Origin of the sequence: Methylomonas sp. MK1 (genome assembly GCF_000365425.1) — a bacterium.
GTDB lineage: Bacteria > Pseudomonadota > Gammaproteobacteria > Methylococcales > Methylomonadaceae > Methylomonas.
In genome coordinates, this window is sequence record NZ_AQOV01000002.1 from 861,544 (window position 1) to 919,214 (window position 57,671).

At 51.9% G+C, this 57,671-nt stretch carries 55 protein-coding genes and 2 pseudogenes (2 of these 57 only partly in view); 23 read left to right on the top strand and 34 right to left on the bottom strand.

Features of this window, described 5'->3' with window-relative positions:
- From G006_RS0120735 to G006_RS0120760, 6 genes are all read right to left on the bottom strand, one after another.
- Positions 1–471 carry the 5' portion of an ABC transporter permease gene (locus tag G006_RS0120735; protein WP_020485141.1) on the bottom strand. The gene continues 351 nt to the left of window position 1, outside the view, so 471 of the gene's 822 nt are visible here — the first part of the coding sequence; its start codon is at positions 469–471; its stop codon lies off the left edge, out of view.
- Between the two features lie 4 nt (positions 472–475).
- On the bottom strand, positions 476–1,327 hold the full coding sequence (locus G006_RS0120740; protein WP_020485142.1) for an ABC transporter ATP-binding protein: 852 nt from the start codon (positions 1,325–1,327) through the stop codon (positions 476–478).
- Positions 1,328–1,336: 9 nt separating this feature from the next.
- Positions 1,337–2,491: a sulfotransferase family protein gene (locus G006_RS0120745; protein WP_020485143.1), complete on the bottom strand. Its 1,155-nt coding sequence runs from the start codon at positions 2,489–2,491 to the stop codon at positions 1,337–1,339.
- A 66-nt stretch (positions 2,492–2,557) separates the two neighbouring features.
- Complete coding sequence (locus G006_RS0120750) at positions 2,558–2,806, bottom strand: 4Fe-4S dicluster domain-containing protein (protein WP_020485144.1); 249 nt, start codon at positions 2,804–2,806, stop codon at positions 2,558–2,560.
- Positions 2,803–4,545 (bottom strand): fumarate reductase/succinate dehydrogenase flavoprotein subunit, encoded by a 1,743-nt coding sequence (locus G006_RS0120755; protein ID WP_020485145.1) that lies wholly within the window; start codon positions 4,543–4,545, stop codon positions 2,803–2,805. Before G006_RS0120755 ends, G006_RS0120750 begins: the two co-directional genes overlap by 4 nt.
- A gap of 3 nt (positions 4,546–4,548) precedes the next feature.
- Positions 4,549–5,286 (bottom strand): GntR family transcriptional regulator, encoded by a 738-nt coding sequence (locus G006_RS0120760; protein ID WP_020485146.1) that lies wholly within the window; start codon positions 5,284–5,286, stop codon positions 4,549–4,551.
- A 947-nt stretch (positions 5,287–6,233) separates the two neighbouring features.
- On the opposite strand from G006_RS0120760, the pseudogene G006_RS28930 reads away from it, so the two are divergent.
- The 3 genes and pseudogenes from G006_RS28930 to G006_RS26110 all read left to right on the top strand — a co-directional run.
- Positions 6,234–7,136 (top strand): annotated as a pseudogene (locus tag G006_RS28930) (reverse transcriptase domain-containing protein); the annotation flags it as partial.
- An 84-nt stretch (positions 7,137–7,220) separates the two neighbouring features.
- Positions 7,221–7,523, top strand: coding sequence for a group II intron maturase-specific domain-containing protein (locus tag G006_RS29240; protein ID WP_268743581.1), 303 nt, complete (start codon positions 7,221–7,223; stop codon positions 7,521–7,523).
- Positions 7,524–7,766: 243 nt separating this feature from the next.
- A pseudogene (locus G006_RS26110) lies at positions 7,767–8,645 on the top strand (transposase); the annotation flags it as partial.
- Positions 8,646–8,780: 135 nt separating this feature from the next.
- On the opposite strand, the gene istB (G006_RS0120775) reads toward G006_RS26110, so the two are convergent.
- Both istB (G006_RS0120775) and istA (G006_RS0120780) read right to left on the bottom strand, forming a co-directional pair.
- Complete coding sequence (gene istB, locus G006_RS0120775) at positions 8,781–9,602, bottom strand: IS21-like element helper ATPase IstB (protein ID WP_020481978.1); 822 nt, start codon at positions 9,600–9,602, stop codon at positions 8,781–8,783.
- On the bottom strand, positions 9,595–11,130 hold the full coding sequence (istA, locus tag G006_RS0120780) for an IS21 family transposase (RefSeq protein WP_020481979.1): 1,536 nt from the start codon (positions 11,128–11,130) through the stop codon (positions 9,595–9,597). The genes istB (G006_RS0120775) and istA (G006_RS0120780) overlap by 8 nt, the downstream gene beginning before the upstream one ends.
- A gap of 257 nt (positions 11,131–11,387) precedes the next feature.
- On the opposite strand from istA (G006_RS0120780), the gene G006_RS0120785 reads away from it, so the two are divergent.
- Positions 11,388–12,566 (top strand): site-specific integrase, encoded by a 1,179-nt coding sequence (locus G006_RS0120785; RefSeq protein WP_020485150.1) that lies wholly within the window; start codon positions 11,388–11,390, stop codon positions 12,564–12,566.
- Positions 12,567–13,155: 589 nt separating this feature from the next.
- Here G006_RS0120785 and G006_RS29390 read toward each other — a convergent pair.
- Both G006_RS29390 and G006_RS0120800 read right to left on the bottom strand, forming a co-directional pair.
- Positions 13,156–13,287 (bottom strand): hypothetical protein, encoded by a 132-nt coding sequence (locus G006_RS29390; protein WP_020482755.1) that lies wholly within the window; start codon positions 13,285–13,287, stop codon positions 13,156–13,158.
- Positions 13,288–14,161: 874 nt separating this feature from the next.
- Positions 14,162–14,371: a hypothetical protein gene (locus G006_RS0120800; protein WP_020485152.1), complete on the bottom strand. Its 210-nt coding sequence runs from the start codon at positions 14,369–14,371 to the stop codon at positions 14,162–14,164.
- A 358-nt stretch (positions 14,372–14,729) separates the two neighbouring features.
- Here G006_RS0120800 and G006_RS26115 point away from each other — a divergent pair, with 358 nt between their 5' ends.
- A complete protein-coding gene (locus tag G006_RS26115) occupies positions 14,730–15,116 on the top strand; it encodes a response regulator (RefSeq protein ID WP_020482753.1) in 387 nt (128 codons plus the stop codon).
- 32 nt (positions 15,117–15,148) lie between these two features.
- On the opposite strand, the gene G006_RS0120810 is transcribed toward G006_RS26115, so the two are convergent.
- Positions 15,149–15,532, bottom strand: coding sequence for a hypothetical protein (locus G006_RS0120810; protein WP_026147200.1), 384 nt, complete (start codon positions 15,530–15,532; stop codon positions 15,149–15,151).
- A 233-nt stretch (positions 15,533–15,765) separates the two neighbouring features.
- Positions 15,766–16,062: a hypothetical protein gene (locus G006_RS0120815; RefSeq protein WP_020485154.1), complete on the bottom strand. Its 297-nt coding sequence runs from the start codon at positions 16,060–16,062 to the stop codon at positions 15,766–15,768.
- A 609-nt stretch (positions 16,063–16,671) separates the two neighbouring features.
- On the opposite strand from G006_RS0120815, the gene G006_RS0120820 reads away from it, so the two are divergent.
- The 5 genes from G006_RS0120820 to G006_RS0120840 all read left to right on the top strand — a co-directional run bounded on the left by G006_RS0120820 (position 16,672) and on the right by G006_RS0120840 (position 25,326).
- Complete coding sequence (locus tag G006_RS0120820; RefSeq protein WP_020485155.1) at positions 16,672–19,302, top strand: chemotaxis protein CheB; 2,631 nt, start codon at positions 16,672–16,674, stop codon at positions 19,300–19,302.
- Positions 19,286–21,517, top strand: a complete 2,232-nt coding sequence (locus G006_RS0120825) for a sensor domain-containing protein (protein WP_020485156.1) — start codon at positions 19,286–19,288, stop codon at positions 21,515–21,517. Before G006_RS0120820 ends, G006_RS0120825 begins: the two co-directional genes overlap by 17 nt.
- 311 nt (positions 21,518–21,828) lie before the next feature.
- The gene (locus tag G006_RS27290) at positions 21,829–22,449 is read left to right on the top strand and encodes a BON domain-containing protein (RefSeq protein WP_020485157.1); all 621 of its coding nucleotides are present in this window, start codon (positions 21,829–21,831) and stop codon (positions 22,447–22,449) included.
- The gene (locus G006_RS0120835; protein WP_020485158.1) at positions 22,446–23,570 is read left to right on the top strand and encodes a DUF1207 domain-containing protein; all 1,125 of its coding nucleotides are present in this window, start codon (positions 22,446–22,448) and stop codon (positions 23,568–23,570) included. Before G006_RS27290 ends, G006_RS0120835 begins: the two co-directional genes overlap by 4 nt.
- Before the next feature lie 199 nt (positions 23,571–23,769).
- Entirely contained in the window at positions 23,770–25,326 is a 1,557-nt protein-coding gene (locus G006_RS0120840) for an HD domain-containing phosphohydrolase (RefSeq protein ID WP_020485159.1), read from the top strand.
- Positions 25,327–25,352: 26 nt separating this feature from the next.
- On the opposite strand, the gene G006_RS0120845 is transcribed toward G006_RS0120840, so the two are convergent.
- Entirely contained in the window at positions 25,353–25,796 is a 444-nt protein-coding gene (locus G006_RS0120845; protein ID WP_020485160.1) for a DUF2383 domain-containing protein, read from the bottom strand.
- A gap of 139 nt (positions 25,797–25,935) precedes the next feature.
- Positions 25,936–26,763, bottom strand: a complete 828-nt coding sequence (locus G006_RS0120850; protein WP_020485161.1) for a Crp/Fnr family transcriptional regulator — start codon at positions 26,761–26,763, stop codon at positions 25,936–25,938.
- A 359-nt stretch (positions 26,764–27,122) separates the two neighbouring features.
- Between G006_RS0120850 and G006_RS0120860 the strand changes: the two genes are divergently transcribed.
- Positions 27,123–28,306, top strand: a protein-coding gene (locus tag G006_RS0120860) for an IS3 family transposase (protein WP_235048809.1) whose coding sequence is annotated in 2 segments (ribosomal slippage) — positions 27,123–27,387 and positions 27,387–28,306 — 1,185 coding nt in all. Because the reading frame shifts where the segments join, the coding sequence is not laid out codon by codon here.
- Between the two features lie 572 nt (positions 28,307–28,878).
- Positions 28,879–29,232 (top strand): hypothetical protein, encoded by a 354-nt coding sequence (locus tag G006_RS0120865; RefSeq protein ID WP_020485162.1) that lies wholly within the window; start codon positions 28,879–28,881, stop codon positions 29,230–29,232.
- A gap of 228 nt (positions 29,233–29,460) precedes the next feature.
- On the opposite strand, the gene G006_RS0120870 is transcribed toward G006_RS0120865, so the two are convergent.
- The 10 genes from G006_RS0120870 to G006_RS0120915 form a co-directional block, all read right to left on the bottom strand.
- Complete coding sequence (locus G006_RS0120870; protein WP_020485163.1) at positions 29,461–30,543, bottom strand: protoglobin domain-containing protein; 1,083 nt, start codon at positions 30,541–30,543, stop codon at positions 29,461–29,463.
- A 104-nt stretch (positions 30,544–30,647) separates the two neighbouring features.
- Entirely contained in the window at positions 30,648–32,000 is a 1,353-nt protein-coding gene (gorA, locus tag G006_RS0120875; protein ID WP_020485164.1) for a glutathione-disulfide reductase, read from the bottom strand.
- Between the two features lie 10 nt (positions 32,001–32,010).
- Positions 32,011–32,538 (bottom strand): peroxiredoxin, encoded by a 528-nt coding sequence (locus G006_RS0120880; RefSeq protein WP_020485165.1) that lies wholly within the window; start codon positions 32,536–32,538, stop codon positions 32,011–32,013.
- 92 nt (positions 32,539–32,630) lie between these two features.
- Positions 32,631–33,074, bottom strand: coding sequence for a DUF2383 domain-containing protein (locus G006_RS0120885; RefSeq protein ID WP_020485166.1), 444 nt, complete (start codon positions 33,072–33,074; stop codon positions 32,631–32,633).
- Between the two features lie 45 nt (positions 33,075–33,119).
- Positions 33,120–33,617, bottom strand: coding sequence for a hypothetical protein (locus tag G006_RS0120890; protein ID WP_020485167.1), 498 nt, complete (start codon positions 33,615–33,617; stop codon positions 33,120–33,122).
- A 302-nt stretch (positions 33,618–33,919) separates the two neighbouring features.
- On the bottom strand, positions 33,920–34,741 hold the full coding sequence (locus G006_RS0120895) for an alpha/beta fold hydrolase (protein WP_020485168.1): 822 nt from the start codon (positions 34,739–34,741) through the stop codon (positions 33,920–33,922).
- Positions 34,742–34,791: 50 nt separating this feature from the next.
- Complete coding sequence (locus G006_RS28685) at positions 34,792–34,968, bottom strand: hypothetical protein (protein ID WP_160167691.1); 177 nt, start codon at positions 34,966–34,968, stop codon at positions 34,792–34,794.
- Between the two features lie 19 nt (positions 34,969–34,987).
- Positions 34,988–35,338, bottom strand: coding sequence for a four-helix bundle copper-binding protein (locus tag G006_RS0120905; protein ID WP_020485170.1), 351 nt, complete (start codon positions 35,336–35,338; stop codon positions 34,988–34,990).
- A 204-nt stretch (positions 35,339–35,542) separates the two neighbouring features.
- Positions 35,543–35,815, bottom strand: coding sequence for a CsbD family protein (locus G006_RS29440; protein ID WP_020485171.1), 273 nt, complete (start codon positions 35,813–35,815; stop codon positions 35,543–35,545).
- A 49-nt stretch (positions 35,816–35,864) separates the two neighbouring features.
- Complete coding sequence (locus G006_RS0120915; RefSeq protein WP_020485172.1) at positions 35,865–36,050, bottom strand: CsbD family protein; 186 nt, start codon at positions 36,048–36,050, stop codon at positions 35,865–35,867.
- 472 nt (positions 36,051–36,522) lie between these two features.
- Between G006_RS0120915 and G006_RS26130 the strand changes: the two genes are divergently transcribed.
- From G006_RS26130 to G006_RS26145, 8 genes are all read left to right on the top strand, one after another.
- Positions 36,523–37,527 carry an SbmA/BacA-like family transporter gene (locus tag G006_RS26130; protein ID WP_235048895.1) on the top strand — a complete coding sequence of 335 codons (1,005 nt, stop codon included), beginning with the start codon at positions 36,523–36,525 and terminating at the stop codon, positions 37,525–37,527.
- Positions 37,524–37,814, top strand: a complete 291-nt coding sequence (locus tag G006_RS0120925) for a hypothetical protein (protein ID WP_020485174.1) — start codon at positions 37,524–37,526, stop codon at positions 37,812–37,814. The genes G006_RS26130 and G006_RS0120925 overlap by 4 nt, the downstream gene beginning before the upstream one ends.
- Before the next feature lie 92 nt (positions 37,815–37,906).
- Positions 37,907–39,442, top strand: coding sequence for an IS21 family transposase (gene istA, locus G006_RS26135; protein ID WP_020481979.1), 1,536 nt, complete (start codon positions 37,907–37,909; stop codon positions 39,440–39,442).
- Positions 39,435–40,256 carry an IS21-like element helper ATPase IstB gene (gene istB, locus G006_RS0120935; RefSeq protein WP_020481978.1) on the top strand — a complete coding sequence of 274 codons (822 nt, stop codon included), beginning with the start codon at positions 39,435–39,437 and terminating at the stop codon, positions 40,254–40,256. Before istA (G006_RS26135) ends, istB (G006_RS0120935) begins: the two co-directional genes overlap by 8 nt.
- A gap of 7 nt (positions 40,257–40,263) precedes the next feature.
- Positions 40,264–40,608, top strand: a complete 345-nt coding sequence (locus G006_RS26140; RefSeq protein WP_020485175.1) for a hypothetical protein — start codon at positions 40,264–40,266, stop codon at positions 40,606–40,608.
- 492 nt (positions 40,609–41,100) lie between these two features.
- Positions 41,101–41,340 (top strand): DUF2171 domain-containing protein, encoded by a 240-nt coding sequence (locus G006_RS0120945; protein WP_020485176.1) that lies wholly within the window; start codon positions 41,101–41,103, stop codon positions 41,338–41,340.
- A 155-nt stretch (positions 41,341–41,495) separates the two neighbouring features.
- Complete coding sequence (locus tag G006_RS0120950) at positions 41,496–43,163, top strand: alpha-keto acid decarboxylase family protein (protein ID WP_020485177.1); 1,668 nt, start codon at positions 41,496–41,498, stop codon at positions 43,161–43,163.
- Positions 43,164–43,243: 80 nt separating this feature from the next.
- Positions 43,244–43,717: a DUF1772 domain-containing protein gene (locus tag G006_RS26145; RefSeq protein ID WP_020485178.1), complete on the top strand. Its 474-nt coding sequence runs from the start codon at positions 43,244–43,246 to the stop codon at positions 43,715–43,717.
- Positions 43,718–43,798: 81 nt separating this feature from the next.
- Here G006_RS26145 and G006_RS0120960 read toward each other — a convergent pair whose 3' ends face one another.
- From G006_RS0120960 to G006_RS0120970, 3 genes are all read right to left on the bottom strand, one after another.
- The gene (locus tag G006_RS0120960; protein ID WP_020485179.1) at positions 43,799–44,122 is read right to left on the bottom strand and encodes a ferritin family protein; all 324 of its coding nucleotides are present in this window, start codon (positions 44,120–44,122) and stop codon (positions 43,799–43,801) included.
- Between the two features lie 85 nt (positions 44,123–44,207).
- Positions 44,208–45,512: a PQQ-dependent sugar dehydrogenase gene (locus tag G006_RS0120965; RefSeq protein ID WP_026147201.1), complete on the bottom strand. Its 1,305-nt coding sequence runs from the start codon at positions 45,510–45,512 to the stop codon at positions 44,208–44,210.
- 29 nt (positions 45,513–45,541) lie between these two features.
- Positions 45,542–46,102, bottom strand: a complete 561-nt coding sequence (locus G006_RS0120970; protein WP_020485181.1) for a PRC-barrel domain-containing protein — start codon at positions 46,100–46,102, stop codon at positions 45,542–45,544.
- A 502-nt stretch (positions 46,103–46,604) separates the two neighbouring features.
- On the opposite strand from G006_RS0120970, the gene G006_RS0120975 reads away from it, so the two are divergent.
- Positions 46,605–47,552 carry a hypothetical protein gene (locus G006_RS0120975; protein ID WP_020485183.1) on the top strand — a complete coding sequence of 316 codons (948 nt, stop codon included), beginning with the start codon at positions 46,605–46,607 and terminating at the stop codon, positions 47,550–47,552.
- Between the two features lie 223 nt (positions 47,553–47,775).
- On the opposite strand, the gene G006_RS0120980 is transcribed toward G006_RS0120975, so the two are convergent.
- Complete coding sequence (locus G006_RS0120980) at positions 47,776–48,006, bottom strand: DUF883 family protein (protein ID WP_020485184.1); 231 nt, start codon at positions 48,004–48,006, stop codon at positions 47,776–47,778.
- A gap of 147 nt (positions 48,007–48,153) precedes the next feature.
- Here G006_RS0120980 and G006_RS28940 point away from each other — a divergent pair, with 147 nt between their 5' ends.
- Positions 48,154–48,327: a chemotaxis protein CheB gene (locus G006_RS28940; protein WP_200860479.1), complete on the top strand. Its 174-nt coding sequence runs from the start codon at positions 48,154–48,156 to the stop codon at positions 48,325–48,327.
- Positions 48,328–48,451: 124 nt separating this feature from the next.
- Positions 48,452–48,577 carry a hypothetical protein gene (locus G006_RS28945; RefSeq protein ID WP_235048915.1) on the top strand — a complete coding sequence of 42 codons (126 nt, stop codon included), beginning with the start codon at positions 48,452–48,454 and terminating at the stop codon, positions 48,575–48,577.
- 161 nt (positions 48,578–48,738) lie between these two features.
- On the opposite strand, the gene mgtA is transcribed toward G006_RS28945, so the two are convergent.
- The 6 genes from mgtA to rbbA all read right to left on the bottom strand — a co-directional run.
- On the bottom strand, positions 48,739–51,330 hold the full coding sequence (gene mgtA / locus G006_RS0120995; protein WP_020485185.1) for a magnesium-translocating P-type ATPase: 2,592 nt from the start codon (positions 51,328–51,330) through the stop codon (positions 48,739–48,741).
- Between the two features lie 257 nt (positions 51,331–51,587).
- On the bottom strand, positions 51,588–52,226 hold the full coding sequence (locus tag G006_RS0121000) for a histidine phosphatase family protein (protein WP_020485186.1): 639 nt from the start codon (positions 52,224–52,226) through the stop codon (positions 51,588–51,590).
- 7 nt (positions 52,227–52,233) lie between these two features.
- On the bottom strand, positions 52,234–54,627 hold the full coding sequence (locus G006_RS0121005) for a phosphoketolase family protein (RefSeq protein WP_033194295.1): 2,394 nt from the start codon (positions 54,625–54,627) through the stop codon (positions 52,234–52,236).
- A gap of 304 nt (positions 54,628–54,931) precedes the next feature.
- Entirely contained in the window at positions 54,932–56,056 is a 1,125-nt protein-coding gene (locus tag G006_RS0121010) for an ABC transporter permease (RefSeq protein ID WP_020485188.1), read from the bottom strand.
- A 3-nt stretch (positions 56,057–56,059) separates the two neighbouring features.
- Positions 56,060–56,314, bottom strand: a complete 255-nt coding sequence (locus G006_RS28950; RefSeq protein ID WP_200860480.1) for a hypothetical protein — start codon at positions 56,312–56,314, stop codon at positions 56,060–56,062.
- 140 nt (positions 56,315–56,454) lie between these two features.
- Positions 56,455–57,671, bottom strand: partial view of a ribosome-associated ATPase/putative transporter RbbA gene (rbbA, locus tag G006_RS0121020; protein ID WP_020485190.1) — the 3' end only. 1,531 nt of this gene lie beyond the right edge of the window; only the last 1,217 of its 2,748 coding nucleotides appear in the window; the start codon falls outside the window, past its right edge — the gene reads right to left on this strand; its stop codon occupies positions 56,455–56,457.

Here is a 57,671-nt window from a genome sequence, read left to right on the forward strand (position 1 = left end):
GAAAGCATTCAGAAAAATCGGAAAAAAGGCGGCAAGCGCGGTGATAAAAAAGCTGGAACCGTTGTTGATGCCAAACCATAAAATCGCTAGAGGAATCCAGGCGATGGGTGGAATCGGCCGCAACAGCGTAACGATGGGCAGCAGCAAACGCCGCAGGGTGGCGAAATAGGCCATGCTCAGCGCCAGCGGCACCGCCAATATCACGGCTAAAAAGAAGCCGATCAACACCCTCTCCAAACTGGCCATTATGTCTTTCGACAGACTATTGTCGTCGATTAGCTGCCGGAGGCTGGCCACTACCGTGATCAGATCCGGCAGCAACACCGGATTGTCGACTATTTTGGCGGCGAGCAGCCACACCAGCAGAAACCAGCCATAGCTGACCAGCGGCCAGCCCAAGGCGGCGCACAGTCGTTTGGCTTGACGACGGCCTTGTTGCAGCACGGAGTTGGAATCGATTGCCGGCATCATTAGCTCAACGGTTAAACACTTTCAGACTTTCTTCCCTGACCGCGCGGTGGATGGTCTTGCGCAAGTTTTCGAATCCGGGTGTGTTTAGGGTTTCCGGAGTGCGCGGGCGCGGCAGGTCGATGGCGATGTCGGCCTTGATGCCGCCGGGTTCGGTGCGCATCACGATTACCCGGTCGGCGAGGTAGATAGCTTCGTCGACGTCGTGCGTGATGAACACCACGCTGGTGCCGAAGCGGTCCCAGATTTTCAACAGTTCTTCCTGCATCACGCTGCGGGTTTGCGCATCCAGCGCGCCGAAGGGTTCATCCATCAACAGCAGAGTCGGCTTTGTCGCCAAGGCGCGGGCAATCGCCACCCGTTGTTGCATGCCGCCGGATAGCGCGTTCGGATAGGCCTTGGCAAAGCGTTCCAGCCCGACCAGCCGCAGCAGGTCCAAAGCGATGCTTTCCGGCTCCGGCAATCCTAGTCTGCGCGGCCCGAACGACACGTTTTGCAAGGCGGTCAGCCAGGGAAACAGCGAATGTTGTTGAAACACCACGTTGCATAATGGCGTTGGTTCCTTGACCGCCACGCCATCGATGCTCACCGTGCCGGTGGTGGGCTTGAGCATGCCGGAGACGATATTCAGCAAGGTCGATTTGCCGCAGCCGGACGGGCCGAGCAAGGCGGTAAAGGCGCCTGGCTCCAGTTCCAGATTAACGCGGTCGAGAGCGGTATGCTCGCGTTCCAAACCTTCAAACACCATGGACACATCGCGCAAGAAAATCCGCCCCCGGCCGCTACGCAGCGACGGTACGCTGCCTGCAAACGCGGTATTTATCGCCGGATTGGCTTGGCTTGCGGTGGAGTTCAACATCGTCCGGCCTTACAGTACGACTTCGCTGCCGGTATAGACGCGCTTCACGCCGAAATGCTCTTTCCACCGTCGTTGGGCCCGGTAGCCGGCGATTTCCTCTTCCTGTGGGTGGCCATGCGGAAATTCGGCGGGCACGTCGCGGTCCGACCACAGTCCGCGCCGCTTGCGTTCCAGGCGCTGGTCGATCAGCCAGTCGTTGTAGCTTTCGTGCACCAGATGGCCGTCCGGCGCGCCGAGCAGCGCCGCGCGGGTGCGTTGGTCGCGCTCCAGGTACAGGTTTAATTCCTTTTCGTCGATCGTAACCGGCTCGACGTCCAGCGCGTAGCCGGCTTCAGTTAACTCCTGGCCGGCGATGGCGGCGAAGATGGCTTGTTCTTCCAGACTCAATTCGCGACGATAACGGTTTATCCATTGGGTGCTGACCGGTTGACCCAGCGGGGCGTGATCGCGGGTTTGGCCGCGGCGTTGGGCGATGGTGCCGTGATGAAAGTCCAGCAAGGCCGGGGAAAATTCTTCGCGGAGAAACTCGCATACGGCCCGCAATACCGTCTGCGGGTCGCGGGCCAGTTGTTCGTAGCTGACGTCCAGCCATTGCCCGGCGTCGAGCTTTTCCCGCCAGGGTTTTACCGCGTTCTGGCATAGTTTCCAGATACGTGCCGCCGCGTAAATATTGGTGGGGCCGAATGCGGAACGCAGATATTCTGCGCTGGCGTCGCGACCGTCGCGGGTAAGAAATACAAACTGCGCATTAGGAAAGTCTTCCAGAATCTGCCCGACATAAAACAGGTTGTGCGGAGTTTTTTCACCCCAGCGCGGCTTGTTTTGCAGGCGTGCATAGCGTTCGAACATCGCGGTATAAATCCCGGCGAAACTTGGTTCCGGCGCGCTAGCCAAAATCTCGTCGACGATATTCGCCGGATTTACCGGCATATCCCAGAACGGCGTCTTCAGCCCGAACACCATTTCATCGGCCAGAGTGCGTAAATTCTGGGTTTGCGATAAATCGCCGTAGCTGAACAGATACGGCCGAAAACGCGGGTAATACCAGGCCACCTCCGGCACGGCGATACAGGGGTGATTGCTCAGCATAGCCATTAACAACGTAGTACCGGAACGCTCCGAGCCGATGATGAATAGTGGTCGTTGCTTCAATGTAATTGCCATAAAATTTTCTCGATTTTTTATCCCTACGCCGCAAGAAACGGCAGGATTAAATGGGTTTGCTTTGTGCTAACGGAGCAAATAGGGAATCTCCACGCTCACAGCTCCGGTTGGACAATCCTTCTCGCACGGCAGGCAGTACCAGCATTCGTCAAAGGTCATCTGGGCCTTGCCGGTGAGCGGATTGATCGCCAACACGTCGAGCGGGCAGGCTTCCACGCAGACCGTGCAGCCCTTGTCGGCGATGCATTTGTTCTCGTCGATAGTGACCGGCACATTGCTACGCTGAATCGCGGTGGGGAATGAGGATTTGCTCATGATGCAACGGCCTCCGGTGCGTTGGTGGGATTGATGCGTAAACGTTGGTAGGCGGTTTTTTCCTGGTCGTCGACCGGGATGACATAGGGTTCCAATGATCGTTTGAAGCAGGCCATTTCGCCGCCGGCATTTTTGTGCAATTGCACATGCACCAGCCAGTCGGCGTCGTTGCGCTCCGGGTAATCCACCCGCGCGTGGTAAAGCCCCCAGCGGCTTTCGGTGCGGTACAGCGAGGCGCGCGCTGCCATTTCCGCGCAATCGCGGATTGCGTGTACTTCCATCGCTCGCATCAGTTCGTGGGGATTGTTGGCGTGCAATACGGCCAGGTCATCGCGGATGCTATTGAAGCGTTCCAGACCGATTTCCATCTTGCGGGTGACTTTCGGCGGCTGCAGATAATCATTGACCATGCGCCGCAGTTTGTATTCGACTTGGGCCGGCGGCAGTCCTGATTCGCGCTGCAGGGGTGCCCACACCCGTTGCCGTTCGGCGTCCAGTTGCGCGGCATCGACCTCAGCCTGGCTATGATCGTTGGCATGGCGCGCCGCCGATTCGCCGGCAAAGCCGCCATAAACAAAAGCGCCGAGCATGTAGTTGTGCGGCACGCAGGCCAGATCGCCGGCCGCATACAGTCCCGGCACGGTGGTGGCCGCGTGTTCGTCTACCCAGACCCCGGACGCCGAATGGCCGCTGCATAGGCCTATCTCGGAAATGTGCATTTCCACCATGCGTTCCCGGTAATTGGTGCCGCGCCCGGCATGAAAACGGCCGCGACTGGGACGCTCGTTGCCGTGCAAGATGGTTTCGATGGTGCCTATGGTTTCCTCGGCCAGATGATCCAATTTCAGGAACACCGGGCCGTTGCCGCTTTGCAATTCGTTGTAAAACTCCTGCATCATCTGCCCGGACCAGTAATCGCACTCGATAAAGCGCTGGCCCTTGCTGTTGGCGGTATAGCCGCCGAACGGGCCGGTAACATAGGCACAGGCCGGGCCGTTGTAGTCCTTGATCAGCGGATTGATCTGGAAGCATTCGATGCCAGACAGTTCCGCGCCGGCGTGATAGGCCATGCTGTAACCGTCGCCGGCGTTGGTCGGGTTTTCGTAGGTGCCGAACAGGTAACCCGATGCCGGCAGGCCCAAACGACCGGCGGCGCCCGTAGCCAATACCACGGACTTGGCCTTGATCACATGAAAATCTGCGGTGCGGCAATCGAACGCAAACGCGCCGGCAATGCGACCGTCCTGACCGACGATCAAGCGGGTGGCGACCAGGCGATTGGTGATCTCGACGCGGTTGCGCTTCAATTGCCGGTACAAAATCTTTTTAATGTCATGGCCTTCCGGCATCGGCAGCACGTAAGTACCCATGTGGTGCACCTTTTTCACTGCGTAATCGCCGGTTTCGTCCTTTTCGAACTTCACGCCCCAGCGGTCCAGCTCCTCGATCATCGCAAAACTGTTTTGCGCGTAAGCCAGCACGGTTTTCTGATTGACGATGCCGTCGTTGGCGACGGTGATTTCCCGCACGTATTGTTCCGGCGTGGCATGACCGGGCACCACGGCATTGTTCAGGCCGTCCATGCCCATGGAGATGGCGCCGCTACGTTTGACGTTGGCTTTTTCCAGGAGCAGCACCTTCAGATTCGGATTGGCCTGCTTGGCTTTGACGGCCGCCATCGGCCCGGCCGTGCCGCCTCCGATGACTAGTACATCCACTGAGTGTTCTATCGTATTCATGGTTTATCGCTCGATTCGTGCGCGTAGTTGAAAGTTATCCGCTCGGCAATACAGATATTCGAAATCCAGCGGCGCCCCGTCCTTGGTGTGCGTCAGACGTTCGATACGTAACACTGGAGCGCCGTCGAGTATCCGAAGCAATTCCGCCAATTCGGCATCGGCCAACACGGCATCGATGGTGAGATCGGCATACCCCAAGGGAATGGCATAGTCGTTTTCCAAAATCTGAAAGATGTCGCGAGTGGCGAGATTTTCCTGGGCTAGCCGCTTACCGAGATGTGCGGCCACATAAGTCACATCCAACGATACCGGCTGGCGGTTTAGATGGCGTACCCGCCTTAGTTCAGTAATCGGCGCGCCTTCCGCCAGACCCAGTCGTTGTGCAACATCGGGGCCCGCTGGCAGATCTTTGATACTGACCAATAGGTTGTAGATTTCATGTCCTTGTTCCGAAAGTGCCTCGGCAAAACCCTGGAGGCGGGCCAGCGATTGAAAAGGTTTAGGCAGGGAAACAAACATGCCTTTGCCAGCCACCTTGAACAACATCCCCTCTTTTTCCAGCTCGCCCAAGGCCTGGCGCACGGTGATGCGGCTGACGCCATAGCTGCTCATCAGGTCGCTTTCCGAAGGCAGGCGCTCATGCGGTTTATAGGCGCCAGCAACGATGCGCGTCCTCAATTCATCGCGTATGCGGGCGTATAAGGAGCCGGGCGGCGTGATGTGGGTTTTAGCAACAGACATTCAAATCATAACTTGTCATTACGGGTTATGATTTATAAAAGCAATCAAGATGCCAGAAGCCAGCGTAACGAACAAAATCTTTTAACCAAATGATTTAATAGGATTTTTTAAATCGGAGTGAGACGAGTTATTCGTCTTTTAACAACGGAGTGCTGACTGACAAGCACCGAGTGTTGCTTGGGCGCTGGAATATCATCATAAGTTCATGAGGGCTTCGGAATTTCATCGTCAGCTTTTGCTTATAAGGTTAATGCGAGCCGGCCAAATTAAGCGGTCTATGGTGAATTTTGGGGAGAGCATCGAGAGGCCGCTTGGGCCAATGACGAACTTGACACGAATTCGTTCTGAATGGCTGAGTAAGGCCACAGACCAGACGGATGGTCATGCTGAAGTCGAACGTCTCTTAAGGGTGTGCGCCGTGCAAAGGCGGCGCTTGACCAGTGGGTGAGAGACCCACCCGGCTAAATCGCTCCGGCCGGAAGCAATCGGAGCAGTCATGGAGGTAACGAAGTGGCTGAAGCCTTCGATGTAAAGGATCGCTATAGGCGATTCAGCGAGTGTGCAGGCCGTAATATGAGTGAACGCTGAGTAAGCCTCGAAAAGGACATCGCGCAGGCCGACCCGACGACCCTTTCGGGGAAGGCTGATACGGCTGGGGAATTGAGCGAAGAGTGTCTCCAGTCGCTGCGCCGGGGTAGTGGCGACAGCATGTACACAAGGTAAGCGCGCGCAACACGGGAAGCCCTGTGGCGTGGTCAGCGATGACCAACCGGACGCCCGCGAGGGACAGGCCGGGCGCTGTAGGGTGGCGGAGAGGCTTGTAGTACCGGGGAAGCCGGGTAATGCCGGTGGAGGGAAGGGGCCTTAGTTCAAGATCAACGCAATAAGTGGAAAAGGACAGGAGATTGGGTAACCTATCAACTCCGTTAAGAGTTCAGAAACTACAGATGGCGTTACACGCAAAAGCGAAGGCTGAAGCTGACTATCGTTTCTATGCGCTGTACGACAAGATATACCGGGAAGACATCTTGGCGCATGCCTACGTCTGTTGCCGGGCCAACAAAGGTGCGCCGGGCGTGGATCGTCAGGACTTTGCCGATGTCGAAACGTATGGCCGGGAGCGATGGCTTGCTGAACTGGCGTTTGCGCTCAGAGAGGAGAATTACCGACCGAATCCTATCAGACGTGTTTATATCCCCAAACCGAATGGCAAACTGAGGCCACTGGGTATATCGACCTTACGAGATCGGGTCTGCATGACGGCAGCGATGCTGATATTGGAGCCGATCTTCGAAGCGGATTTACCCGACGAGCAATATGCCTATCGAGCGGGCCGTAATGCCCAGCAAGCGGTGGGCGAAATCAATCGCCATATGTTTAAAGGTCATCTGGACGTCGTTGATGCCGACTTGGCGGATTACTTCGGGAGTATTTCACATGCCGAGCTAATGAAATCGGTAGCTCGCCGTGTTGTAGATCGACGTGTGTTGCATCTCATCACGATGTGGTTGGAATGTGCGGTAGAAGAAACCGACCGACATGGGCGGACGATACGCACTACCGAGGCCAAAGATAAGCAACGCGGTATCCCGTAGGGTTCACCCATATCACCCTTACTGTCGAATTTATACATGCGGCGGTTTGTATTGGCATGGAAGAAACTTGGACTGGAACGGCGGCTCGGCAGTCAAATCGTCACCTACGCCGACGACCTTGTTATCTTGTGTCGACGTGGCAAGGCTGAAGAAGCCTTGTTATGGATGCGTAAGATCATGGAGCGGTTGAAGCTCACGGTCAATGAGGAGAAAACGCAAATCTGCAAAGTGCCGGAAGGTGTGTTCGATTTTCTGGGTTACACATTCGGTCTGTTATATAGACCGCAAAACGGTAAGCCCTATCTGGGCTACCGGCCATCCAAGAAAAGTATTCGGCGCATGATCGAGAAGGTTCAGGCGTTGACGGCTTATTCAATGGCGTGGCATGACACCACGTTGCTGATCTATAAATTGAACCGCATGCTACGCGGTTGGGCGAACTACTTTAGGGTAGGAACCTTCAATCGTGCCTATCGTGCGCTTGATAATTACACGGCAGCGCGGTTGCGTCGGTGGTTACGCAACAAGTATAAGGTGAGAAAGCGAGCAGGCGGAGGCTATCCATCTTCGTACCTCTATCAGACCCTTGGTTTGGTACGCTTAAGCCGCTTGGGGCGTGACGATCCGTGGGCGAAAGCGTGACATCTTGTCCGAGAGCCGGATGCGGGAAATCTGCCAGTCCGGTTCGATGAGCGGGGTGTGGAAACGGGGTTAAGGCAAGGCTATTTGGGCACCGTCAAACGAAAGAGGCGGAAACAGACAAGCTAAACCTAATTCTACCGCGCCACATCTCGACTCTACCGATTCTGTTGAAAAAGTCCCCTAATATACGGTTCCTAAAGTAGTAAAATACAGCTAACAGCCACTCAATCATGAGGTGACGCCATGATGGGACAACAATCCGGGATTCAGGAGCAGTTGTTTTTCTGTTTCAGTCTCGAAAACCACATTCCCAAAGAGCATCTGCTGCGAGGCATTAACCATTTTCTTGACTTGGGTGATTTTCGCCAGCAATTGGCGGAGTTTTACAGTCCTATCGGCCGACCATCGATTGCTCCCGAACTGATGATCCGGATGCTAATCCTCGGTTATTGTTTCGGCATTCGTTCCGAACGTCGTCTGTGTGAAGAAGTGCATGTCAACTTGGCTTATCGCTGGTTTTGCAAACTGGATTTAGACGATCCCGTACCGGATCATTCCACCTTTTCCAAGAATCGCCTGGGCCGTTTTCGGGAAAGCCAGGCTTTTCGGCTAGTGTTTGAAACGGTCCTGAAACGATGTATGGCAGAAGGCCTGGTGCGTGGCGAGGGTTTTGCCACCGACGCCAGCATCATCAAAGCCGATGCCCAACGGCAACGTCGAGTAGAAAATGGTGACGACATTGACTGGGGCGATCCCGCTCAAGCAGAACGTCCGGTCCGTGAATATCTCGCGGCACTAGAAGAAACGAATGATCCCAAAGAGTCCACCCGGACGCTTTCACTGACTGATCCGGCGGCTACCTGGACGGCCGCACCCGGTGGCCCCGCATTCTTTGCTTATTCAACCAATTACTTGATCGACTTGGAAGCCGGCATCATCCTTGACGTAGAAGCCTCAGCGGTCAATAAAGCCGCCGAAGTGGAGGCGACTCGGACCATGATTGACCGGGTAGAAGAGACGTTTGGTCTGAAGCCCGAACGTTTGGTGGGCGATACCAACTATGGATCAGCTGCCATGCTCGGATGGTTAGTCGATGAAAAAGACATAGAACTGTTGGCGCCGGGAGAAATTTGATCACCCGTACCGGTTGAAATTTGACTAGGGGATGGAGCCGGTTTTTTGAATGGCCGGCCGTGGATAAGTGTAACGGAAACGGATAATGGGAAGGAAGTTTCATTATCCGCTTCCATGGATTATTTAGACGTTATTCTCCTCTGACATTTCCTCATTCGATGGATTTTTACTACCGCCTCGCTTAGCTTGCTCCCGGGCCTGTATTCTTACCTTGGCTTGCTCGGTGCTGTGCCGAAAGCGGTAGGACTCATTGCCGGTTTCGATGATATGACAATGGTGAGTCAACCTATCCAGCAACGCCGTGGTCATCTTGGCATCGCCGAACACGCTGGACCATTCGGCAAAGGTTAGATTGGTGGTAATCACCACACTGGTGCGCTCGTACAGTTTCGACAGCAGGTGAAACAACAACGCGCCGCCGACCTGAGAGAACGGTAGATAGCCCAGTTCATCCAGAATGACCAAGTCCACTTGCATCAGTCTGTACGCCAACTTGCCCTGATTGCCGGTCGCTTTTTCTCGTTCAAGCTGGGTGACCAAATCAATCGTCGAGTAAAATCGTACTCGCTTGCCGTGATCGGTAATGGCTTTGACACCGAGAGCTGTAGCCAGATGTGTTTTACCTGTGCCAGTACCGCCAACCAAAACCACGTTATGGGCAGCATCGGTGAATTGAGTTCTGGCAAGTTGATCGATCAGCGAGCGGTCAACGTTGGCGGATTCAAAGTCAAAGCCCGCTAAATCACGATGCATGGGGAATCGCGCGGTTTGTAGCTGATAACGAATGGAGCGGATATGCCGATCCTCTGTCTCGGCTTGTAACAAGTGCCTAAGCAGCCATTCCGACGTGTGCAGGCTAGTGCCGGCTTGACTGGCGACCTCAGCATAGCCTGCGGCCATGCCATAGAGTTTGAGCGATTTCAATTCGGCTTCAATATCAAGCATCTCCGCTCTCCTCAGCTAAACGGATGGGGCTGAGGTTTTCGCTCAACAAATCATAACGCCCGGTATCGGCAATAGGGACCTCGTTTAGCTTTAAGGCATCCGGTGTGGTGATGGTGGCTGGCTCTGGCTCATGATTTTCTGGCAGGCGAGTTAACAGATGGCGTACCTGTTCAACGCTGGTATGCCCCGATTCCAGGCATCGATTGACAGCGGCGATGACAACGTCCAGGCCGTGAACCGGTACGCACGCCAACACCTCGGCCATCACCCGGTCGCCGCCGGGGCGCTTACGCAATGCACGCTGCAAAGACAACAATGGCGACGGCATCTCGGCAAACGGCGCACCGTTGCGTAACGCGCCCGGCTTGCGCTCCAGCAACGGGATATAGTGTTGCCAGTCATAGCTGACCTGGTCGCGGTCGAACAACCGTGCATGACTGGCAATCAGGGCATCGTCGGCGTACAGATCGAGCCTTTCCGGATACAGCCTGACACTGACTCGACGGTTGGCCCAGCGACACAGTACCGAATAACGATTGCGCTTCACGGTCACCAGGCAAGTGCTGGATACGCGAGCCACCACCTCGATGTAGCCGTCAAACATTCCGGGCATTGGCATCAGATGGGGTTGCTCGATCTCCACGGCCTCTTGCACGGTCATGCCGCTGGCATCCGGGCAAGGAATTTCAGCCCATAATGCCCGGCAGCGACTTTCCAACCACACGTTCAACTCTGCAAAGCTACCAAAGCATTGTTGCCCTGCATCCTGCCAGATACGGCGCCGACTATCCTGCACATTTTTCTCGACGATACCTTTCTCCCAGCCGGACGCCACATTGCAAAAGTCCGGATCAAACAGGTAATAAGCCGTCAGCGCCGCAAAGCGCGCGTTGACAATGCGCTCCTTGCCGCTCTGCACTTTATCGACCGCCGTTTTCATGTTGTCGTAGATGCCGCGCAACGGTACGCCACCCAGTACCCGAAAGGCACGGCTATGGGCATCGAACAGCATTTCGTGGCTTTGGCTGGGATAGGCCACCAGCAAAAAAGCCCGACTGGCGCAGAGTTTGGTATGAGCGACTTGTAAGCGCCGGTAAATACCGCCGACCACCAAGGACTCTTCACTCCAATCGAATTGAAAGGCCTCACCCCAACGGAATTTCAACGGCACGAACGCGTGTTTGCCGGCGTCGCTGGTACCGGCCTTGCGCCACGCCCGAATGTAATCGGTCAACTGCGTATAGCCACCGTCATAGCCGGCTTTCCGCAACTCTTCCAACAACCTCAATGCGGTACGTCTGTCGCGCTTGGGACGATAGCTATCGGCTATCAGGGCTTGCTTGAGCTGCTCTTCGTAAGGCGTCAGCTTGGTGGGTACCGAGCGACGTTGATAAGCAGGTTCGCTGCCATTAGGCATTCTCAGCCATTTTTTGACGGTATTGCGAGACAGACTGGTGCGTCTGGCAATCTCATTAATGGACAACTTATCGCGGAAATACATCCGCCGGATTTTGGCGTATAGGATCATGGTTATCACCCTTTAGGTTCCTGTCTAATTTCTGGACAGGACAGGTTAATAACCCTGGTCAATCTTCAGCCGGAATTTACCGGTTTACTTGGTCAATTTTCAACCGGCGTCAACATTCTTGACCTCATTGTCGCAGCAGTCCGTACCACCCCTTAGCCCCAACGACGAATACTAATTGTCACCCCTGGCCGGCGGCTGCACCTTCGCGGTCGCCGGTCACCATCCCACTTTATGTTTGTAACTTTAGGAGATTAGTAATGCCTGTCGTCAAATTAACTGAAACATTTATCAAAAATCAACTTATCTGCCCCGAAGGACAAAACCGTATCGAGTACTGCGACTCGGACGTTAAAGGTTTGTATGTGTTGGTCAGTGCCGCCAATCCGGGCGAGGGCGGTTATTACTTGCGATTCAAAGATGGTAACAACAAGACCTGCCATCAAAAAATCGGACGTACCAAGGAAATCTCCCTGGCTAATGTCCGTAAGGAGGCGGGTAGGCTGAAATTGGAAATTGCTCAAGGTGCGAATCCCGTGGCCGAGAAGAAAGCCCAAAAGGCGATCATCACCTTCGCCGAACTCATGGAAAGTCACTATTTGCCGTATGTCCAACCCAGAAAGCGCAGCTGGAAAAAAGACGAGGAAATGTTCAGGTTGCGGTTGAATGCGGTTTTCGGCAGTCAGCGTCTGAACCAAATCACCCGGCAACAAATCCAGGCGTTCCACATCGCTTTAAAGAATGATGGCCTGTCGGAAAGCACGTGTAATCATTATGTGAAATTGTTGAAACAGGCATTCAATCTGGCAATCGACTGGGAACTGTTGGAAACGAACCCGGCGTCGCGCATTCCGTTGTTTCGGGAAGAAGCCCGCGAAAACTACTTGAGCGAAACCGAACTTGAGCAATTTCTGATCGTATTGCGCAACGACGAAAACCGGATGATCTGTAACGTTGTCTATTTTCTGCTCAGTACCGGCGCTCGCCTCAATGAAGCGCTCAGTGCAACCTGGTCGCAGATTGATCGTCGGCATCGGGTTTGGCGGATTCCGGCCAGCAATTCCAAGTCCAAGAAGGTGCGCAGTGTGCCTTTGAACGACAGTGCCATCGATGTTCTTGACCAAGTCGGTACGGAAGGCAGCTTCGACTATTTGTTCATCAACCGGCAAACAGGCGAACATTACACCACCATCAGCAAGGTCTATGATCGATTGCGCCGGAAAGCGGGATTGCCCCATTTGCGGATACATGACCTTCGCCATCAGTATGCTTCGTTCCTGGTGAACAGCGGCAGAACCCTTTACGAAGTGCAGCAAATCCTTGGACATTCAGACCCAAGCGTTACCCAGCGCTACGCGCATTTATCGACAAAATCGTTACAGGATGCGGCCAACTCGGCGTCAGTCATTCTTCGAGGTGCGATGCAGGCCGGGGTTTAGGCGACACCGGTGGGGTCGAAGGTTCGGGAGACAAGCTGAGGGGGTGGGCAGGGACGCTCACCTCTGGCCCAGATTGCCACGAGTCGGCGCGTTTCGGCTGGCGGCTTGACTACCCCCACTGGCGTGGCGTCGCGTGTCATCTGCGACACCCTCGGCGAAATCTCGCGTCACAACGGGATTTTCGAACCGAACTTCGGTTTTTGGTCGGCGAAAAATTTCGCAAATCGTTGTTTTAGATTGGAAAAATTGAAAAGTTGGCAAATTCCGCCGCAAAAAGTTCGGAATCGGTTCGGTTTCCAAGGTGTGATGCGACGCCAACAAAAAAAGATGTTAGGGTTCTTACACTTGCGGGCCAAAAAATCGACTGTTAGTGGTTCTGTTAATCACTAGGTCGGCGGTTCGAGCCCGTCCGGGGGAGCCAAATAAATTAAGGCCTCACATGCAAATGTGGGGCTTTTTTTTGCCCGAACGGGAGTCTCCGGGTCGGTATTGGGTTTCGTAAGATTTCAATGGGTTGGCTAATGCGGTCGCCACTGACGATAATTTCAGAAGTCACCGGTTCGGCATGAATGACAATTCGGAACCGTTATTATTTTCCCGTCAATAACCCGCCGCTGCTGTTATGTGAATCTTGTTTAGATTTCTTAATAGCCTTCTTTTCTTTCTGAGTGTGCGCTGGTTTTTTCTTGTCTTCTTTATTGCTTTTTGGGGACTTACTCATGGCAATTTTTCCGAGTGATGACTGATACTGACCCAGCCTAGAGATTTTTTGTGTCAAAGTCGGTGCGCTGGCACACTTAGGGTGTAAATCGCGAAGGCTTTTCTGCTGTTATTTATGGTCGGGCATCCAACAAACAAATCAGTGAGGGCTTTTTGTCACATTGATGTCATAGGGCATTTGTAAGCTAACGCTTTAAACAAATGAAAATATGAGTCAGCAAAAATGAACGAATTTTTCTACAAGAAGCCGACAGAGCTTTCGGAGATTGAGCGGGTGATAAACGATTTGACGGAAGACCGAACCCATCCGCTAAATAACAGCAGACATCCCTATCACCGAGATTGTGTTCAGGCATTTAATGATTTAATGGCATATGCTGACAGTATTCGCCAACACACCGGATTTCTTACCAGGACATTCTGAGAATACCCGCCGAACATTGACTATGTCATCGCGTTGAAGCCGGCGTCGACTGATTGCGATTGTCCATTTACGGACGAACATTCTGGCCCCCCTGTGATCGCAAAAAACTTCGATATTAGGCGGCTCTGCTGGCAAACAAGACGACGTTGCGGGTGTCCGACTGAGGCCATTCTTTAAAGTCGATGGGCAACTCTAACAAGGGCCCCGTCACGCAAGACTTTATCGATCCATCTATCGCAACGTACAGCCGTTTATTGTGCTTAGATGATTTGAATTGGTGATCTAAGTATGCGGGAGTGGTGTCCATTACTGCCGTGTAGGGGAATTGAGAGAGCTTAACTTTATAGGGCGTTTCTTAAAATTGTCTTAAGAAAGATTCTAGTTATTAGACGGTTATGTCATCTATCAAGAAATAGCTTTTATAAAATGCGGTAGCCGGGGATGGAGCCACTCAAATGGCTCTGTCGAATTTGCTGACAAAACTGACTTGGAAGTTTTGCTGGGTGATGCCGGATGCAATGTGTTTGCTATGGCGAATGTATGAATCGTAAATCCCTTGACCATCATGGGATTGCATATTGAGGTAGCCCTCGTAACCCTTCGGCGCCAAGAAGGTGTGATTAATCTGTTGTGTCAGGGTCATATGTTTTTTTAGGGGCATGGTCGTTTCCTGATGATTTTAAACGCTGACATTACATCTTTATTGTCCGGTAATCTGTGATCTAGTGTCCGTAATGGTGATTGTCGGGTTCTATTCGTATTCACAAATCGTTAGTGGTTGGGGGTTTCAGCTGTTTGCCAATGTGCGCCAGAATTGTCACATTACCGTCACATATTAGACGTATGCTTGACATGATCGCAGCGGCGTTGGTTCAAACATACGTCCTTCTGCGACTATTAGTGGCAGAAACATAATTTTGTAAACACCTATCAATTCGCCCCTCCTTATCCAATAACTTGTTTGTATTGTTCTAGCCAGAAACTCTGGGCTACCTGCAATAACTTCACGATGAAAGATCATGCCAACTTTAAATATTCTTGTCGTTGACGACGAGGAATCCATCAGGGACATGCTACTGATGGTGCTGGAAAATGCCGGAATGAATGTAACCACTGTTGCAACGGCCGAAGAGGCGCAGCAATCATTAGCACAGATGTCTGTAGATTTGCTGGTTCTGGATTGGATGTTGCCGGGAATAAGTGGTATCGAAATGACGCGGCGCTTAAAAAACGATCCGAAATTCACTGCGCTACCTGTTATTCTTCTAACGGCACGCGCGGAAAGAAATGATCGGATTCGCGCGTTTGAAGTCGGCGTCAATGATTACATTACGAAACCTTTTTCGCCACGAGATTTGATTATCCGAATCAACTCAGCCATTAACATCAGCAGAAACCTAAATTGATCGGCACCGACCAATTAAGTCAGGTTGTTTAGTCAAGGGTTTTTGAATTTTGGCCCCTTACACCAATTGCGTGCCTCACTTACTGACTTAAACACTCTGGATCTATAGGGCAAGGGACTGGTGTGAACGAATGCATTGATTTGTGCTTCAAGTTCGCGATCCAGGGTTATAAATGCAATTTTAACCTTATCATTGACGCGGTAAGCATCTGCTACGCTAGCAAAATAAGCCTTTATAATCGGCGGTGTGACTTCGAAATCGTTCACCTCTGAAAAATCATTTATGACAAACAAAATGCTGCCGAAATTTGGATTATTTTGCACGTCTTCGGTAGCCGCCATAAATTCGGCATCGTTCACTTTTTCAGTGAATTTCTTAACTACTCCGATATGGCCCCACTTTAAGACATAGCCCATATACATCCTGTTTATATTTTCGATCAGTTGGTCAGTCTAACATCATCATACGACCAAAATCCAAGCGGAATGGAATCGGAAAAATGTCCTATTGTCATAGATTGTTTGTGCTCGGGCGCCGCCGCGAGAGGTCACACAAAAACCTCAGCCAATTGTTCCTATGTTCAGTGCCGGTTCTGCCAAATGTTAATTGTAAGGACGCATCATGATGTCAAAGTGCCCAAACGCATCAGTTACAGCAGATGTGTCATTACCCAATAAAATACAGTTAATTCCAGTGCAATTGGCAACACGAAGAACAAAGGATGATGTTTGATTGTGTAAAGCGACTCGATAACCTTGCTACGCTCATACTCTAGCGGATGCTCTACTTTCGATTCAGGGTAACGAATCGCTGATTGAACTGGCGCGGGAGCACTACTGATAAAAAAATTGTCATCGTCAAAGATAGAATCAAACAAATCGTCCAGCTTTTTTTGGTTTTCAAAAAGGCCGTTTAAGGCATTTCTATCAAGAGCAACAGCGTTCATAACCCTTCCTCCACACGTATTCTTTGGAAAACAGAGTACTGAATTGCCTGTCGATAATCTGTGAAAAATCTCATGTTACCGGCAGATCGTTGGCGGGCCAACCGCAATAAAAAACTCATCAATCCGCCCCGGATAAGATCATGTAATCACCGAGTCGACATAAAGCTTGGTGGCAGGGGGGGGGGGCTACGGGGCAGTTGTAATTCGGTTGCCTATCAATTGACCGCGTCCAAATTCTGCTGATCATCTTATGTCAAACAATGCCTTATGACACTGCATAGTTGCGCGGAATCGAAATCGACATAAGCACAGGGTCAGACATCAAATGCTCTCAAATCACCGATAGATCAAGTCATGAGAAATCTTCCATGTGTATCGTTAATGCTTCGGAGTAAGAACCGATGTGCGACAGCGCACCGACTTAGGCTTATGGAAGCGTTATTTTCAAACCTTTAGAAGATCACTTAGCGGCCAGCACGTATAAGTAATCAATTTATTTTGGATTAAACGCTAGTGAATGTACTCTCTGCAAACCTTAAGAATTATGCACGTTAAGGAATGGCAAAATGTAATTCTCTGCCGTTAATCTAACTCAAAGTGAGCTGAAAAATGGTTAAAACCAACCCGGCCAGTTTAGGCTCCAATGCGTTGACGGTTGTTAGTGCCGCCAAGCAAGCACCTAAAATCCAGAATACCGGCAAGTCAGATATCGATTCGGATAGTACGCCACCGATTATTGCCATAGGCACGTCTGCGGGCGGCTTGGAGGCCTTGGAACAGTTCTTTACCCATGTTCCGCGTGCTTGCGGCGTGGCGTTTGTGGTGATTCAACATCTCGACCCCAATCATCAGGGCATGTTGCCGGAATTGCTGCAGCGCGTAACGCCGTTGACAGTGACGCAAGCCGGCGAGCGCATGAAGATTGCGCCGAACTGGGTGTATGTGATTCCCTCCAACAAAGATTTGTCCATTCTGCACGGCAAGCTGCATTTGCTGGAACCGCTGGCACCAAGAGGCTTACGATTGCCGATAGATTCGTTTTTCCGGGCCTTGGCCGACGATCAACACGAACGGGCTATCGGCGTGGTTTTGTCCGGTATGGGTTCGGATGGCACCTTGGGCTTGCGCGCCATCAAGGAAAACGCCGGCTTGGCGGTAGTGCAAACCCCCGAGTCCGCGCAATTCGATTCGATGCCGCGCAGCGCGATTAAGGCCGGCGTGGCGGACATCGTCGCCACACCGCCGGAGCTGTGGAGAAAAATACTGGCCTATATGCAGCATAGCCCGCGGGGTCTGCATGCCGTGCCGGACGTTGTCCTGGAGTTAAAAAACCAAAGTGCGCTGGAGCAAATCGTGATCCTGTTGCGCGAGCGCACCGGCAACGATTTTTTGCTGTATAAAAAAAACACGATTTATCGCCGTATCGAGCGGCGCATGGGGCTGCACCAAATCGACTCGATAGCTAAATATGTGCGCTATTTACGCGAAAACCCGCAAGAACTGGATTTGCTGTTCAAAGAGTTGCTGATCGGCGTGACCAGTTTTTTTCGCGATCCGGCGGTATGGGAGTCTTTGAAGACCGATGCAATTCCCACGCTGCTCGCGCAGTATCCGGCCGGTAAAGCCTTGCGGGCCTGGGTCGCTGCTTGCTCAACCGGCGAGGAAGCCTATTCCCTGGCCATTATATTTAAGGAAGCATTGGCGGCACGCCAAGCGCCGCAGCCGTTTAAACTGCAAATATTCGCCACCGATCTGGATCAGGACGCAATAGATAAAGCCCGGCAGGGACTTTATCCGGCCAACATAGCCGAAGATATGTCCGCGGAACGGCTGAGCAAATTCTTTAGCGTCGAAGGTGGCGGTTATCGAATCAACAAGGAAATCCGCGAGATGGTGATCTTTGCGCCGCACAACGTGATCATGGACCCGCCGTTTACCAAGCTGGATCTGCTGTGCTGTCGTAATTTATTGATTTACTTAAGCCAGGAATTGCAGAAAAAACTGATTTTGCTGTTCCATTACACGCTGGCCAATCAGGGGGTTCTGTTGCTCGGCAACGCCGAAACCACGGGCAACACCGGGCATTTATTCAGTGTCATCGACAACAAATCCCGGCTTTATCGGCGGATCGGCACGCCTTTTCCTTTGGATGTGGATTTTCCCACCAAGTTTTTTCCTATAGCACCCATGACTAACGACACCGACAAAACCCCATCCATCGCCAATCTGCAAACCTTGGCGGATCAGTTGTTGCTGCAACATTTTTCGCCGGCGGCGGTATTGGTTAATGCCGGCGGCGATATCCTTTATATCAGCGGCCGTACCGGGAAATACCTGGAACCGGCAGCGGGCAAGGCCAATTGGAACATCCACGCGATGGCCCGCGAAGGCTTAAGACACGAACTGATTAACGCGTTAAAAAAAGCCCGTAGCCAGTCGGAAGCCGTACATGTTGCCGGGCTCAGTGTGGGCACCAACGGCGGCAGCCAAATAGTGAATCTAACGGTGCAGGCCATCACTAAACCCGAGGCCTTAAACGGCATGTTGATTGTGGTGTTTACCGATGTCGCGGCGCCGGCGGCCGGCAGCGCCATCCGTAAATCGCCCAGCGCCACCCAGAAAGCCTTGCAAAGCGAACTGCAACAAGCCCGGGAAGATTTACAAAGTTTGCGCGAAGAAATGCAGACTTCGCAAGAAGAACTGAAGTCTGCCAACGAAGAGCTGCAATCGACCAATGAAGAATTGCAATCCACCAACGAGGAGTTGACCACTTCCAAGGAAGAAATGCAGTCGTTAAACGAGGAACTGCAAACCGTGAATGCCGAGTTACAGGTCAAAGTCGACGACCTGTCTCGGGCCAGCAACGATATGAACAATCTGCTCAATAGCATGGAAATTGCGACGGTGTTCTTGGATAACACCCTGAATATCCGCCGTTTTACCAGCCACATCAGTCATTTATTTAAGGTGATCGCCGCCGATGTCGGTCGGCCGCTGTCCGACATTGTCACCGATCTGGATTATCCGGAACTGCAACAAGATGCCCAAGAGGTGCTGCGCAGCCTGGTGTTTGTGGAAAAACAGATCAGAGCCCGCGACGATAGGTGGTTTAAGGTGCGCATCATGCCTTACCGCACTCAAGATAATTTAATCGACGGTGTGGTGATTACTTTCATCGACATCTCCGAAACCAAAAAGCTGGAAGCCGAATTAAGGAACAGCGATGAAAAAACGCCATGACGGCAGTAACAGTAACGGAGAATTACGCCAGCGAGCGGAGCGGCAATTGGTGGAGACCGCGCCGGTAAATGTCAATGAACCGCAGCTTAAGCTGGTGCATGAGCTGCAAGTACATCAGATCGAACTACAAATGCAAAACGAGGCTTTACAAGAAGCCCGTACCCGCACGGAACAAGCCTTGCTACGTTATGCCGAACTGTTCGATTTCGCCCCGCTGGCTTATTTTACGCTGAGTAAGGAGGGCAGCGTCCAGCAGACCAATTTCAACGGCGAGCGGCTGCTGGGTGTCGAGCGCTACAAAATAACCGGGCGACACTTTGCCAATATTGTGGCTAGCGAATATCGAGCCGTTTTCAATGGATTTCTGGAAAAGGTGTTTGCCAATCCCGGTGCGCAGCATTGCGAAATCGTTTTGGAACCTGGCGGGCATACGACTTGGGTAACTATAGAAGCCATTGCCGACAGCGACCGACAAACTTGTCTGGCGGCTATCGTCGATATCAGCGAGCGCAAAAATAACGAGCAAGAATTACAACTGGCGGCCACCGTCTATCTGGCCATCGAAGAAGCGATTATGGTGGCCGATACCAATCATAAAATTATTGCCGTCAATCCGGCATTTACCAAGCTTACCGGGTACTCCCCCGCCGAGGCCATCGGCCAAACCACGTCTCTGCTGAAATCCAGTCGCCAGGATGACGCCTTTTTTATCGAGATGTGGAAACAGCTGAATAGCACCGGCCAATGGCACGGCGAGATTTGGAACCAGCGTAAAAATGGCGAGGAATATCTGGCGCGTTTGTCCATTAGCACCGTGTATGCCGACAATGGCCAGGAAATTCGCCGCGTGGCGATGGCGTCGGACATCACCGAACAGCGCCGCGCCGAAGAGCTGATTCATCAACAAGCTAACATCGATCCGCTGACCGGTTTGGCGAATCGACGCATGTTTCTGGACCGTTTGCGGCGGGCGATTAACAAATCGCACCGCGAGCACCAAAAGCTGGCTTTGATGTTCATGGATCTGGATCATTTCAAGGACATCAACGATACCTTGGGCCACGATGTAGGGGATAGATTACTCAAGGAAACCACGCAGCGCCTGACGAGTTGTATTCGCGACACCGACACCTTGGCGCGACCCGGCGGCGATGAATTTACGCTGATCATGAGCGAACTGCATGAGATGAACAGCATCGACCGGGTGGCGCAGGCCATGTTGCGGACTATGACGGCACCGTTTCAACTCAATAACGAACGTTGCTATGTCTCGGTCAGTATCGGCATTGCCTTATACCCGGATGATGCGGAGACGATGGAAGAGTTGCTGAAGAAGGCCGATCAGGCCATGTATGCCGCCAAAGAGTTGGGTCGCAGCCGTTTTTGCTATTTCACGCCGGCCATGCAGGAAGCCGCCGAGATTAGATTGCGGTTAACCAACGATCTTAGGCATGCCTTGATCGATAATCAAATTTGGGTGGCCTACCAACCGATTGTGGATTTGGCGACGGGCGAAATTAAAAAAGCCGAGGCGCTGTTACGTTGGCAGCATCCCACGCGGGGGCTGGTGAGCCCCTCAGAGTTTATCCCGATAGCGGAAGACAGCGGTCTGATTACCGAAATAGGTTCCTGGGTGTTCCATCAAGTAGCCAATCAAGTGGCCAAGTGGCGCGTCAACCACCATGCTATGTTTCAGATCAGTATCAATAAATCTCCGGCACAGTTTCACAACAACAGCGACAAAATGGCCGATTGGTTTGAACATTTAACCCGATTGGGCTTGCCAGGCGGCTGTATTGCCGTGGAAATTACCGAAGGACTATTGTTGGATAATTCCAGTATCGTCGCCGATAAATTGACAGCGTTTAAAGATGCCGGCGTGCAGACGTCTTTGGACGACTTCGGCACCGGCTATTCCTCGCTATCTTATTTAAAAAAATACCACATCGATTTTTTAAAGATCGACCAGGCTTTTGTCTCCAATCTGGTCGCCCACTCCACCGATATGGCGCTCTGTGAAGCCATTATCGCGATGGCGCACATACTGGGTATGAAAGTGATTGCGGAAGGAGTGGAAACGGCAGAGCAACGCGATTTACTGATTAAGGCCGGTTGCGATTACGGGCAAGGCTATTTATTCTCGAAAGCGGTGACCGCCGAGGAGTTTGAGAAGTTATTTCCGGTTGAAAAGACTGAATCTGCTGCACGTGATTAGTTGGCGGCTTATTGTGTAGGCTAGTCGTTAACCCGGCGCGCAGCTGCTTTTTGCCGTCAATCCCGCAAAAGCGTTAAGACCTCGCCCGGCAAGCGAATCCGGGCGGGCACGACCTATAAATATCCGCAATTAAGGCCACTTCAGCGCCCATATCCAGCCAATGTTCGCCAGCGTACAGACTGTGCCCGGCTTTGCCCCTAGAATCGAAATTCGCTTTCAAACCGCCGGATCAGCAAACTACTTACGAATGTTCCTTATCGCATGCTGAGTCGGCACGTTTTCCGTAAACACCCATCCCCAAGGAATAAGCCATGAACCCTCACTCCGAATACCTCTATAAACTCTTCACCAGCAAATTATTTGCCATGGCCTGCTTGTCTGCCGCTTTAGGGCTGGCTGCTTGTCAGCCGGAAGGTCAGGCGGAAAAAGCCGGGCAAAAAGTCGATAAGGCCGTCGAAAATGCTGGACAAAAAATCGAACAAAGCTCCGAAAAGGCCGGGCAAAAAATTGAAGCCGCGAAAGAATCAGTAGTACAGAAAGCAGAACAAGCCGGCGCATCGATCGATAAAGCTGCCGAATCCTCCAACGATGCTCTGGAAAAAGCCGGTAAACAAATCGATCAAGCCATCAATAACTCAGAAAAACGCATTGACGCGGCCAAGGAAGCGGTGGTGGATAGTACTAAAGCAACCGGCGAATATTTTGACGACTCGGTGATTACCGCCAAAGTTAAGACAGCCTTGCTAAACGACGACTTTTTGAAACTGGTACCAATTGACGTGACGACAGTAAACGGCGTAGTCACCTTGCGCGGCACGGTAGATTCCGAACAACTGGTCGGTAAAGCGCTTGGCTTGGTCAGCAGCCAGGAACATGTGAAGTCGGTACAAAACGAATTGTTGGTTAAAACCAGCGTGCCGAGTAAACAATGAGGCATTATTCACTAAGCAGTTTAGCGGGCTTTTTGTTGCTGTCCGCACCCATGGCGCAGGCTACGCCGGCCGATGATGCTTATATCGCCGGCTATGCCGCTGCCGCGATGAAACATAATTTAAAGCTCGATATGCCGGCGTTGACGGTAAAAGATGGTGTCATTACCTTGCCCGCTGCCGGGATGTCAGGCGCGGAGCGCGCCCAGGCCAGTAAAGTCTTGGCGGAGATTCCCGGCGTTAATGCCGTGAAAATAGCCGAAACCACTGAGGTAAATGCCAAAGAGGCCGCCGCGCTTGATGCAAATCCAACAACGCTGACTACAGCCGAGACCTTGGTGTTACCGACCGGACTGCTGCCGACCGGGCATTTGTTCAAAGCCTTATTGGCCGATCCGCGCTGGGCGCATTTTTCCGCGGCTTATCGTAATTACCAAAGTAATAACTTTGACGGTCGAAATATCGCGTCGGTCAGCTTTGGCGAAACCATTCCGTTTTATCGGGCCAATATCGGCAATTCCACGGCGCAATGGGAAGCCGGTTTGCAGGCCGGCGTGTTCAGCGACTTCAACCTGGATGCCTCGTCAGCCGACCTGGTGAATACCGATTTTATTGCCTCGATTTACTCCAGTGTGCGCACCGGGCAGTTTTCCGCATTCGGCCGTTTGTATCATCAGAGTTCGCATTTGGGAGACGAGTTTTTGCTGCGCAAGGTCAACACCACATTCGAGCGGGTTAATTTAAGTTACGAAGGTGTGGACTTAAAGCTGTCGTATGAGCTGCCCTATGGCGTGCGCATCTACGGCGGCGGTGGCGGTTTGTTTCATAGAGAACCTTCCGCATTAAGAAAATGGTCGGCGCAATACGGTATCGAGTTCAGAAGCCCATGGCGTCTGGATTTTGCCTCGATGCGCCCAATCATTGCCGCCGACATCAAGAATTACGACCAAAACAACTGGAGCACCGATATTTCGGCGAGAGCCGGTGTGGAATTCGACAATTCCAAAGTCCTGGGCCGCAAACTACAGCTAATGGTCGAATACTTCAACGGCTATTCACCCAGCGGCCAGTTTTACAAAGATAAAGTGGAATACGTCGGCTTGGGCGCACATTACCATTTTTAGTTTGTCAGTCCGGGCAGGCGCATCGCGATACGCGGTGTTAGACGGAATAGAAGGGATGGGCATCGCTAAAGCCCTTTTTCCGTCATCCCCGCCTGTACGGGGATGACGGTTTTTCGAGAAATGCTCACAAATATTCGCTGACATTATTACCCCGGAATCCAAGATCGGATCAATCCTTTAAACAACCTTGGCGTCACCGATGCAAACAGCTGAAGACTATGCCGCGACACTGCTGGCAGCCGATAAAGCCTTACGATTTTCGGAAGCGCGCTTTCGCCGGCTGTTCGAAACCGCGCAGGACGGCATCTTGCTGCTGAACGCGGAAACCGGCACCATCGAAGAGGTGAATCCTTTCCTGATGCAATTGCTGGGCTATTCGCATGAAGAATTTCTGGGCAAAAAGCTGTGGGACATTGGCGTGTTCAGGGATAGCGCACTGAACCGGGCCGAGTTTAGCGAATTGCAGACCAAAGGCCATATTCGCTACGACAACCTGCCATTACAGACGAAAGATGGCCGCAGCATTCCGGTCGAGTTTGTCAGCAATATTTACGAATGCGATGGGATTGACGTGATCCAGTGCAATATTCGCGACAATACCAAACGCCATCTGGCCGAGATTGAGTTACGAGCGACGTCGCGAGCCCTGAAAATGCTTAGCGAAAGCAACGTAGCCTTAATCAGAGCGACCACGGAAACCGACCTGCTAAACGAATATTGCCGAATTGCGGTGGAAACCGGCGGCTATCGCTTGGCCTGGGTGGGGTTTGCCGATACCGGACCCGACAAGCGCGTGGATGCCATGGTTTGTCACGGCCACGATGACGGCTACTTGACCATCGCAAATTTTAGCTGGTCGGAGAGCACGGCCCACGGTAACGGCCCAACCGGTCGGGCGATTCGCTCGGAAAAAGTGCAGTTCGTCGAAAACATCGCTACCGATCCCAGCTATATACCCTGGCGCGATCAGGCCTTGCAGCGCGGATATCATTCTACGATTTGTCTACCGTTCAGACTCTCCCCTCAGGCGGTTGCCTGTTTGAATCTGTATGGCGACAAGATTAACGAATGGTCGCTCGCCGAGCGGCAGTTATTGCAGGAAATTTCCGGCGACGTCGGTTTCGGTATCGCGGCCCTGCGCACTGCGATTGCTAAATTTCAGTATGAAGAACAATTGCGGGACAGCCTGGAGAAAACCATACAGGTGATTGCCGACACCGGCGAAGAACGCGATTCGTACACCGGCGGTCATCAACGGCGCGTTGCCAATATTTGCACAAAAATCGCCACCGAATTTGGCATGGACGCCGAGAGGATACACGGCCTGCATCTGGCGGCGACCATACACGATCTGGGTAAAATCGGCGTGCCGGCGGAAATCCTGGCCAAACCCCGGCGCTTGACCGCCATGGAATTTGGCTTAATTAAGGAGCATCCGGTTATCGGTTTCAATATTCTGAAAGATGTGAGTTTTCCTTGGCCGATTGCCGAAATTATCCGTCAACACCACGAACGGATCGATGGCTCCGGCTATCCGCTTGGACTGCATGGCGACGATTTGCTGCTGGAATCCAAGATACTGGCAGTCGCGGATATAGTCGAAGCGATGGCCTCGCATCGGCCTTATCGCCCAGCATTGGGCATTGAAGCGGCGCTAACGGAAATTATCAGCCAACGCGGGATTAGTTTGGACGCGCAAGTAGTTGATGTTTGTCTGCGGATTTTTCAGGTGCATGGATACATAATCGAAGACTAGGCATTCATGCATCTGAAACGGTTTATCTAGGCCATTACTGCAACCAACAGGCTGTCCAAGGTGCGCATATGTCTTTGCTGAGCAGGCAGAAGTTTTGTTTCGATCAAAGCGCGAATGTCCGATGGCAGTTCATGATCCTGCAATACTTTTTCATATTCCTCGAAGCCGGTTAATTCGCCCTCGCGCAAGGCCTTTAGCGCAGCTTGTTTACCTAACAATATCGCGCCGGCCATGAATATTTTTGCCCAAGCCCCCCATGCTCCGGAATCTTGAACGGCTATACCGCCCAATTGTTGAATTTTGCCCTGTAAATTGGAGACGGCGGCCTTATGTTCCTCAAAAGAGGACATTAAAACGTCCATTTCTCCCAGCGCAGTCTGTTTCCGAAACTTATTCAGTGCCTGTTGATACGCGGCTACGGCGGATAATTCATTTTGTAGCAAGCTATTGATTAATGGTATGTGAGACATAATGAAACTCCCAGATAAGTGGTTTCGGGGGGATTGACAAAGAGTCGATCAGTTGATTGTGCCGCTTAATATTTAATAACAAGGCTCCATGAAAGTCGGTGCGCTGCCGCACAGCGCTAAGCGGAATGCGTGAAAATATCTAGTTAATGGACTTATTCAGATTGAGAGTATCCAAAGTACTTTTTGACGATTTGTCCGAAACGCTGGGTACCGATTCGCTAAGATTGTCGGGGGCCTCCGCAGAAATAGGTATCAGCCTGTCAAATTCGGTTTTGATCACTTGGTAGCATTCGCAAACTTGTGCTTCCAAACCAGCGCGATTCAACACGTTGAGATGGCCTCTGCTGTAACTGATCAGGCCTTTTTGTTGTAGTTTGCCGGCGGCATCGGTGATGCTTTCCCGGCGCACGCCAAGCATATTGGCGATGTGATCATGGGTTACCAGCATCTCGTTCGAGGAATATCGGTCAAGATTCAGAAGCAACCAGCGGCACAGTTGTTGGTAAATGGAATGGTGGCGATTGCAAGCCGCGGTTTGGGCTATTTGAGTCATCAATGCCTGTATGTAACGCAGCAGCATCTGGAATAACGATCTGTCCGTGCTGCTCCCGTTCCTGGATTCGAATTCTTTTATAAACAATTGTCGCCGCAGCCTATACCCGTAGCCGGTCCTGCTGACCAAGGCTTGATGCGGCATGGTGCGCCCGCCCGTAAACAGGCCGAGGCCGATAAAGCCTTCGTTGCCGACGATGGCAAGTTCGCTTGAAGTGCCGTCTTCAACAATGTAAACGTTGGACACCACGCTCGTCGTTGGGAAATAGGCGTAACGCAATTCGCTGCCCGGCTCGTATATGACTTCGCCGCAAGACATTTGAATAAGTTCCAGATCAGGCAGCAGGCGTTCGTAAGTCTCCGCCGGCAATGCACCCAATAGTAAGTTCTGGCTAGGGCTATTTAGTTTGGTCATAAGCAGTCTCCATCTGTGTTGTTGACTTAATGGCCTTGATCTTCGAGGTCAAAATCCTACTGTTAAAGATTTTCTAATTTTTCCTGAGACGGTATCTCAGGTTTAATAGATCAGAAAACGGGTAACACTGGCCGAGTGGGCGAGCTTACCCAGTTTGTCTAAATCCATTAAAAGTATTGCGGCTTGTGGCCTTTTTTAATTTTTTCTCGGAAATTACCGAGTTTGCTTTCCAGTTTGCCCGGCCTCTTGCGTGAGCATCTTTCCAGTTCCATATCACCCAACCCCACCACATTGTAGTGGTCTAATAAAAACGGACACCCGAATAGGTTGATAAACTATCAACCTTCAAGGTGAAACGAATGAAACGAGAAAGGCGAAGTTTTGATGCGGCGTTCAAGCTGCAAGTAGTACAAATGATCCATGAACAGGGACTCACGGTTCCTCAGGTTTGTCAGGAGCTGAAGCTGGGCGAGACTGCGGTACGTCGCTGGCTGAAGCAGGTGCAGGCCGAGCAATCCGGTCAACCGGGCATAGGTAAGCCGTTAACCCCTGACCAGCAGCGGATTCGGCAGCTGGAATTAGAAAATCGGCAACTGCGTTCGGATAACGAATTGCTAAAAAAGGTTTCGGCCTTCTTTGCCAAGGAACTGCGATGAAACACCAAGTGATTCACCAGTTAACGGCAGAGAAGGTCGTCACGGTGCAGCAGGGTTGTCAGTTACTGGGCGTCAGTCGGTCGGGATGGTATGCGGCCCAGAGACGAGCACGGCAGCCTCAAGCGCTTTGCGGCACGCGGGTTCGACTGCGCAGTCTGTTCGAAGCCACCGGTCAATGCTATGGCAGTCGTCGTCTGCGCAAGGAACTGGCGGAACAGGGAATCGAGATTGGCCGTCATCGGGTGCGCAGCCTGATGAAGGAACTCCAGATCAAGCCGATCTGGAAACCCAAGTTTGTGCATACCACCGATAGCAACCACAACCTGCCGGTGTACGAGAACGTGTTGGATCGCCAGTTTGAGCAAGCCGAGGCCAACCGAGCTTGGGTCTCGGACATTACTTACATACGGACCCTGAGCGGTTGGCTGTATCTGGCGGTGGTGTTGGATCTTTATTCGCGCAAAATCGTCGGTTGGGCCATGGCACCCAACATGCCGACAGAACTGGTCTGCACCGCCTTGCAAATCGCCATCGCCCAGCGCCGACCGCCGCCGGGCCTGATCGTCCATTCCGACCGGGGTAGTCAGTACGCCAGTCACGAATATCGGGCGTTACTGGCCCATCATGGTTTTCAGGGCAGCATGAGTCGTAAGGGCAACTGCTGGGACAATGCCGTAATGGAGCGATTCTTTCTGAATCTTAAAATGGAGCGCGTCTGGCACCGCCAGTATGCCAACCATACCGAGGCCATCCGAGACGTGACCGACTATATCGTCAATTTCTACAACAGTCGGCGCTTGCATTCGTCATTGGGCTACCTGCCGCCCAACGGCTATGAAATGAAAATGGCAGATCAACAACCTATTTTGGTGTCCGAAAAAAGTTGACCACTACACATAGTCGGTGGCATTGATGTCAGATCCAGCTGTTTGAGTTAGGTATTCCTGATGTTCTTTATTCATAACGGCTCCCTGATAATTTGTAATAGTCATCAAAGCTCAGAGCGGCCAATATCGGCGCTCGATAAAACTTTATAAATAAAATAGAAATTGTTCTGTTCGTTAGCACACACAGCGCTAACACTAGTCGCTGTGAGGATTTATTGCGTTTTAGCGGTGTTAACGGGATAGCCGGGTTTCTCAGAGGCCTATTGCTATCGCAAAAAACCGCAGCATGAGTATGTGTGCCAGCGAACCGACTTAGTCACTGTGTAGAGCGTAGACTCAAGCTGTATCGAAGAATAAATTACCTAGGTCGGCAAGCCGGCGCTGTGCTTTGCGCAGCCTAATTTGTATTCCGAAACAATTCTATCCATGAATCAAATGGAATCGTAATTATTCAGTCAAAACAGCCTAAATCAATCGTAGGCTGGATAAGCGAAGCGCATCCGGCAATCTTGGTGGATGCGCACGGCTTATCCACCCTACAGATCACTATCCATTAACCAGAGTGAATCATCATGAAAACCAATAAAACGACAAGCAATACGTCTGACAATATCAGTCAATTTTCTAAAGTTATCCGGATAGCCGGCGTGCTGGCTATCGGCCTGGGCGCGATCATGCAGCCGGCGAACGCGGAAAATTCACAAGTCAATCCGGCTAAAAAATCGCCGGACGGGAAGGGTAATATGCCCACGTTTGCCCAAGCCGATGTGAATGGCGATCACGTCGTCACAAAAAGCGAATTACTGAATTTTCCTTACTTATTGCAAACCTTCGACAAAGTGGATGCCGGTAATGACGGCCAGTTGGAACAGCATGAGTTCCAGAACTTGAAAATGGAAACTAAACGGGAAGGCGAGGTTAAATAAGTCGATAGACCACGGGTTACGCACACATTAGTGTCTCTGTGGTTCGGCTAGCGGCAGATAAGTTCCCGGCGTTCCTTCAAAAAACCCGCATACTGGCGGGTGAGGGTCCATGATTTTGATTGTTGTCCTGGGTTCCCGCATTCGCGGGAGCGACGAGCTAAGATTTTTCGACCCCTACCAGGTAAAGAGCTGTTTTAAACTCGCGTACTGCCTGCTTTCAAAACCCGCTTAGGTAAGTTGAGTGCCTTCTGCGGCTTTGAATTTTTTCTTGGCTTCGTACATTCTAGAATCAGCCTGATTAACCAATAAATTGGGTTCCGCAAACTCGTGCGGACCGGTCTGAACAATACCCACACTCAAACTCACATCCTCCAACTCTTGTTTAATAACGGTGTTGAGTCGCGTGATATAAATGTCTTGGGCATGGGTTTCTTGGCAGTTTGGCAGAATCAAACAAAACTCATCTCCCCCGTAACGAAAGCAGCGATCTTCCATCCGCGATACTTTTTTTATAGCCGCGGCAACGATACGCAGGATTTCATCGCCGCGGCCGTGACCTAGAGTGTCGTTAATCGCTTTGAAGTCGTTAATGTCTATGTAGGCAATCGATACTGGTTCGGAACGACGCTGAGCCGCACGCAGCGTTTGCGTCAGCGTCTCCGTTAAGTAGCGCACACTCAGCAAGCCCGTCAGCGAATCGATGCGCGTCATCTGCTCTAGTTGTTGCGTACGCTCCCGAACTTTCTCCTCCAGCGCGCAGGCGTAACGTTCGGATTTTTGCTTAGAAATTTCGATTTCGGAAACCAGGCTGCGGATATACGTTTCAAACACCAGCGTGATGTCAAACAAAAACAATTTATCCAGGGCCGCCGCCATATTCTGGCGCTCAGTGTCGTCGGTTAATGCCTCAAAAATTATTTCGATTAATAAGCTTTTTAGTGTGTTGATTGCCGAAAGATACAGCTTAGGTTCTACTCCGATCCGCTTATGCACTAAACCGATGCGCAGGCGATTATTGACATAGTCGAGATCGTAAACGCCGCTGAATAGATCGAGCACATAGCGACGTTGGGCATTTTCCAGACGGTGCAGGGTGTCGGCATCGCCGATCAACAGCGCGATTTCCGGAACGCTGGTTTGCATTTCGTAGAAGCGGGCAACCAGAGAATCGATGCGCGGTGTAATGACATCACTAAAGCTGCTTAAAAGTTTAAAGTCTGCATCGGTCAGAGACAGCAAGGTTTTGCGATTGGCAATATCAAATTCGGTAATTTGTAATTGTTCCAGTAGGGTCTGTTCTGTTTGCTTCACTTACCCTCCAGTTCATTCAGTTAGTTAATCTAAAGGCTTTACATTATAGCCTGTCGAATAACGGACCGCGCTGTATCGCATCTGGTCTTCACTAACTGTATTACTTAGGGGGCTTTGTGAGTCATGGTAACAAACTCTTCGGCAGCAGTAGGGTGGATGCCGAGAGTCGAATCAAAGATGGCTTTGGTCGCTCCGGCACGCATCGCCACAGCCATGCCCTGAATAATTTCCGGCGCATCGGCGCCTATCATATGCAGGCCGATCACTCGGTCCGTTTCGCGCTCCACGATCATTTTCATCAAGGTGTTTTCATCCTTTCCCGACAGCGTGTTTTTGATGGGTTTGAATTCGGTTTTATAAATATCGATATCCGGAAATTTTTGCCGCGCCTGCGCTTCGGTTAAACCGACGCTGGCGATATTGGGCTGGCAAAATACGGCGGTGGGGATGTTGTCGTAATTTACCGGTCGCGGCTGCTTGGTAAATAAATTACTCACCAGTGCTTCGCCTTCGGCAATTGCTACCGGCGTCAAATTGATCCGGTCGGTGACATCGCCTAGCGCATAGATGGACGGCAGATTGGTTTGATAGTGGCTATCGACAATGATCGCGCCTTTGTCGTCCAGGGCCACGCCAAGCTGCTCTAGTCCAAAACCTTGCGAGTTGGGCGTTCTGCCGGTGGCGTACATCACCAAGTCGGTCGTCATCGTATTGCCGTCCAGCAAGCTGACGCTAAAGGCATTACCTTCCGGCGCAATGGCTTGGACATCGCAATTAAATAGAATCTTAATGCCTTGCTTGCGCATCGCGACGGCCAGAAAGTCGCGAATATCCTCGTCAAAGCCTTCCAGCAGTTTTTCGCCGCGTTGACAAATAGTCGTATCGACACCCAGGCCGTTAAGAATGCTGGCAAATTCCACCGCGATGTAGCCGCCACCAACAATCACGATGCGCTCCGGTAATTTATCTAGGGAGAATAGTTCGTTGGAAGTAACAATGAACTGCTTACCGGCTATATCAGGCACAAACGGCCAGCCGCCGGTAGCCAGCAGAATGCGTTTTGCCGTGCATTGGCTGCCGGCGACCGCGACCGTGTGGGCATCGAGCAATTGTGCTTTGCCGGTAAAGATAGTCACTCGGTTTTGTTGCAAGTGCTGTTGGTAGACCGCCTGCAGGCGTTCGATTTCCCGGTTTTTGTTGGCGATTAGGCTGGGCCAATCGAAGGACGCGTTGTCCAGCGTCCAACCGAACCCGACCGCAGCGGCAAAGTCGTCTTTAAATTGCGCGGCGTAGACCAACAGTTTTTTCGGTACGCAGCCTAAGTTGACGCAGGTGCCGCCAAAATGGCGAACTTCCGCTATTGCAACCCGCGCGCCCTGATTGGCTGCGGCATTGGCGGCGCGCACGCCGCCGGAGCCGGCACCTACCACGAATAGATCATAGTCATACGCAGTCATAGGAATAGGCTCATTTTTGTTTCTGCAGATAAGCCAACATGGTATCCACATCGCTGAGGGTAAACGGATCGTCCGGGCAGTTATCGATTTGGCCGGGTTCGCTAAACAGTTGCAGAATTTTTTTGTCTTCGACTAACATCGAATAGCGCCAAGACCGGCTGCCGAACCCCACATTGTGCTTTTTCACCAGCATGCCCATGGCTTCGGTGAATTCGCCATTACCGTCAGGCAGCATTTTGACGTCGGCTATTTTGAGATGCTGACTCCATTGATACATCACAAAGGCATCGTTGACACTCAGGCAATAGACCTCATCGATGCCATGAGCCTTAAGTTCTTGGTATTTGGCATCATAGCCCGGTAGATGCTTGTTCGAACAAGTCGGCGTGTAGGCGCCGGGTAAGGCAAAAATCACGATGGATTTACCTTTGAAAATCTCGTCGCTGCTGACATCCTGCCAACGAAATGGATTTTCGCCGGGGATACTTTCATCGCGAACCCGGGTTTTAAAGATTACGTCGGGAATAGTGGTAAGCATGGTGTGGAACTCCTTGAAACTATGACAAGGGCAGCGAGATAAACGCTGTCCTTGTTTGCTGAATTAAGCGTAATGGAAAGCTAAAGATGTCGCTAAGCGGCCAACGAACTCATCATTTGATCTAAGGTATCGATGTGGGCGTGTTGCGCGGGGAGCAGTTTGAGTAGGATTAAGCTACGGATATTGGAACCGAGTTTCTGGTCCAACAGCGCTTTTTCATAGTCGCCCAGACCGCTCTTTTCGCCTTCCTGCAATACTTTTAGCGCGGCCTGCTTGCCGAAGGCATTGGCGCCGCCTTGAATCAAGCTGGCCCAAGAACCCCATACCCCGGAATCCTTGGCCGGCGTACCGCCCAGCTCGCGAATTTGAGTTTGCAAACTGGAAACGGCTGCTTTATGCGCCTCGTAAATCGGCAGCAGTAGTTCTGATTCGCCGAGTGAAACCTCTTCTTTAAGTTTTTTTAGTACCTGACTGTAGGTCTCAGTGGCGGCAAGTTCGTCAATCAGTAAACTGTCTATCATTTCAATGCTGTGCATAGTAAAAGTCCTGTGTGGTGGTTTTTGTAGTGTGGCAAAGGCGCATCAAACGGTGAGCGTTACTTCTTCCGATGAGGAAATATCTTCGGCTTCAGCCTGCTGGAAAATCGTGTTTGCGGTATCCCGGGTCTCAGCCGTTGCCGTATTAACAGCAATCAGCGTACGTCCGGCTTTGATTTTTTCTTGGTAGTGCTTGGCTTCATGCGCCGGAATGCCGACGCCAATTAAGGCGGCAATTAAATCGGCAACCTGGTCTTTTTCAGGTGTGCGACATAATTCAACCATAATCGGCCCGGCGGCAATGAAGCGGCCGACGCCCGGAATATCCAGGCTATCGATTTTGCTGGTCCATTCCAGGCCGTAGCTGTCGTTTTCGGCAGCATCCACTTTTTCGTCGGCGTTTTGTTGGCGGGAGGGGAGGGTGGCGTTATCCGGAAATAACAGGGATATTTCAGTGTTAGAAAACCCCGCCATTTTAAGATTATTAACAATAGCGGCTGTCTGACCGATGTCTTGGCAGATGCAAAAAACAGGTTTATACATAATAGTCTCTTCGATCTGAATAACAGCTAATTTTTAGCGGCTATCTGGATGAATATTTACGGCGATTTCATTAATAACGACGGACTTTTCTAAGAAGTCTGATAGCTATTAATGATTTATTTATCGATCACTAAAATATCGAATATTTACTAGTCAATATTTTGTATTGGAATTTGAATATACAGTTAAATCAGGTTTGAGTCGGTACGCTGTCACACATTCGCGGTAAACAAGCATGGCGAATTAGTAAAACGCCAAAGCTAATTACTGAGATATTTTTCCCGGCAGCAATTACCGACCGTTCAGGTTTTTAAAAACGCAAGCAGGTCGCTATTTAGCTGGTCTTTATGTGTGTCGGCTAGGCCATGCGGTCCGCCGGGATAGATCTTCAGCGTTGCGTTATTAATGAGTGTAGCCGCAGTAAGGGCGGAGGCGGCAATCGGCACAATTTGATCGTCATCGCCGTGGATAATCAGGGTCGGTATCTCAAATTTTTTCAGATCATTGGAAAAGTCGGTTTCTGAAAAGGCCTTGATGCATTCGAGCTGGTTTAGTAATCCACCTTGCATACCTTGCCGCCAGAATGCGTCGCGCACGCCTTGGCTGACCGTTGCGTCCGGCCGGTTGGCGCCGTAGAACGGGGCTGTCAAATTCATGAAAAATTGCGAGCGATCAGCTGCGACGCCGCTGCGAATGTCGTCAAATACCGTAATGGGTAGGCCAATAGGATTATTATCGGTTTTCAGCATCAACGGTGTTACCGAACCCACTAACACCGCACCTTTGACGCGTTGGCAGCCATGCCGCCCTATGTAACGCGCCACCTCGCCGCCACCGGTCGAGTGGCCGACTAAGGTTATGCCATTTAGGTCGAGCTTTTCTATGAGTTCCGCTAAGTCGTCGGCATAGGTTTCCATATCATTACCGATCCATGGCTGATCGGAACGGCCATGACCGCGTCTATCGTGGGCAATACAGCGATAGCCGTTTGCCGCCAGATAAACCATTTGATTCTCCCAGGCATCGGCGTTTAGCGGCCAGCCGTGGCAGAACACCACGGCCGGTCCCAATCCCCAGTCTTTGTAGTAAATTTTTGTGCTGTCTTTGGTGATTATCGTGCTCATGATAGGTTCTCCTTCGCTTGCGTGAGTCAAGCTTAAATATTTTTGTTAGCTCAGCAGATAACTGGATGCAGGTTGGCGCGGCAATTGATTTTGCCGAGTAAAGATCTGTTGGCGGCGTGGCTGTCCGGCCAGGCGGCGGGAACTTGCTGGGTGCTCTGCAAAGCGGTCGCACAGGCAGACAAGACCATCGCAGTAATCGCCGCCAATAATAGGGATCTAGGACGCATGACGCCGGCGGCTCCGTGCTTAATGTTGTGTGCTGAGCATTTGCCGGCAACTGTCGGCGCATTGTTGGCAGGCCACAACGCAATCTTTCATATCGCCGATCTCATCGCATTCGGCTGCACAGGCTTCGCAAATCTCCGCACAAAGCTCGTGCAGGCTATGCAGAAAATGCGAGCCGGTCAGTTGAAAATTGGCCGAAGTCTGGCAGATCTCGGCACAGTTCAACATCAGGCGCAAATGTTTGGCTTTGACGTGCTTGCCGCCGGTTTCCAGGCAATGGTTCATCGCGGTTTGCAGACAAATCTGGTGGCATAGGCTGCACGCCGCTATGCAAGCTTGCGTGGCATGTTCTGATTGGGATGTTTGATGCATGGCATTCTCCATAAAGTAGGGGAGTCAATTCGACCCGAAAGCAAATACCAACGTGGAAACCTCAGCATTTGCTGCTAACAGTCAGACTGATCCGGGGCGGTTGTAGACGCACAGGATAGGGTTTGGTTAAAAGGTTATTCCGGCAGCTGGTCGGCTAACGTCACGCCAAGGGGGCGGCGATCAGTCCACCGACCGGCCGTTTTCTTACTTGCCTTCTTTAATATCCTGCTTGATATCGCCATAGCCTTTCTGGGCTTTGCCGAGATTTTTTTGGACATTACCTTCTACTTCCATGCCCTTGTCGTCGATGATCTTGCCGGTCACTTCCTTGACCTTGCCCTTGGTTTCTTCGACCCGGCCTTCTACCTGATCTTTATTCATTGGAGCCTCATGGTCTGCGGCGAACGCGCCCACCGAGCATAGAGCGGTGAGTACGCCGGCCGATAAAATATAGCGTTCGGTTTGGGTAAATTTCATGATGTTGCCTTTGGGAAGTTAGATGCAGTGGATGGGCTGGCGACCGGTGTTATTCGTCGTCCACAGCCTTCTTAATATCGTCCTTGACATCGCCAAAGCCCGCCTGAACTTTACCGACGTGTTTTTGCACCTTACCTTCCAGTTCCATATCGTCGTCGTTCACTAACTTACCGGCGACTTCTTTGATTTTGCCTTTGGTCTCTTCGACACGGCCTTTTACTTGATCTTTGTTCATGATGATTCCTGGTGGTGTTTTAATTTTATTGAAACGAGCGTTTTTTAGTGCTCGGAACCCACCATACTCGTGACCTGGGCCATAGTCGGTGCGTCAACGCACATTGAGCCGGCGGGCGATGGCAGACGTTGTAACTAGCAAGCTTCGAGCTATCCATGCGGTCTGGGTTTCGGCATTCCGTGCCGAAATGACGTTTTTGAGTGCGCGCTAGGCATTCAGCTTAACGAGGATTTATGGGATGTTGGTACTCTAGCGTACAGACCTGCAGCCCAATGCGGCGCATCCTGTAGCTGGTGGTTGCCAGCTTTATCATCACGATGTTAGAGGCACTGAAACTTCAAAATCGCCAACCTAAGTTACTTTACCGTGGAGCGCTACCGTGCCAGGTCAATCCGGATTTTTCTTTAAGTTTCTAAAACTGGCGGGCCCTTTTTGGCGGTCGGAACACCAGCTGCGTATCTGTCGACGGACCTTGAATTTACTGATTTTGACTGTGCTGCAAATCGTCATTGCCGTGATGATTACGCAATGGAGCGCTGCGCTGTTCGATGCTTTGGAGCAGCGCAATATGGTTGGGCTGATGACCCAAGTTCGCGATCTGGGATTAATTTTTGTAGCCAGTATGCTGGTGACCGTTTTACATTTAAAAATCAAGCGGGATTTGCAAATAAGTTGGCGGGCCTGGCTGACGGCTCACGTTATCGGCCGCTGGATGAACAAAGGCCACCATTACCAAATCGCCCAGATACTGACCGTAGGCCATGACAACCCGGATGGCCGCATCGCCGAAGATATTCGCATCGCCACTGATGAAGCCGTTAATCTGTGTTACACGCTGTTTTACAGTTTGTTATTGCTGGCGAGTTTTACCCAGATTCTCTGGACGCTATCCGGCACCGTGATGCTGGATTTTGGCGGCATGCAACTGCCTATTTACGGACACTTGGTTTGGTTGGCCCTGTTGTATGCGGCGCTGGCCTCTATCTTGGGATGGTGGGCAGGCCGGCCGCTGACCTTAACCACCAACGCGATGCAAACCGTTGAAGCTAATTTTCGCTTCGGTTTGGTCAAGGCCCGGGAAAATGCCCAAGCCATTTCCGTGCACAACCGCGAAGCGCACGAACAAAAGCGCTTTCTCAGTCTTTTTCAGGAGATTAACGGTATTTATGATCTGCAAACGCGGGCCTGGGAGCACATCATCCTGTTCAGCTCCGGCTACGCGGTGCTATCGATGGCGCTACCCATTCTGATCACCGCGCCCCGCTTTATCCTGGGGAGTATTACCCTAGGGGCCTTAATGCAGTCGGTGCAGGCTTTTCAACAAATGGCTGCGGCGTTGTCGTGGCCGGTTAATAACATGCCGGTGATTGCGCAATGGCATGCCTCGGTGGATCGGGTGTTGGGCTTGGTCGAGGCCTTGAATGACTTAGAACAGCAGCAAGACGTTTGCCCTGATCCTTCCACCGAACTCAAATGAGCTTTCTGGGTGGCTTATCAGCCATCGTCCGAAATCAAAAATTGCGCAAAAAAAGAATGCCCGGTCCGACTTGGCGGGGGGCATTTTGGAGGCGCTATACACGGAAGAAATGCGGTATCAGTAAATCTGCAAAAATCCCTTCTCGTTCCATGAAACAGGACTTTTTGGGCCGGGTTTCAACATCAAGCAGGTACGGCCGCTTCGTCGGTGTAAGAAATATCTTCGGCGTGCGCGTGTCCAAATATTTCTTTTATCTGATCAATGTGTTGACGCCGGTTGAAAATTGACCAAGTAAACCGGTAAATTCCGGCTGAAGATTGACCAGGGTTATTAACCTGTCCTGTCCAGAAATTAGACAGGAACCTAAAGGGTGATAACCATGATCCTATACGCCAAAATCCGGCGGATGTATTTCCGCGATAAGTTGTCCATTAATGAGATTGCCAGACGCACCAGTCTGTCTCGCAATACCGTCAAAAAATGGCTGAGAATGCCTAATGGCAGCGAACCTGCTTATCAACGTCGCTCGGTACCCACCAAGCTGACGCCTTACGAAGAGCAGCTCAAGCAAGCCCTGATAGCCGATAGCTATCGTCCCAAGCGCGACAGACGTACCGCATTGAGGTTGTTGGAAGAGTTGCGGAAAGCCGGCTATGACGGTGGCTATACGCAGTTGACCGATTACATTCGGGCGTGGCGCAAGGCCGGTACCAGCGACGCCGGCAAACACGCGTTCGTGCCGTTGAAATTCCGTTGGGGTGAGGCCTTTCAATTCGATTGGAGTGAAGAGTCCTTGGTGGTCGGCGGTATTTACCGGCGCTTACAAGTCGCTCATACCAAACTCTGCGCCAGTCGGGCTTTTTTGCTGGTGGCCTATCCCAGCCAAAGCCACGAAATGCTGTTCGATGCCCATAGCCGTGCCTTTCGGGTACTGGGTGGCGTACCGTTGCGCGGCATCTACGACAACATGAAAACGGCGGTCGATAAAGTGCAGAGCGGCAAGGAGCGCATTGTCAACGCGCGCTTTGCGGCGCTGACGGCTTATTACCTGTTTGATCCGGACTTTTGCAATGTGGCGTCCGGCTGGGAGAAAGGTATCGTCGAGAAAAATGTGCAGGATAGTCGGCGCCGTATCTGGCAGGATGCAGGGCAACAATGCTTTGGTAGCTTTGCAGAGTTGAACGTGTGGTTGGAAAGTCGCTGCCGGGCATTATGGGCTGAAATTCCTTGCCCGGATGCCAGCGGCATGACCGTGCAAGAGGCCGTGGAGATCGAGCAACCCCATCTGATGCCAATGCCCGGAATGTTTGACGGCTACATCGAGGTGGTGGCTCGCGTATCCAGCACTTGCCTGGTGACCGTGAAGCGCAATCGTTATTCGGTACTGTGTCGCTGGGCCAACCGTCGAGTCAGTGTCAGGCTGTATCCGGAAAGGCTCGATCTGTACGCCGACGATGCCCTGATTGCCAGTCATGCACGGTTGTTCGACCGCGACCAGGTCAGCTATGACTGGCAACACTATATCCCGTTGCTGGAGCGCAAGCCGGGCGCGTTACGCAACGGTGCGCCGTTTGCCGAGATGCCGTCGCCATTGTTGTCTTTGCAGCGTGCATTGCGTAAGCGCCCCGGCGGCGACCGGGTGATGGCCGAGGTGTTGGCGTGCGTACCGGTTCACGGCCTGGACGTTGTCATCGCCGCTGTCAATCGATGCCTGGAATCGGGGCATACCAGCGTTGAACAGGTACGCCATCTGTTAACTCGCCTGCCAGAAAATCATGAGCCAGAGCCAGCCACCATCACCACACCGGATGCCTTAAAGCTAAACGAGGTCCCTATTGCCGATACCGGGCGTTATGATTTGTTGAGCGAAAACCTCAGCCCCATCCGTTTAGCTGAGGAGAGCGGAGATGCTTGATATTGAAGCCGAATTGAAATCGCTCAAACTCTATGGCATGGCCGCAGGCTATGCTGAGGTCGCCAGTCAAGCCGGCACTAGCCTGCACACGTCGGAATGGCTGCTTAGGCACTTGTTACAAGCCGAGACAGAGGATCGGCATATCCGCTCCATTCGTTATCAGCTACAAACCGCGCGATTCCCCATGCATCGTGATTTAGCGGGCTTTGACTTTGAATCCGCCAACGTTGACCGCTCGCTGATCGATCAACTTGCCAGAACTCAATTCACCGATGCTGCCCATAACGTGGTTTTGGTTGGCGGTACTGGCACAGGTAAAACACATCTGGCTACAGCTCTCGGTGTCAAAGCCATTACCGATCACGGCAAGCGAGTACGATTTTACTCGACGATTGATTTGGTCACCCAGCTTGAACGAGAAAAAGCGACCGGCAATCAGGGCAAGTTGGCGTACAGACTGATGCAAGTGGACTTGGTCATTCTGGATGAACTGGGCTATCTACCGTTCTCTCAGGTCGGCGGCGCGTTGTTGTTTCACCTGCTGTCGAAACTGTACGAGCGCACCAGTGTGGTGATTACCACCAATCTAACCTTTGCCGAATGGTCCAGCGTGTTCGGCGATGCCAAGATGACCACGGCGTTGCTGGATAGGTTGACTCACCATTGTCATATCATCGAAACCGGCAATGAGTCCTACCGCTTTCGGCACAGCACCGAGCAAGCCAAGGTAAGAATACAGGCCCGGGAGCAAGCTAAGCGAGGCGGTAGTAAAAATCCATCGAATGAGGAAATGTCAGAGGAGAATAACGTCTAAATAATCCATGGAAGCGGATAATGAAACTTCCTTCCCATTATCCGTTTCCGTTACACTTATCCACGGCCGGCCATTCAAAAAACCGGCTCCATCCCCTAGTCAAATTTCAACCGGTACGGGTGATCAAATTTCTCCCGGCGCCAACAAGATAGGCGTAAATATGTTTGGTAAATACTCAGCAATAAAAGCCTTACGAGACGTTGAATTCTCCTGCTCGAAAGCGTATGGGCAAGCTCTGCTCGATTACCAACTACCTCTAGCTCTTCGCTCATTGATCGAAACAAAGTTGTTGCCTAACCTGCAATCTAATATGCGTACCTTGGATCAGTTATTAGACGCGGTAATGGCATGAACTTGAATATTCTTAAGGCGTGCAGCGCTAAATACTAAATCGCTGCGGTTTTTTCGGACACCTCGAACATATGAGACGTTTTATACCTATAGCTCAGCTGGACGAAGAGGGTATTAAGACAGATAGATATCCATGGCTCACCGTCGGCAAGATACAAACAGGGTTTCGATTTCACAAAAACATCAAGAAAAGCCATAAATATGCTTGGCATTGATCCACTCAAGCCACCGCTAAAGATTGGCCCGGTTTGTTTCAAGAAAAACGCTAGGCCGCGAGCATGCCTCTTGGTTTTCGCCAGTTCTGAATAATTCAGCTACCAATGTGGTATGCCGAACGGATCAGAACCGCTAATTTCTCTATAGTCGATAACTGTCAACGGGATCTAACAAAACTTTGAATTTGTTTAATGAGTGCCCGGCGACATGCAACTCAAAAACTCGAGCCAGACATTTCAACATGACTGGCTCAAATCAAGCCAAAAGGAGAACCACAATGATTCATCCAGACCAGATCAAACCCGATATGCCCGTTGTCTGCTCAGAAGACGGCCAATTTGCCATTGTCGATCATATGGAAGGCACTAACTCAATCAAACTGAAAAAAGATGAAGCCGGTCAGCATCATTTCTTTCCACTGTCTTGGGTAACCTCAACCGAGCATGGTAAGGTTAAGGTGGATCGTCCAGGTGATAAGGCCATGCAAGATTGGTCAACTGTTTCACCAATACTTTGAACGAATAATTTCAGACCGAAGCCTAAGTGTTTCTTGTTTAGGTGAAAAACGTTATCGCCAGGATATTTGGTGGATAGGTTCTAGCGATAGTCTTGAGACCGTTATCTGGCTACGATTGACCTCCAGTTTCCGCAGCAAGATCAGGAGTCGGCACTATGAGCAATTCAGACATTACCGTTGCAGATTACCTGATAATTCGACTGAAAGAGATAGGCGTGGATCACCTGTTTGGTGTGCCGGGCGACTTTGTGCTGGGGTTTTTCAATCAGGTTTTGAAAACCGACCTGACCTATATCGGTACCTGCAATGAACTCAACGCCGCCTATGCTGCTGACGGCTACGCACGTATTCGGGGTGTAGGCGCATTTTCTTCAACCTATGCTGTGGGAGAATTAAGTGCCATCAACGGCGTGGCGGGCGCATTCGCGGAAAGAGTGCCTATAGTGGTGATCACGGGCTCTCCGGCGACGATTAATTTCCGCAACCGGCCTTTGTTGCATCACACCTTAGGCGATTATCAGATTCCACTGCGAATATACGAGAAAATTACGGCCGCCTCGACCGAACTGGTTTCTGCTGAGATGGCACCCGCCGAGATCGACAGGGTGTTATCGGCGTGTCTTTCCCATCAACTACCGGTGTATATTAGCCTTCCAGCTGATGTGGTAATGATGAAATGCCGTTATCCTGAGGCGTTTCGGTTCCCGCAAGACATCGGTAGTGATCCCGATGTGCTCAAAGAGGCGATCAACGAAGCCACGGAAATGCTGAATAATGCAGATAAACCCCTGGTGATTGGCGATGTGGAATTGATACGTTTTAAGCTGCAGAAACCATTTGCAGATTTTCTGGAAAAAACCGGCTTTCCCTATGCCACTATGATGTTGGGCAAAAGCGTTCTGTCAGAACAGCACCCACAATTCATCGGCTTATATCAGGGGGAACGGAGCCGCGACTGCGTAAAAAATCGTGTCGAGTCCGCCGACTGCATATTACAGTTTGGGGCGTTGCTTACTGACTTTAACACCGGAGGCTTTACCGCCGAGCTTGATGAGGTGAAGACGATCAGCGTCAACATCCGTTCCCTCAGAATCAAACATCATGTTTACGAAAACGTGTCGCTCCATGACTTTATCCTTGGGCTAACCGAAAAGCTTACCAGACGGGATTCGACAAGCCTGGATATCCATTCGGCAACCGATGGCTGTGTACATCGCCGTTCGGAACAATACTTTGCTGATGGGCAAAAACCGCTGACCATCAAACGATTCTTCGATCGCATGAGTCATTTTATTGAAGACGATGCGATTGTGGTTGCCGAAACCGGCGTATCGCTATTCAGTGCCGCCGAATTACTGATGCCCAAAGGCGTCACCTTTATCGGGCAAACCTTTTATGGTTCTATCGGCTACAGCATCGGCGCCACGCTAGGTGCCGCTATGGCGGCAACAGCCCGGCAGGTCGTGTTATTTGTGGGGGATGGCTCTTTTCAAGTAACCGGCCAGGATCTGTCAACGATAATCCGCAACCATCTCAAGCCCGTTATCTTTCTGATCAATAATGACGGGTACACGATAGAGCGAGTCATTAGCGATCATCCCTATAACGATCTCCAACCCTGGAAATATCATAAACTGGTAGAGGTGTTTGGCGGTGGACTTGGTTTTGACGTTCACACCGAAGCGGAGCTTGAAGAGGCTTTGGCTATAGCCGCTACGTCTGATCAACTGATGTTCATCGAAATTCATACTGGGCGACTGGACTGCCCCGAGTCGCTGCTTAGCGCGGGGCAGGCTATGGCAATGACTAATCAGTTAGCGTAATTAGCCTCAGGCTTTGCCGGGTGTTCAGGAACGCGTTGACATATCGCTTGTCGGTCAGCATTCAAACCGGAGAGAAATCCATGCTGATTAATATTTGGCGCTTCCTGACAATCTTTTTGGTGGCGCTACTTCTCGGTCTGGCGTTCGCGCATGTCCTAGAGCGCCCGGCGAAAATGCTCTACGACGCAGCGCTGTATATCACCATTCAAAAGACCCTCTATGTTGCCTGGGGTCCGCCGCACATCGGCGGCCTTCTCGAACCGGCGGCAATATTTGCCACGCTTATGCTCGCGTTTTTCCTGCGCAAAACAAAACGTTCGTGTTGGCTCACCCTCGGCGCTGGCTGCACATTGCTGCTTGCATTTCCGGTCGTATTTTTCGTTTTTGTGGCGCCAGCAAATGCAGTGTTTTTTGGTGCGACGCCCACGTCAATACCCGTCAATTGGGCTGAGTATCGGATAAACTGGGAAACGGGGCACGCAATTCGCTTTGTGCTTCAGCTGATTGCGCTGAGTTTGCTGCAGCTTTCAGTATTTTTTGAGATCGGTGAGTGAAGTGCCAGCCATGGCGAATTCTCAATAGGTTGTCCTGAGTATTTATCCTTGCCGCAAATCTCTAGGCCTCTCCAAGTAGGATCACACTGTGCCTCCCGTTGGGGTTTGATCCGCTTCACCCGAATGCGCGATTTCCTTTTTGGAAAACAAGTAGACCTGGAGTTTGTTGGAGAAGCGGGAGTCCTGGCGTTGAATCCACTCCAGCAACATCGCTGCGTGCTCCTTTTCTTCGTCCCGATTGTGTTCAAAAATAGCCTTGAGTGCTTTATCTGCGCAAACATCGGCACGTTGGTTGTAATTATCAATGGCGTCCAATTCCTCCATTAGCGATACCAGGGCTCGGTGCATGTCGCGTGTTTCGATGGATAGTTCTTCTATAGGTTCCTGATAACCGACACTGGACATTGTTGTCTCCTGTTTGCGGTGAATTTGATAGCCAAAACGGCTTGACTAGGGATTTCGTAAATTGGTCAGCGTAAGGGTTGTTTTACTATTCAGGGGCCAAAGCTGAGACGCGCCAGATGATATTGCCAACGTCATCAGCCACCAACAAGGCTCCCCGTTTATCGATAACGACGCCCACCGGCCTACCGTAGGCTTCATCGTTTTCGCTAACAAAACCGGTCAAGATATCGATGGGTTCCCCACTGGGTTTACCAGCCTGAAACGGCACAAAGATCACCCGATAACCGCTGCGCGGCTCGCGGTTCCACGAACCGTGTTGACCGATGAACATCCCGTTATTGAACGGCGCCGGCCAATTGGCGCTGTGAGAAAAAACCAGACCGAGTGAGGCCGTATGAGGCCCCAACGCATAGTCAGGCGCTATGGCTTTAGCCACTAGATCCGGTCGTTGCGGCTGTACGCGTTGATCTAAATGTTGGCCGTAATAACTGTAAGGCCAGCCAAAGAAACTGCCTGGCGGCACCGAAGTCAAATAATCCGGTACCAAATCGCTGCCGATCTCATCGCGCTCGTTAACCACCGTCCAAAGGGCGCCGCCGTCCGGATCCCAGGCCAGTCCGTTGGGATTGCGTAGACCGGACGCGTACACCAGGTAACTGCCGTGTTGCGGATCTACTTCCCAAATAGCGGCACGTTCGGATTCTTGCTGCATACCATTTTCGCCGACATTACTGTTAGATCCCACGGTCACATACAGCCGTGTCCCATCTCGACTGGCCAGCAGATTTTTCGTCCAATGATGATTGATGGGGCCATCCGGCAGGCCCAGCACTTTGATGCCCGCTTCAGCGATATGTGTTTCGCCGTCCGTATAGCGAAACTTCATCAGCGCATCGGTGTTGGCTACGTAGAAATCGTTGCCGATCAGCGCCATGCCGAAGGGTGAATTGAGCCCTTCCAGAAATACTGATCGCGTCTCGGCCACGCCGTCGCCATCAACATCGCGCAACAAGCTGATGCGATTAGCGCTGGGCGTTCCGGCACCAGCATTGTTTAAAACCTGCTTCATCAACCAACCCTTGATGCCCCAGCCATCGTCGGGCCGTTGCGGGGCATTGGTCTCGGCGACCAGCACATCGCCATTCGGTAGCACGTAGAGCCAACGCGGGTGATCGAGATTACCGGCAAAGGCGTTAACTGTCAGGCCTGGTGCCGGTATCGGTTTAGTATTGTCCGGCCAGCCCACTGCCTGCGCAATGTTGACTGTGGGAATCCAGCTTGGATGGGGTGGCGGCAGTTGCGGATATAGACCTGTGCCCGCCGAAATCGGCAACTGCGCCGATTCGCCGCACGCCGACAGCATGATCACCAGCGTAGTGAATGGCAACACCTGTCTAATGCGGGGCAGGTGATGCACGGTTAAGGTGTTACGCGGTAAAACTGACCGAGCGCCTGGCGTTGCTCTTCCCATTTTTCAGAGTTTGCCGGCCAATGCTTTTTGTCAAAACCCGGTGCTTTTTTTAAGGTGTCTTTATCCAGATCAAGGACGTAATAATCTTTAGGGCTAGTCCAATGCAGTGCTCTCCAGGGAATGGCAAACAGCTTGTCGCCCATACCCATGACACCGCCGAAAGAAACGACTGCATAGACGACTTGTCCCGTCGCCGGATCGATCACCAAGTCCTTAATGTCGCCGAGACCGTCTCCGGTGGTGTTTTTCACTTTGGCACCGGTGATCTTGCTGGCTCGGCTGACCTGCTGCATCGACTTATTGGCTTCCTGGGCGCGTTCTACTGCGACTTCCTGGTTGGCTTGATTAAGTTCGGCCTGTTTTTCTTTGACTTCTTCTTGTTTTTTGCCGAGTTCCTCTTGCTTTTCATGAAGGTCTTTTTGTTTGTCTTTTACGTCATCGGCATAGAGCGGACCTGCCAATGCCGCACTCAGAACGGACACGGCTACTATAGGAATTAATTTTTTCATCTTGTTCTCCGGCGTTTTATAAGAATAGTGCTTCGATAGCTTGAATCGGCACCTTCACAGGTGCTGCAAACTCACTTCAACTTTATCGGACAGCGAAAACATTGTCGGTGCGCTGTCGAACAGACTGGTTTTAGACTGTGTACGCTGGCGTACCGACCTTATTCCGGTAACTTTGCGCGGATATACGTGCGCTAGCGTACTGAGTCTGCATGCTCTAAAGGCTAATCTGAGCTCGGTATTTACTGTCTAGCTTTAGCGAGGTATTCCAAACGCTGGATATAGTGAAGCCTGAATTACTGTGCACTGCCATTCACAACCGGAGAACTGACATGAGCCACCAGCCTAAATTTTCAAATTCGCCCGAAAAGGCTTCGAATATCGTTGGCACTCAAATCACCGACCCCAGAGGCGATAGCCGGGGAAAAACCGCTGTGTCTATGGTTACTCCGGCCGCTCATCTTGCCGGGAATACCCCTATCAAGGGTTCTAATTAGGAGTGATCATGACAACATTAGAGCAAACTGTTTTGGATGAAAGACCCGATACCACTGCTTCCGGGGTGTCCTGGGGTTCGATTTTTGCCGGTGCGGCCACGGCGGCGGCGCTGTCCTTAATCCTGCTGATTTTGGGTGTGGGCCTGGGTTTTCCGGCGATTTCGCCTTGGTCCTATCAGGGCGTCAGTGCAACAGCTATCGGTATTTCCGCGATTCTCTGGCTGAGCTTTGCGCAAATTTTAGCGTCCGGCGTGGGCGGTTATCTGGCTGGGCGGCTGCGTGTCAGGTGGGCCAGCGTGCACAGCGACGAAGTGTACTTCCGGGATACGGCTCACGGCTTGCTGGCCTGGGCGATTGCATCGTTGGTAACGGCAGTGCTATTGGGTACCGTAGCCGGCAATCTTTTGGCAATTGGCGCTTCGGCGAATACTACAGCGGTATCGACCAGCGCCGAACTAGCCGGTGTTCGTGCGCCTGTCGGTATTCCCAATCTGCCGTCAAAGGGAGCAGATGAGCGTAAGCATACTGGCGATAGCGAGTTCAGTTATTGGGTCGATAGTTTGTTCCGGTCGGTGCAATCACCCACCGACATGCTGGAAAAGGACCTTGGCTTGGTATGGCGCGAGGCGTCGCGAATTTTTGCCAACGGTCTGCGCTTGAATGGTTTGCCGGCGGAAGATCAAAAATACTTGGGACAAGTCGTCGCCAAGCAAACCGGCTTGTCCGGAGCTGATGCCGAAAAGCGCGTGATTAATGTTTTTACCAAGGCACAAACTGAGCTGACCAAAACCGAGCAAAGCCTTAAACAGACTGCTGACGATGCAAGAAGATTGGCAGCCTACTCTTCGCTATGGATGGTGGTGGCGCTGTTGTTAGGTGCGTTTGTGGCAAGTTTGGCTGCGACGTTCGGCGGCAGGCAGCGTGATAGCGAAACCTATGTAGATAGAGACCTTTAGCTGATGGCTGGCACGCTATTCATAACATCGTTTAACTCAAAACCAGGAGACTAACCATGCGCTCGCTTTTACTGTTATTGCTGGGTATACCCATTCCAATCATTATTTTGATTGCTTTACTGACCCATTTTTGACCGAAAAGAAACCGCGTTGTTTGGCAACGCGGCAGTCTTGGTGTCAATTTGCGCTAAGCGGCAACGCATATACAATGCTTTTTTACTATTTAACGGCAGCGCAACAAGCTACTCAGCAGAAAGCCGGCCGCTGCCGCAATGCCCAAAGCGGTTATCGGGTTGTCGCGGATATAGCGGCGGCTATTTTTCATCAGTTTTTTTTCGGCATCCATCAACTCGTCGCGCGTTTCCGCAAGTGTCTCCGCCGTATTGGCGGCAACATCGGCAAGCTTATCGTAAGTTTCATGTGCGTAATTTGAGGCTTTGTCCAGGGTGTCCATCAGAGTTTCCTATTGCAGAGAGCCTTATGTCAATCAGGCTTGAGCCTCGAATATACCGCTTCGTACCACAGCGGTCTGTTCGACTGCGTACATATTGCCGGTTTATAGCAACGCTAAACCTGAGTAACAGAAGTGGCGATATCAACTATGACTAATACCTTAAAAAACTTCCCCATCGTTTGTGTTGGCGGCTCGGCTGGCGGGTTGGATGCCTATATTCGGCTATTGCAAAATCTCCCGTCCGACATGGGCGTTGCTATTGTCATCGTCAATCACATCATCATTATGCCGACCCAGCTCCATGAAGTGCTGCCGCGCTAAACCAAGATGCCGATCGAATTAATCACGGAAAGATTACAAATCACCGCTAACCGCGTGTTCATCCGCGCTATGCGGCATCAAAGAAGTAGGCGGTATCACTATTGCACAGACGCTTGATACGGCGATTCAGCCAGACATGCCAGAGAGTGCCATCGCCAGCGGCTGTATCGATTTTGTGTTGTCGCCGGAAAATATTGCTAAAGAAATTGTCCGCATCGCCGGCGCTGCCGCAAGTGGCTGCGTCGTTTAGGATTCAAAAAAATGGTTGTTTAGCCCTACCTAATTTATACCTTTTGCACTTCAAATACTGGCACATCTGCTCCCTCGCCGGAGAGGGTCGGGGTGAGGGGGCAAAAGCGAAATTTGAAGTGCGATGCCTATATCCGTGTTGCCGAAGCTAGTCGGTTTGGTTCATATCGAGCGATGACCGACGCGTTGCGGCTTGCCGTGTTTTTTATGCCAGCTGTAAAAACCTCTTTTGGCGAGTTCCACCACGAACAGATAAGAGACCGCCATCGCCGCCAGGATTAAATAAAACTGGGCCGGTGGGGGAACAAAGCCGAAGTAACTGCCTAGTGGGGTAAAAGGCAGGATGGCGCCAATCAACGCAATCGACAGCGAGGTGGCGACCAGCAACGGATGCGCGCGGCTTTTGAACGGGTTACCGCGAGTACGGATAATGAAAATGACCAGCACTTGGGTACACAGGGATTCGACGAACCAACCGGTTTGGAATAAGGCTTCGTCGGCTTTCAATATCGTCAATAGAATGTAAAAGGTCAAAAAATCGAACGCTGAACTGATTGGGCCAATCACCAGCATGAAATTGCGGATGAAGTTCATGTCCAATACCCGTGGAGTACGCAGTTCTTCCGCATCGACCTGATCCAAAGGAATCGGCACTTCGGAGACGTCGTAGAGAATGTTGTTCAGCAAAATTTGGGTCGGCAGCATCGGCAAGAAGGGTAGAAATAGCGCGGCGCCAGCCATGCTGAACATATTGCCGAAATTGGAGCTGGTGCCCATCATGATGTATTTCAAAATATTGCCGAAAGTACGTCGGCCTTCCAGCACGCCGTCATGCAAAACTTGTAAATCCTGATCCAGCAAAATCATATCGGCCGCCTCCTTGGCAACGTCGACCGCAGAATCCACCGACAAGCCGACATCGGCTGAATGCAGGGATGGTGCATCGTTGATGCCGTCACCCAAATAACCGACTACATGGCCGCGCGCTTTTAGTGCCAGGATGACACGGTCTTTTTGCGCCGGATTGACCCGACAAAATAGATTGGCTTTTTCGACGCGGATACGCAAAGCGTGATCGTCCATGGCGGCGATGTCTTTGCCCATCAGTACGCCGATGACCGGAATATTTAACTGCGCGCAGACGTGTTGGGTCACCAGATCACTGTCGCCGGTAACGATCTTGACGGTCACACCACTGTTTTTTAATGCCGCTAGCGCAGCGCCGGCGCTTTGTTTCGGCGGATCAAGGAAGCCGGCAAAGCCGGCAAAGATCAACTCGCTTTCGTCGCCAACTACCGCATGCGGATGATCTTGCGGCACTTCGCGCCAGGCGATGCCCAACACCCGGAAGCCTTCCCGCTCCAGCGCGTTGTGTTGTTCGTGGATCCTGGCTCGACTGGCGGGATCGAGCGGCACTTGCACGTCGCTGCCTTGCTGTTCGTAGTGGGTGCAGAGGGTGATGATTTCTTCGGACGCGCCTTTCACCACCAGCAAGCGGCCATTGCCCTTATCCAGCAACACCGATACCCGCCGCCGCTCGAAATCGAAGGGTACTTCGTCGATTTTTTGCCAAGCGCTGACATCGATGGATTCATGTGCGAGGATGGCCTCGTCCAGCGGGCTTTTCAGACCGGTTTCGAAGAAACTGTTCAGATAAGCCAGTTCCAGCACTCGCGCACTGGGTTGGCCTTGCGGATCGACGTGTTGTTCCAAACGAATTTTTGCTTCGGTTAAGGTGCCGGTTTTATCGGTACATAGCACATCCATCGAGCCCAGGTTTTGGATCGCTGCCAGGCGTTTGACGATCACCCGCTTTTCGGCCATGTGCATCGCGCCGCGTGAAAGTGTGACCGAAACCACCATCGGCAGCAGTTCCGGCGTCAAACCCACCGCCAGAGCTACAGCAAACAAAAAAGATTCTAGCCAGGGTTTGCCCAAATAAGCATTCACCAATAACACGAACAATACCAGCAAAACCGTTAGCCGCATGATCAACAAGCCAAAACGATGAGTGCCCACTTCAAACGCGGTCGCCGGCGGTTTACTGGTCAGGCTATCGGCGATAGCGCCGATCGCGGTAACCGTGCCGGTTTTAATCACCCGCATTTTGCCGCTGCCGCTAATGACTGTGGTGCCCATGAACACCGCATTGCTGGCATCTTGAATATCGGTGGCATCGGCGGGTAACTCGCCTGGGTGTTTTTCGATCGGGTAGGCTTCGCCGGTTAACAAAGCCTGTTTGACGAACAGGTCGCAGGCCTCCATCAGCAAGCCGTCCGCCGGCACCATATCGCCAGCCGAGAGCAGGGCGACATCGCCGGGAACCACGTCGGTCACCGGCACATCGATAGGTTTGCCATCGCGTATTACCCTGGCTTTCACCGAAACCGAATGCCGCAAACTTTCCGCAGCCTTGCCAGCCCGGTGTTCCTGGACAAAATCCAGGGTAACGCTGAACAGCACCATGATGCTGATGATCACAAAGTTGGTAAGCTCGCCGGTGAATGCAGAAATTGCGCTGGCGACCAATAACAAAATCACCAGCGGATTCTTGAAGCGCGCCAGAAATTGCAACAGTAATGCCTGTTGCTGATGATCGCGGAACAGATTGGGACCGCACTCGGCCAATTTTGCACTGGCTTCGGCACTCGATAAACCACCCATGTCGTTAGCGCGCGCGGTGCGCAGTTGCGAAGGTGACTGTAGCCACCAAATTTCGGTATCGGCTTTAACTTTGTCGTTAGATTTTTTCATAGGCTGCTCGATAGTTGGCTCGGTTAAAAGGATCGATAAATATCAAAGAAATTTCCTTCTCTCCTTACTGTGATATGCCATTTAAATAGGTCTATTCCCCTCTTTGGAAAAGAGGGGTTAGGGGGAGATTTTCTGAATAAATCCCCCTCGATCCCCCTTTTACAAAGGGGGAAGGTGCCTTAATTTAAAGCCATTGATCGTCCGGGAATCTTTACTGGTTTCTTCGATGTAAATCAGCAATTGGCGGTGACGGCAAATCAAGTCCCAGCCCGTTGTCGCAAATTCTCGGGCAAATGATTGCGGTCGCCCAGCACTTCCAGCATCGGCCCGTATTCAGTGAACTTGATAATGCTTACCGAAGCGGCGAGCGCATTGATACGATCCCGATAACGCCCCAAATCGATGCCCAATAAGCTGCACAACAAAATACGGATCGTTGCCTTGTGTGACACCAACAGCACATTACCGGTTTTGTATTGGGTTTGGATTTCGGTGATGACCGGCAGGGCGCGGGCGGCGATTTGCATGGCCGTTTCGCCTCCGGTGGGAGGATTCCAGGCCGGATCGGTTTGCCAGCGCAGGTAGTCCTGCGCATGGTGCTGATTGACATAGTCTTGTTCCTGGTCCTCCCAGGCACCGTAGCTGATTTCCCTTAAGCCCGCACGGAATTGCATGGTCAGACTCAATGCATCGCACAAGGGCTGCGCGGTGGCGATAGCGCGTTGCATTGGGCTGACGAAGACATCGCTCCAGGTAAGCGAGCGATAGGCATCGGCAAAGGCTTGCGCCATTGCCTTGCCCTCAGCCGTCAAATCCGGGTCCAGCGATCCGCAAAACGCGCCGCGTTGGCTGTATGCGGTCTCGCCGTGGCGCAGCAAATAGATCTTCAAGCTCATAGTCGCCTCAATACGGCCAATGCCATTGATCGTCTTCCGGACGGTCTATACCGTTTTGGTAAGCATAATTTCGGCAGTCGATTTGCCGGTCGCGCAGCTTTTCTTTGACGTGCGCACCCGACACTTGCAGAGCCGGAATCCGGTCTATCGCATCGATAGCCAGGCTAAAACGGTCGGTTTCGTTTTGGATTGCCAGTTCCAGCGGGGTGTTGATGCTGCCTTTTTCCTTATAGCCGCGCACATGCATATTGGCGTGATTGTGACGCCGATAGGCCAGTCTGTGAATCAGCCACGGATAACCGTGGAAATTAAATATCACCGGTTTATTGACGGTAAACAGGCTGTCAAAATCCCGATCCGACAGACCGTGCGGATGCTCGCTGGCGGGCACCAATTTGTAGAGATCGACCACGTTGATGAAACGAATTTTCAGTTGTGGAAAGTGCTCGCGCAGCAATACGACCGCCGCCAAGGCTTCCTTGGTCGGAATGTCGCCGGCGCTGGCCATCACCAGGTCCGGTTCGGCACCATCGTCGTTACTGGCCCATTCCCAGATGCCTATGCCCTTGGTGCAATGTTTGATCGCTGCGTCCATATCCAGGTATTGCAGATGCTTTTGTTTGTCGCAGACAATTACATTGATGTAGTCGGTGCTTTGCAGGCAATGGTTGGCCACAGACAGCAGGCAGTTCACATCGGGCGGCAAATAAATACGCGTCACAGAGGGGCTTTTGTTGACCACCAGATCCAGAAAACCGGGATCTTGATGGGTAAAACCGTTGTGATCCTGGCGCCAGACCGTCGAGGTAATCAACAAATTCAACGAGGACACCGGCGCGCGCCAGGATACGGCCTTGGACATCGCCAGCCATTTGGCATGCTGGTTGAACATCGAATCGATCACATGCACAAAGGCTTCGTAGGACGAAAAAAAACCATGCCGACCGGTCAATAAATAGCCTTCCAGCCAGCCTTCCAGGGTATGTTCGGAGAGCATTTCCATCACCCGGCCATCCGTCGCCAGTTCACCGCCGTCGGCATCTTCCGGCAGGTAATCAGCCAGCCAGGTTTTTTTGCTGGCTTTGTAAACATCATCCAACTTGTTAGAGCTATTTTCGTCGGGCCCGAATACCCGAAAGTTATGCATATTGGCGCTCATAATGTCGCGTAGAAATTTACCCAGCGGTCGAGTATTTTCCGCCGACACTTTGCCGCGGCCATCCAAGGCCAAGGCATAATCTTGAAAATCCGGCATCCGTAACGCTTTACGCAACAGGCCACCGTTGGCGTGCGGATTGGCGCTCATCCTGCGGTTACCGGTTGGCGCTAGGGCTTTAAGTGCCGGAATCAATTTGCCGTTACTATCGAACAGTTCTTCCGGTTTGTAACTGTGCAGCCAATCCGACAATAGCTGCATATGCCCCGGATTGTCTTTCACGCCGGCCAGCGGCACTTGGTGGGCGCGCCAGAAGGCTTCCACTTTATGTCCGTCAACTTCTTTCGGTCCGGTCCAGCCTTTCGGGCTGCGCAGGATAATCATCGGCCAGTGCGGACGGGTAGGAATACCGCTCGTACGGGCTTCCTGTTGGATTCTCCGAATCTCCAGCACACACGTTTCCATCACCCCGGCCATCAATTGGTGCATGGTTTCCGGATCGCTACCTTCCACGAAGTAGGGCGTATAGCCATAGCCGCGAAACAACTGTTCCAGCTCTTCATGGGGAATTCGGGATAGCAAGGTCGGATTGTTAATTTTGTAACCGTTCAGATGCAGGATGGGCAGCACCGCGCCATCACGGATCGGATTCAGGAATTTATTGGAGTGCCAGGACGTCGCCAGTGGTCCGGTCTCGGCTTCGCCGTCGCCAACCGCCACTGCTACCAACAAATCCGGATTGTCGTAAGCGGCGCCGTAAGCGTGGGAAATACTGTAGCCCAGCTCGCCACCTTCATGGATCGAGCCCGGTGTCTCCGGCGTGCAATGGCTGCCGATGCCGCCGGGAAAGGAAAATTCTTTAAAAAACTGCAACAAACCTTCTTCGTCTTCACCCTTGTTCGGATAAATCTCGGCATAAGTCCCTTCCAGATACACCGGTGCCAATACGCCGGGTGCGCCGTGGCCGGGGCCGGCCAGGAAAATCGCATTCAAATCGTATTGTTTAATCAGCCGGTTCAGATGGACATACATAAAACTCAAGCCGGGACTGGAACCCCAGTGGCCCAGTAGTCGGTTTTTAATGTGATCCGGTTTAAGAGGTTCTTTCAGCAAAGGGTTATCGCGGAGGTAAATCATGCCTGCGGCTAAATAATTACAGGCCTGCCAATAGGCGTTGATGTTGCTTAGCTCTTCATGGCTTAGAGGTGCAGTGTTCGATGTCGTAATCGTAGTCTTAGTCGTCATGTGCCAGATCCCTTATATGGTTGAGTCGCTATCGCGACAGATTATTTATATGTCGGTTCGCGGACCGACAACCGCGATACTTTCTTTTGCGTGGCCAAAAGAAAGTATCCAAAGAAAAGGCCACCCGGAATTCCGCCTTAATCCTGTGCTTCTCGCTTTTGGCGAGGGTTTTCGAAGGGCCATCCCTGGCCCTGCGAAAACGAGCGGCATCCTTGCCGCTCCCCTGCGGGCCATTCTCGCTAAAAGCTGCGATGCTCGGGGCGGAATAACGGGAAAAACCCCGTCGCTTCCGCGACACTTATCCTCAAACCATTGAACTAATGGTATTCCTGAATCGATTTAGAGCCAGCGCAAAAAACACCCCGCCAATCCCGATCAAAGCCAAAAAATCTTTCCAAACAATGCCAAAGCCGGCCCCACGATACAAAATAGCCTGCGCCAGTGACACGAAATGCGTGGTCGGCGCTGCCAGCATGATGTTTTGCACCAGCACCGGCATGCTTTCGCGCGGGGTCATGCCGCCGGACAGCATTTGCAAAGGTAACAAGATGATCAACATCAACAGCCCCAGTTGAGGCATTGAACGGGCCAAAGTTCCCAAATATATGCCTAATGAAGTAGTGGCAAACAGATGCAGCAACATACCCAAAATAAACAAGCCCAGGGAGCCTTGAATCGGTACCTCCAGTAAGCCATGCACCACAAAAATGATAGACGCAGTCGCTACCACCACCACGACCAAGCCCATCGACCACACTTTGGCTGACATGATTTCAAATGGCGTCAGCGGCATCACCAATAGATGCTCGATCGTGCCGTGCTCGCGCTCGCGGATCAGTGCCGCGCCGGTCAAAATGATGGACAAGGTGGTGATGCTATTCACTACTTCCATCAGCGAGCCGAACCACACTGAGCTTAAATTGGGATTGAAGCGGGTTCTAATCTCCAATTCTACCGGTAGGGTTATGACGGCCCGACGACCTTGAGCAAAAGCGTTGACTTCGCCGTTTAAAATGGTCTGGATATAGGTATTGCCGATGAATGCTTGGGAGATGCGGGTGGCGTCGATGTTCAATTGCAGCGCCGGCTGCCGGCCGGCCAACATATCGCGCTGGAAATGCGAGGGAATATCCAGCACAAAACTATACAAACCAACGTCCATGCCGTGATCGGTTTGGTATTGATCGATTATCACCGGCGTTAAAAAGTAGGGTTCATAGAAAGCGTTAATGATGCGGGTGGAGAGTGGCGAACGGTCTTCGTCGACGATGGCGATTGGCGCTTTGTGCAAGGATTGGGGCACGCCGGTTGCAATCAGATACACCTGGCCGGTGAAGGAGAATAGGATCATTACCAGCATCATGGTGTCGCGGCTGAGGCTGCGGAGTTCTTTGATGCCTAGGTAGTAGATGTTGAGTAGGGTTTCCATTTGTTACTCAATATTCCGAGGCGGCTTGGTATAGGTGTCGCTATAGGTTGTTTTAATGTCGGTTTCACGAAAAACTTCCTTGTTTTTCGCCCTGCGGGTGCTTCGCATGCAAATCGGCTCTCCTGCCGATTTGTCGGACCGACGGCCGAGTGACTTTTCTTTGTTTGGCCAAAGAAAAGTCACCAAAAGAAAGGCCACCCGGAATTCCGCCAATTTCCTGCGCTTCTCGCTTTTGGCGAGGGTTTTCGGAAGGGCCATCCCTGGCCCTCCGAAAACGTGCGGCATCCTTGCCGCACCCCTGGCGGGCCATTCTCGCCAAAAGCTGCGATGCTCGGGGCGGAATGACGGGAGATAAACCACGCCCCACACCATCGGTTGTGAGAATTGCGTAACACTCATCATCGTTCCTGCTTCTTCAACAACAACACACTTAAGCCAACAATCACCGGTATTGCCAACGCCAAAGGCCATAGCGATGGGCCCAGTTCGGCGAAACCCAGGGCTTTGGAAAATGTGCCGCGGCATATGGTCAGGAAGTAGGCGCCGGGGAAGGTTTCGCCCATTAGTCGGGCGCCGCCTTCCAGCGAGGACACCGGATCTATCATTCCTGAAAAGCGGGTGGAGGGGATAAAGGTGGTCAGAAAGGTGGCGAAGATGGCGGCGATTTGGCTGTTGGTGAAGGTGGAGATTAATAAACCTATGCCGGTCGAGGCGGTGACATAGAGTAGGGCGGCGACCGTCAAAGTCAGGAAATTGCCTTTGAAGGGCACGCCAAAAACAAAGATGGCTAGGATAGACAGCAGCAGAAAATTCAGCATACCGACTGCAATGTAGGGTAGTTGCTTACCCACCAGAAACTCGAATTTGGTCACTGGGGTGACGTATAGATTTAATATGGAACCCAGTTCTTTTTCGCGGACCACACTAAGAGCGCTAAGCATGGCTGGGATCAGCATCAACAAAATGGGGATCACCGCCGGCACCATGGCCGGCAGGCTTTTGACGTCGGCGTTGTAACGAAAGCGGGTTTCTATTTTCATCAAGCCGGCGGGTTGCTGGGTGGTGCTTCTGCTACGGGCCATTTCCAACAGCCAGCCCTGATGCATGGCTTGCACATAACCGATGACATTCTCGGCGCGGGTTGGCATGGCGCCGTCTATCCAGGCACCGATCTTGACCTGATCGCCGCGTTCCAAGTCGCGAGCGAAGTTTGGAGGTATTTCCAGTGCCAGGCTCAGTTCGCCGCTGCGCATGCGTTGATCCAGTTCGGCGTAATCGGCCAGCGGCGGCCTGGGCAGAAAATAACGTGAGCCACCCAAATCCAGCGCGTAATTGTTACTCAGCGTGGTTTGGTCGCGGTCCAGTACCGCAAAGCGCAAGTCCTCCACATCCATGGTGATGCCGTAACCGAAAGTAAACATCAAAAACAAGGTACCGACCAAGGCAATCGAGGCGCGAATCGGGTCGCGGCGCAGTTCCAAGGCTTCGCGCAGCGTGTAACTGTAAAGACGGGTCAAACTAAAGCCGGCAGCGGCTTGGGCAGCTTGGGTTTGCGGTGACACCACCACCGCTGCTTCGCTAGATGCCTCGGCTTCTTCCTCTGCGCCGCTAGCTT

What these genes read in the sequence shown, in the direction of transcription:
- istA (WP_020481979.1), bottom strand. Translation starts at nt 11,130, where the DNA reads ATGATCCTATACGCCAAAATCCGGCGGATGTATTTCCGCGATAAGTTG.
- G006_RS0120845 (WP_020485160.1), bottom strand. Translation starts at nt 25,796, where the DNA reads ATGTCTCACATACCATTAATCAATAGCTTGCTACAAAATGAATTATCC.
- G006_RS0120980 (WP_020485184.1), bottom strand. Translation starts at nt 48,006, where the DNA reads ATGGACACCCTGGACAAAGCCTCAAATTACGCACATGAAACTTACGAT.
- G006_RS0120975 (WP_020485183.1), top strand. Translation starts at nt 46,605, where the DNA reads ATGACAACATTAGAGCAAACTGTTTTGGATGAAAGACCCGATACCACT.
- G006_RS27290 (WP_020485157.1), top strand. Translation starts at nt 21,829, where the DNA reads ATGAACCCTCACTCCGAATACCTCTATAAACTCTTCACCAGCAAATTA.
- G006_RS0120890 (WP_020485167.1), bottom strand. Translation starts at nt 33,617, where the DNA reads ATGTATAAACCTGTTTTTTGCATCTGCCAAGACATCGGTCAGACAGCC.
- G006_RS0120760 (WP_020485146.1), bottom strand. Translation starts at nt 5,286, where the DNA reads ATGTCTGTTGCTAAAACCCACATCACGCCGCCCGGCTCCTTATACGCC.
- G006_RS0120925 (WP_020485174.1), top strand. Translation starts at nt 37,524, where the DNA reads ATGAGCTTTCTGGGTGGCTTATCAGCCATCGTCCGAAATCAAAAATTG.
- G006_RS29240 (WP_268743581.1), top strand. Translation starts at nt 7,221, where the DNA reads ATGATCGAGAAGGTTCAGGCGTTGACGGCTTATTCAATGGCGTGGCAT.
- istB (WP_020481978.1), top strand. Translation starts at nt 39,435, where the DNA reads ATGCTTGATATTGAAGCCGAATTGAAATCGCTCAAACTCTATGGCATG.
- G006_RS0120840 (WP_020485159.1), top strand. Translation starts at nt 23,770, where the DNA reads ATGCAAACAGCTGAAGACTATGCCGCGACACTGCTGGCAGCCGATAAA.
- G006_RS0120750 (WP_020485144.1), bottom strand. Translation starts at nt 2,806, where the DNA reads ATGAGCAAATCCTCATTCCCCACCGCGATTCAGCGTAGCAATGTGCCG.
- G006_RS0120850 (WP_020485161.1), bottom strand. Translation starts at nt 26,763, where the DNA reads ATGACCAAACTAAATAGCCCTAGCCAGAACTTACTATTGGGTGCATTG.
- G006_RS0120815 (WP_020485154.1), bottom strand. Translation starts at nt 16,062, where the DNA reads ATGAACGCTGTTGCTCTTGATAGAAATGCCTTAAACGGCCTTTTTGAA.
- G006_RS0120945 (WP_020485176.1), top strand. Translation starts at nt 41,101, where the DNA reads ATGATTCATCCAGACCAGATCAAACCCGATATGCCCGTTGTCTGCTCA.
- G006_RS0120895 (WP_020485168.1), bottom strand. Translation starts at nt 34,741, where the DNA reads ATGAGCACGATAATCACCAAAGACAGCACAAAAATTTACTACAAAGAC.
- G006_RS0120835 (WP_020485158.1), top strand. Translation starts at nt 22,446, where the DNA reads ATGAGGCATTATTCACTAAGCAGTTTAGCGGGCTTTTTGTTGCTGTCC.
- G006_RS0121000 (WP_020485186.1), bottom strand. Translation starts at nt 52,226, where the DNA reads ATGAGCTTGAAGATCTATTTGCTGCGCCACGGCGAGACCGCATACAGC.
- G006_RS0120810 (WP_026147200.1), bottom strand. Translation starts at nt 15,532, where the DNA reads ATGGGCTATGTCTTAAAGTGGGGCCATATCGGAGTAGTTAAGAAATTC.
- G006_RS0120915 (WP_020485172.1), bottom strand. Translation starts at nt 36,050, where the DNA reads ATGAACAAAGATCAAGTAAAAGGCCGTGTCGAAGAGACCAAAGGCAAA.
- G006_RS29440 (WP_020485171.1), bottom strand. Translation starts at nt 35,815, where the DNA reads ATGAAATTTACCCAAACCGAACGCTATATTTTATCGGCCGGCGTACTC.
- G006_RS0120740 (WP_020485142.1), bottom strand. Translation starts at nt 1,327, where the DNA reads ATGTTGAACTCCACCGCAAGCCAAGCCAATCCGGCGATAAATACCGCG.
- istA (WP_020481979.1), top strand. Translation starts at nt 37,907, where the DNA reads ATGATCCTATACGCCAAAATCCGGCGGATGTATTTCCGCGATAAGTTG.
- G006_RS0120800 (WP_020485152.1), bottom strand. Translation starts at nt 14,371, where the DNA reads ATGCCCCTAAAAAAACATATGACCCTGACACAACAGATTAATCACACC.
- istB (WP_020481978.1), bottom strand. Translation starts at nt 9,602, where the DNA reads ATGCTTGATATTGAAGCCGAATTGAAATCGCTCAAACTCTATGGCATG.
- G006_RS0120865 (WP_020485162.1), top strand. Translation starts at nt 28,879, where the DNA reads ATGAAAACCAATAAAACGACAAGCAATACGTCTGACAATATCAGTCAA.
- G006_RS26140 (WP_020485175.1), top strand. Translation starts at nt 40,264, where the DNA reads ATGGAAGCGGATAATGAAACTTCCTTCCCATTATCCGTTTCCGTTACA.
- mgtA (WP_020485185.1), bottom strand. Translation starts at nt 51,330, where the DNA reads ATGAAAAAATCTAACGACAAAGTTAAAGCCGATACCGAAATTTGGTGG.
- G006_RS26145 (WP_020485178.1), top strand. Translation starts at nt 43,244, where the DNA reads ATGCTGATTAATATTTGGCGCTTCCTGACAATCTTTTTGGTGGCGCTA.
- G006_RS28940 (WP_200860479.1), top strand. Translation starts at nt 48,154, where the DNA reads ATGACTAATACCTTAAAAAACTTCCCCATCGTTTGTGTTGGCGGCTCG.
- G006_RS0120785 (WP_020485150.1), top strand. Translation starts at nt 11,388, where the DNA reads ATGCCTGTCGTCAAATTAACTGAAACATTTATCAAAAATCAACTTATC.
- G006_RS0120905 (WP_020485170.1), bottom strand. Translation starts at nt 35,338, where the DNA reads ATGCATCAAACATCCCAATCAGAACATGCCACGCAAGCTTGCATAGCG.
- G006_RS0120825 (WP_020485156.1), top strand. Translation starts at nt 19,286, where the DNA reads ATGAAAAAACGCCATGACGGCAGTAACAGTAACGGAGAATTACGCCAG.
- G006_RS0120960 (WP_020485179.1), bottom strand. Translation starts at nt 44,122, where the DNA reads ATGTCCAGTGTCGGTTATCAGGAACCTATAGAAGAACTATCCATCGAA.
- G006_RS0120745 (WP_020485143.1), bottom strand. Translation starts at nt 2,491, where the DNA reads ATGGCAATTACATTGAAGCAACGACCACTATTCATCATCGGCTCGGAG.
- G006_RS29390 (WP_020482755.1), bottom strand. Translation starts at nt 13,287, where the DNA reads ATGAGTAAGTCCCCAAAAAGCAATAAAGAAGACAAGAAAAAACCAGCG.
- G006_RS0120820 (WP_020485155.1), top strand. Translation starts at nt 16,672, where the DNA reads ATGGTTAAAACCAACCCGGCCAGTTTAGGCTCCAATGCGTTGACGGTT.
- G006_RS0120755 (WP_020485145.1), bottom strand. Translation starts at nt 4,545, where the DNA reads ATGAATACGATAGAACACTCAGTGGATGTACTAGTCATCGGAGGCGGC.
- G006_RS0120885 (WP_020485166.1), bottom strand. Translation starts at nt 33,074, where the DNA reads ATGCACAGCATTGAAATGATAGACAGTTTACTGATTGACGAACTTGCC.
- G006_RS0120950 (WP_020485177.1), top strand. Translation starts at nt 41,496, where the DNA reads ATGAGCAATTCAGACATTACCGTTGCAGATTACCTGATAATTCGACTG.
- G006_RS0120970 (WP_020485181.1), bottom strand. Translation starts at nt 46,102, where the DNA reads ATGAAAAAATTAATTCCTATAGTAGCCGTGTCCGTTCTGAGTGCGGCA.
- gorA (WP_020485164.1), bottom strand. Translation starts at nt 32,000, where the DNA reads ATGACTGCGTATGACTATGATCTATTCGTGGTAGGTGCCGGCTCCGGC.
- G006_RS26115 (WP_020482753.1), top strand. Translation starts at nt 14,730, where the DNA reads ATGCCAACTTTAAATATTCTTGTCGTTGACGACGAGGAATCCATCAGG.
- G006_RS28950 (WP_200860480.1), bottom strand. Translation starts at nt 56,314, where the DNA reads ATGGCCCTTCCGAAAACCCTCGCCAAAAGCGAGAAGCGCAGGAAATTG.
- G006_RS0121010 (WP_020485188.1), bottom strand. Translation starts at nt 56,056, where the DNA reads ATGGAAACCCTACTCAACATCTACTACCTAGGCATCAAAGAACTCCGC.
- G006_RS28685 (WP_160167691.1), bottom strand. Translation starts at nt 34,968, where the DNA reads ATGCGTCCTAGATCCCTATTATTGGCGGCGATTACTGCGATGGTCTTG.
- G006_RS0121005 (WP_033194295.1), bottom strand. Translation starts at nt 54,627, where the DNA reads ATGACGACTAAGACTACGATTACGACATCGAACACTGCACCTCTAAGC.
- G006_RS0120880 (WP_020485165.1), bottom strand. Translation starts at nt 32,538, where the DNA reads ATGCTTACCACTATTCCCGACGTAATCTTTAAAACCCGGGTTCGCGAT.